Origin of the sequence: Pseudoalteromonas sp. KS88, assembly GCF_004766475.1 — a bacterium.
Lineage (GTDB): Bacteria > Pseudomonadota > Gammaproteobacteria > Enterobacterales > Alteromonadaceae > Pseudoalteromonas.
Genome location: NZ_PYHV01000013.1, coordinates 57,672 through 115,342, shown reverse-complemented (window position 1 = coordinate 115,342; position 57,671 = coordinate 57,672). Strand labels below are relative to the sequence as shown.

At 40.8% G+C, this 57,671-nt stretch carries 45 protein-coding genes (2 of these 45 cut by a window edge); 21 read left to right on the top strand and 24 right to left on the bottom strand.

The window, feature by feature from the left end; genetic code table 11:
- The 5 genes from C7Y70_RS08505 to C7Y70_RS08485 all read left to right on the top strand — a co-directional run.
- Window positions 1-2,007: the 3' portion of a hypothetical protein gene (locus C7Y70_RS08505; RefSeq protein WP_135474367.1), read on the top strand. It extends 471 nt beyond the left edge of the window; the window shows 2,007 of its 2,478 coding nt (coding positions 472-2,478); its start codon lies beyond the left edge, outside the window; it ends in the stop codon at window positions 2,005-2,007.
- Window positions 2,008-2,244: 237 nt separating this feature from the next.
- Complete coding sequence (locus C7Y70_RS08500; RefSeq protein ID WP_135474365.1) at window positions 2,245-3,057, top strand: hypothetical protein; 813 nt, start codon at window positions 2,245-2,247, stop codon at window positions 3,055-3,057.
- Entirely contained in the window at window positions 3,057-4,097 is a 1,041-nt protein-coding gene (locus C7Y70_RS08495; protein ID WP_135474363.1) for an extracellular solute-binding protein, read from the top strand. Before C7Y70_RS08500 ends, C7Y70_RS08495 begins: the two co-directional genes overlap by 1 nt.
- Window positions 4,097-5,596 carry an iron ABC transporter permease gene (locus tag C7Y70_RS08490; protein WP_099292801.1) on the top strand — a complete coding sequence of 500 codons (1,500 nt, stop codon included), beginning with the start codon at window positions 4,097-4,099 and terminating at the stop codon, window positions 5,594-5,596. The genes C7Y70_RS08495 and C7Y70_RS08490 overlap by 1 nt, the downstream gene beginning before the upstream one ends.
- A 14-nt stretch (window positions 5,597-5,610) precedes the next feature.
- Window positions 5,611-6,621 (top strand): ABC transporter ATP-binding protein, encoded by a 1,011-nt coding sequence (locus tag C7Y70_RS08485; RefSeq protein WP_135474361.1) that lies wholly within the window; start codon window positions 5,611-5,613, stop codon window positions 6,619-6,621.
- A gap of 68 nt (window positions 6,622-6,689) precedes the next feature.
- Here C7Y70_RS08485 and C7Y70_RS08480 read toward each other — a convergent pair whose 3' ends face one another.
- A complete protein-coding gene (locus tag C7Y70_RS08480) occupies window positions 6,690-9,464 on the bottom strand; it encodes a collagenase (RefSeq protein ID WP_135474359.1) in 2,775 nt (924 codons plus the stop codon).
- 293 nt (window positions 9,465-9,757) lie between these two features.
- Between C7Y70_RS08480 and C7Y70_RS08475 the strand changes: the two genes are divergently transcribed.
- On the top strand, window positions 9,758-10,789 hold the full coding sequence (locus tag C7Y70_RS08475; protein ID WP_054452207.1) for a LacI family DNA-binding transcriptional regulator: 1,032 nt from the start codon (window positions 9,758-9,760) through the stop codon (window positions 10,787-10,789).
- 373 nt (window positions 10,790-11,162) lie between these two features.
- Here the strand turns inward: C7Y70_RS08475 and gtfA are convergent, their stop codons facing one another.
- Complete coding sequence (gtfA, locus tag C7Y70_RS08470) at window positions 11,163-12,635, bottom strand: sucrose phosphorylase (protein WP_099292811.1); 1,473 nt, start codon at window positions 12,633-12,635, stop codon at window positions 11,163-11,165.
- Between the two features lie 175 nt (window positions 12,636-12,810).
- Here gtfA and C7Y70_RS08465 point away from each other — a divergent pair, with 175 nt between their 5' ends.
- From C7Y70_RS08465 to C7Y70_RS08445, 5 genes are all read left to right on the top strand, one after another.
- Window positions 12,811-14,040 carry an MFS transporter gene (locus C7Y70_RS08465; protein ID WP_054452210.1) on the top strand — a complete coding sequence of 410 codons (1,230 nt, stop codon included), beginning with the start codon at window positions 12,811-12,813 and terminating at the stop codon, window positions 14,038-14,040.
- A 168-nt stretch (window positions 14,041-14,208) separates the two neighbouring features.
- On the top strand, window positions 14,209-16,605 hold the full coding sequence (locus tag C7Y70_RS08460; RefSeq protein ID WP_135474357.1) for a TonB-dependent receptor: 2,397 nt from the start codon (window positions 14,209-14,211) through the stop codon (window positions 16,603-16,605).
- Between the two features lie 63 nt (window positions 16,606-16,668).
- Entirely contained in the window at window positions 16,669-17,619 is a 951-nt protein-coding gene (locus C7Y70_RS08455) for a carbohydrate kinase (RefSeq protein ID WP_135474355.1), read from the top strand.
- A gap of 180 nt (window positions 17,620-17,799) precedes the next feature.
- The gene (locus C7Y70_RS08450; RefSeq protein WP_135474353.1) at window positions 17,800-19,338 is read left to right on the top strand and encodes a catalase; all 1,539 of its coding nucleotides are present in this window, start codon (window positions 17,800-17,802) and stop codon (window positions 19,336-19,338) included.
- Between the two features lie 107 nt (window positions 19,339-19,445).
- Window positions 19,446-19,922, top strand: a complete 477-nt coding sequence (locus tag C7Y70_RS08445) for an ankyrin repeat domain-containing protein (RefSeq protein WP_099292821.1) — start codon at window positions 19,446-19,448, stop codon at window positions 19,920-19,922.
- A gap of 53 nt (window positions 19,923-19,975) precedes the next feature.
- On the opposite strand, the gene C7Y70_RS08440 is transcribed toward C7Y70_RS08445, so the two are convergent.
- Window positions 19,976-22,474, bottom strand: a complete 2,499-nt coding sequence (locus tag C7Y70_RS08440; RefSeq protein WP_135474351.1) for a S8 family serine peptidase — start codon at window positions 22,472-22,474, stop codon at window positions 19,976-19,978.
- Window positions 22,475-23,047: 573 nt separating this feature from the next.
- Between C7Y70_RS08440 and C7Y70_RS08435 the strand changes: the two genes are divergently transcribed.
- The 5 genes from C7Y70_RS08435 to C7Y70_RS20790 all read left to right on the top strand — a co-directional run bounded on the left by C7Y70_RS08435 (window position 23,048) and on the right by C7Y70_RS20790 (window position 26,984).
- Window positions 23,048-24,562 (top strand): curlin, encoded by a 1,515-nt coding sequence (locus C7Y70_RS08435; RefSeq protein WP_135474349.1) that lies wholly within the window; start codon window positions 23,048-23,050, stop codon window positions 24,560-24,562.
- 42 nt (window positions 24,563-24,604) lie between these two features.
- Complete coding sequence (locus tag C7Y70_RS08430) at window positions 24,605-25,003, top strand: curli production assembly/transport protein CsgE (RefSeq protein ID WP_099292827.1); 399 nt, start codon at window positions 24,605-24,607, stop codon at window positions 25,001-25,003.
- Window positions 24,993-25,433 (top strand): curli assembly protein CsgF, encoded by a 441-nt coding sequence (locus C7Y70_RS08425; protein ID WP_099292829.1) that lies wholly within the window; start codon window positions 24,993-24,995, stop codon window positions 25,431-25,433. Before C7Y70_RS08430 ends, C7Y70_RS08425 begins: the two co-directional genes overlap by 11 nt.
- Complete coding sequence (locus tag C7Y70_RS08420) at window positions 25,434-26,207, top strand: CsgG/HfaB family protein (RefSeq protein ID WP_135474347.1); 774 nt, start codon at window positions 25,434-25,436, stop codon at window positions 26,205-26,207. It begins immediately after the preceding gene.
- Between the two features lie 618 nt (window positions 26,208-26,825).
- Complete coding sequence (locus C7Y70_RS20790; RefSeq protein ID WP_348631086.1) at window positions 26,826-26,984, top strand: DoxX-like family protein; 159 nt, start codon at window positions 26,826-26,828, stop codon at window positions 26,982-26,984.
- A 6-nt stretch (window positions 26,985-26,990) separates the two neighbouring features.
- Here C7Y70_RS20790 and C7Y70_RS08410 read toward each other — a convergent pair whose 3' ends face one another.
- The 6 genes from C7Y70_RS08410 to C7Y70_RS08385 form a co-directional block, all read right to left on the bottom strand.
- Window positions 26,991-27,362, bottom strand: a complete 372-nt coding sequence (locus tag C7Y70_RS08410; protein ID WP_099292832.1) for a hypothetical protein — start codon at window positions 27,360-27,362, stop codon at window positions 26,991-26,993.
- A gap of 44 nt (window positions 27,363-27,406) precedes the next feature.
- Window positions 27,407-27,868, bottom strand: a complete 462-nt coding sequence (locus tag C7Y70_RS08405) for an HIT family protein (protein ID WP_135474345.1) — start codon at window positions 27,866-27,868, stop codon at window positions 27,407-27,409.
- Between the two features lie 45 nt (window positions 27,869-27,913).
- On the bottom strand, window positions 27,914-28,594 hold the full coding sequence (locus C7Y70_RS08400) for a LuxR C-terminal-related transcriptional regulator (protein WP_099292834.1): 681 nt from the start codon (window positions 28,592-28,594) through the stop codon (window positions 27,914-27,916).
- A 464-nt stretch (window positions 28,595-29,058) separates the two neighbouring features.
- Window positions 29,059-30,564: a trehalase family glycosidase gene (locus tag C7Y70_RS08395; RefSeq protein ID WP_135474343.1), complete on the bottom strand. Its 1,506-nt coding sequence runs from the start codon at window positions 30,562-30,564 to the stop codon at window positions 29,059-29,061.
- The gene (locus C7Y70_RS08390) at window positions 30,564-31,808 is read right to left on the bottom strand and encodes an MFS transporter (RefSeq protein WP_135474341.1); all 1,245 of its coding nucleotides are present in this window, start codon (window positions 31,806-31,808) and stop codon (window positions 30,564-30,566) included. Before C7Y70_RS08390 ends, C7Y70_RS08395 begins: the two co-directional genes overlap by 1 nt.
- A 110-nt stretch (window positions 31,809-31,918) precedes the next feature.
- Entirely contained in the window at window positions 31,919-32,926 is a 1,008-nt protein-coding gene (locus C7Y70_RS08385) for a substrate-binding domain-containing protein (protein WP_135474339.1), read from the bottom strand.
- A 260-nt stretch (window positions 32,927-33,186) separates the two neighbouring features.
- Here C7Y70_RS08385 and C7Y70_RS08380 point away from each other — a divergent pair, with 260 nt between their 5' ends.
- Together C7Y70_RS08380 and C7Y70_RS08375 are read left to right on the top strand one after the other, a co-directional pair.
- Window positions 33,187-35,457 (top strand): TonB-dependent receptor, encoded by a 2,271-nt coding sequence (locus tag C7Y70_RS08380; RefSeq protein WP_135474338.1) that lies wholly within the window; start codon window positions 33,187-33,189, stop codon window positions 35,455-35,457.
- A gap of 436 nt (window positions 35,458-35,893) precedes the next feature.
- On the top strand, window positions 35,894-37,747 hold the full coding sequence (locus C7Y70_RS08375; protein WP_135474336.1) for a S8 family serine peptidase: 1,854 nt from the start codon (window positions 35,894-35,896) through the stop codon (window positions 37,745-37,747).
- A gap of 260 nt (window positions 37,748-38,007) precedes the next feature.
- Here the strand turns inward: C7Y70_RS08375 and C7Y70_RS08370 are convergent, their stop codons facing one another.
- Window positions 38,008-41,160: a M1 family aminopeptidase gene (locus C7Y70_RS08370; RefSeq protein WP_135474334.1), complete on the bottom strand. Its 3,153-nt coding sequence runs from the start codon at window positions 41,158-41,160 to the stop codon at window positions 38,008-38,010.
- A complete protein-coding gene (locus C7Y70_RS08365; RefSeq protein WP_135474332.1) occupies window positions 41,151-42,023 on the bottom strand; it encodes an ABC transporter ATP-binding protein in 873 nt (290 codons plus the stop codon). Before C7Y70_RS08365 ends, C7Y70_RS08370 begins: the two co-directional genes overlap by 10 nt.
- 226 nt (window positions 42,024-42,249) lie before the next feature.
- On the opposite strand from C7Y70_RS08365, the gene C7Y70_RS08360 reads away from it, so the two are divergent.
- Together C7Y70_RS08360 and C7Y70_RS08355 are read left to right on the top strand one after the other, a co-directional pair.
- Complete coding sequence (locus C7Y70_RS08360) at window positions 42,250-43,749, top strand: histidine kinase (RefSeq protein WP_135474330.1); 1,500 nt, start codon at window positions 42,250-42,252, stop codon at window positions 43,747-43,749.
- A complete protein-coding gene (locus C7Y70_RS08355; RefSeq protein ID WP_245321441.1) occupies window positions 43,719-44,423 on the top strand; it encodes a LytTR family DNA-binding domain-containing protein in 705 nt (234 codons plus the stop codon). Before C7Y70_RS08360 ends, C7Y70_RS08355 begins: the two co-directional genes overlap by 31 nt.
- On the opposite strand, the gene C7Y70_RS08350 is transcribed toward C7Y70_RS08355, so the two are convergent.
- Genes C7Y70_RS08350 through C7Y70_RS08340 form a run of 3 tightly spaced genes read right to left on the bottom strand, consistent with a single transcriptional unit; the run spans window position 44,420 to window position 46,058 of the window.
- Window positions 44,420-45,019 (bottom strand): GDSL-type esterase/lipase family protein, encoded by a 600-nt coding sequence (locus C7Y70_RS08350; protein WP_135474328.1) that lies wholly within the window; start codon window positions 45,017-45,019, stop codon window positions 44,420-44,422. The two genes, C7Y70_RS08355 and C7Y70_RS08350, sit on opposite strands and share 4 nt — an antisense overlap.
- A 2-nt stretch (window positions 45,020-45,021) precedes the next feature.
- On the bottom strand, window positions 45,022-45,546 hold the full coding sequence (locus C7Y70_RS08345) for a DsrE family protein (RefSeq protein ID WP_135474326.1): 525 nt from the start codon (window positions 45,544-45,546) through the stop codon (window positions 45,022-45,024).
- A 47-nt stretch (window positions 45,547-45,593) separates the two neighbouring features.
- Entirely contained in the window at window positions 45,594-46,058 is a 465-nt protein-coding gene (locus C7Y70_RS08340; protein WP_099292857.1) for an NAD(P)H-dependent oxidoreductase, read from the bottom strand.
- A gap of 101 nt (window positions 46,059-46,159) precedes the next feature.
- Here C7Y70_RS08340 and soxR point away from each other — a divergent pair, with 101 nt between their 5' ends.
- A complete protein-coding gene (soxR, locus tag C7Y70_RS08335) occupies window positions 46,160-46,624 on the top strand; it encodes a redox-sensitive transcriptional activator SoxR (RefSeq protein WP_135474324.1) in 465 nt (154 codons plus the stop codon).
- A 205-nt stretch (window positions 46,625-46,829) separates the two neighbouring features.
- Here the strand turns inward: soxR and C7Y70_RS08330 are convergent, their stop codons facing one another.
- The 10 genes from C7Y70_RS08330 to C7Y70_RS08290 form a co-directional block, all read right to left on the bottom strand.
- Window positions 46,830-47,591 carry a hypothetical protein gene (locus C7Y70_RS08330; protein ID WP_135474322.1) on the bottom strand — a complete coding sequence of 254 codons (762 nt, stop codon included), beginning with the start codon at window positions 47,589-47,591 and terminating at the stop codon, window positions 46,830-46,832.
- 68 nt (window positions 47,592-47,659) lie between these two features.
- Complete coding sequence (locus C7Y70_RS20645; RefSeq protein ID WP_245321439.1) at window positions 47,660-47,812, bottom strand: hypothetical protein; 153 nt, start codon at window positions 47,810-47,812, stop codon at window positions 47,660-47,662.
- 266 nt (window positions 47,813-48,078) lie between these two features.
- Window positions 48,079-48,789, bottom strand: a complete 711-nt coding sequence (locus tag C7Y70_RS08325) for a hypothetical protein (protein ID WP_245321438.1) — start codon at window positions 48,787-48,789, stop codon at window positions 48,079-48,081.
- A 218-nt stretch (window positions 48,790-49,007) separates the two neighbouring features.
- Window positions 49,008-49,991: a hypothetical protein gene (locus C7Y70_RS08320; protein ID WP_135474320.1), complete on the bottom strand. Its 984-nt coding sequence runs from the start codon at window positions 49,989-49,991 to the stop codon at window positions 49,008-49,010.
- A 103-nt stretch (window positions 49,992-50,094) separates the two neighbouring features.
- Window positions 50,095-51,078: a hypothetical protein gene (locus C7Y70_RS08315; RefSeq protein WP_135474318.1), complete on the bottom strand. Its 984-nt coding sequence runs from the start codon at window positions 51,076-51,078 to the stop codon at window positions 50,095-50,097.
- A gap of 8 nt (window positions 51,079-51,086) precedes the next feature.
- Window positions 51,087-54,299: a hypothetical protein gene (locus tag C7Y70_RS08310; RefSeq protein ID WP_135474316.1), complete on the bottom strand. Its 3,213-nt coding sequence runs from the start codon at window positions 54,297-54,299 to the stop codon at window positions 51,087-51,089.
- Window positions 54,300-55,376, bottom strand: coding sequence for a DUF4150 domain-containing protein (locus tag C7Y70_RS08305; RefSeq protein WP_135474314.1), 1,077 nt, complete (start codon window positions 55,374-55,376; stop codon window positions 54,300-54,302).
- Window positions 55,376-56,281 (bottom strand): hypothetical protein, encoded by a 906-nt coding sequence (locus tag C7Y70_RS08300; RefSeq protein WP_135474312.1) that lies wholly within the window; start codon window positions 56,279-56,281, stop codon window positions 55,376-55,378. The genes C7Y70_RS08305 and C7Y70_RS08300 overlap by 1 nt, the downstream gene beginning before the upstream one ends.
- A 1-nt stretch (window position 56,282) precedes the next feature.
- On the bottom strand, window positions 56,283-57,317 hold the full coding sequence (locus C7Y70_RS08295; RefSeq protein ID WP_135474310.1) for a DUF2169 domain-containing protein: 1,035 nt from the start codon (window positions 57,315-57,317) through the stop codon (window positions 56,283-56,285).
- On the bottom strand, window positions 57,307-57,671 hold the end of the coding sequence (locus C7Y70_RS08290) for a hypothetical protein (RefSeq protein WP_245321436.1). 856 nt of this gene lie beyond the right edge of the window; 365 of the gene's 1,221 nt are visible here — the last part of the coding sequence; its start codon lies off the right edge, out of view; the stop codon is at window positions 57,307-57,309. The genes C7Y70_RS08295 and C7Y70_RS08290 overlap by 11 nt, the downstream gene beginning before the upstream one ends.

Sequence of the window (57,671 nt, the reverse complement as noted above, 5' to 3'; positions counted from 1 at the left end):
GCAGGCGGCGAAACCATGTTTTATAATCGCGCGGGGTATAATTTCCCAAGCCACCGCGAACACCATCAACGCTATATTGTTATTCACGAAACCATGCATGCATTTCACATGGCACTAAACGGCCACTCAACATGGGCGCCTAATTGGATCACTGAAGGGTTAGCGGATTCTGTTGCCCATCATGTTTACGACCCAGAGCAAAAACAACTCACTGTTATGGTGTTTGACCGAGCCCCGATGAACTACATTGAAACGGGCCTTAAGCAATACTACAGTGCAAACAAGCCTAGTATTGAACAAATAAATGACGACCCTGCTTTAAAGCGCGGCCTTAACTTTTTTATTGTGCATTACCTTTTAAGTTCACCCGAACGTGCTCAATACTTTGGCTACTTCGTTGAACAACTTCGCTTGGCTAACCCGCACAGTGAAGCAACACTTTCTACCGCCAACACCTTACTCAAAAAAACCTTTAAAGACTGGCAAAAGATCGAGCAAGGATTCGCTGATTTTGTACAATCAATCCAGCCTAGCTTTCACATTGTTAATGGTCCGTGGGAGCAAAACGGCAACGCATACTGGTTACGAAACACTGATGCAACCAAATTATCACGACTAGACATCAACCCATCAGTGCAAGCTACTCACCCTGTTATGGATTTTCCAGCGCCGGCTAAAAATAATTTAATCACAGCAAGTAAAAAGAACAACGTTTCTGTTCTGCTTAATTTTGAACCCGCTCAATTAAACAGAGGCGAAATAGGCTTTGCTTTACAAGGTCAGCGCAGTGAAAAAAACCAACAATTTCGTGCCTCGTTTATTGGTAAGGAGAACCCCCAAGATGATCAGTTACTTAAATTTATTGTTAAAGATGCCCAGCGTTTAATTATTAGTGCAAACCATATAAAAGGTTTTACATCACAAAGCATTGCACTTTCACCTGCGATAAAAGCCGCACTTGTACAAAATCATACTTTAGGGCTTAACCTTAGTTTAACTGATACCCAAATAGCCATGGCGTTAAACGCAGAGCTAGATAATAATGTGATCGAACAGCATTTTACTTTGCCACTTAATAGCACACAGTTAAATAAATTTAACGCACAAAAAATAAGCCTGTTAAGTAAAAACAACAACCATACTGTGACGCCTTACTTATACACACATCAATCAGCCAAAACCCAACCAACGGCTACTGCGACGCTAACAAACCCGTGGCTATTTAATGGCTATGATTTACTCGAACGTGTATTTAAAACGTGCCAACAACACAGCATGCAACTTAAAAACTGTGATGAAGAGTTAAGTCAATTGATGGCTAAAATACCCAAAGCTAATTTACATTCCGAAGTGCAAAATACTATGAACAAGGTTGCTCACAGTTATCAAAACACGCTCAGTCACAATGGGCTTAATACGCTATCAGGCGTACGTAGTGCAATTGAATACCACCATGCAAAACCCTATCTAAACGTGAAAAACCCCAGTGAATTTGATGTAAAACTCTCTGCAAAAGTTGAACTGAAATCACGCTCTGGTCGTGTCATTGACATTGCTATGTTGGAGCAAACTCTGACTCCCGGCGTTCACACCATTGCGCTGCCGTACAGTAAAGAGGCATATACTATTTCAGTTAACCAAACGCTGTATTGGCAATCGCTTGTGGCAAATGCAACATTACAAAATACGGTGAAACCATTTAACGGGGTTGAGTTGAATGTCTCTCATCAAAAGAATAATGACGGAAATTGGTTATTTAAAACGGGACTAACAGGGCCTTATTCAGGGAAAACTGCGGGAAAAATCACGTTACATACCACTGCGTTTAATCAACTCAGTGCAAACAGTACACAACAACATGAGGTGGTCATTGCACCTTATGAGCAGAAAAACTATCAGTTTGAAGTACCAATAACAACTCAACCACAACTTATCACCATAACGGCGCTTTTGGATGTCGATGGTGAAGCAATTCGTTTAATAGAAACGGTTAATTTAACTAAATAACCCCCATTAAAACGCTCTTTACTATGAAAATAGCAAAGAGCGTTCATTTAAAAAGTGCACCTGTATAATTTTTCTACTGTGTAGGTAATCCCCACCTCACCTATGTGCATAACGCTGCACAACTACCCAAAAGTAATAACAAAATTACTGTTAAATCCACTTTTTGATTTATTGATTTTGACACCCGTTGCGGATATGATAATGGCTATCATTTACAATTACATTTGGATCTCTTTCATGAATGCATTATTTAAATCAGCAACTACCTTGGGTGTTAGCCTTCTTTTAGTGTCGACCTTTGTTACACAGCCCGCTTTTGCCAATGGTCCAATCGGTGAACATGTAAATCACCTGCAAGCAAATATTAAAGATTACTCAGAAGAAGTTGAGTGGATGATTGCTAAAGTAGACACATTAGTAAGCAACTATGAAACTAAAGGTGCAAAAGCAGTAAATAGCGATGATTTAATTGAATATTGGGAATCAGTTAAATTTCACAGTGCAATTGAAACCAATTATGTACCTGTATATGCATCAATTTGGCAAAGCCTGTATGGCATCAAAATGGCAATTGATAACAACAAGCCTGCAAGCGAAGTGCGCACTCAACAAAGCGCATTAAATGCAGCTTTATGGCAAGGACTTGGTGCTGTTAAATTGGCGGCAAAGTTTCAACAAAAAGGCGTGTTAGATGCCGTAAAAACTACCGCAACAGAAAACATGACACAAAGCGCTACAATAGATGAAATCAAACACAAACTTGACCGTGTTGTTGCAAAGTATGCGGAGCGTTTAAGCGATGAAGCGACTGCCATTGTACACGACACCTACTTACACCTTTTTGAAGGTGTTGAAGGCACATTGATTGAACAAGATGCAAACCTTGTTGAAGTGCTTGAAAAAGACTTTAACGTTACATTACCAAAAGCTATTTCAGATAATAAAACAGTGGACCAAGTACGTGACGTTATTACAGACATGCAAACTAAGCTTGACCGCGCTAAAGCGCTAATAGAAAAAGCTGAAAAAACACGCAAGGATGTTTTTTAGTGAAGCGCAGAACCTTTATACAAGGCCTTGCTGCGATGGGGGCAATGGGTGCACTCCCCTTGCCACTGTCTCAAGCTTTTGCCACCACTGTTGCAAACCCGGTTTCAGTCGAGAATTTACCCAAGCTTAGAGGAGCACTCACACTTTATTTAGGCCGCGGTGAAGGCGGATTATATGAAGATGTGCTCAAAGCAATCGAAAAAAGAAACCCGGATCTCAAACTTGCAATACGTCGCGGCCCAACTGCCGCGTTAGCAAATACCATTGTTGCCGAAGCAAAAGCAGGCATTAGGCGTGCCGATTTATTTTGGGCTGTTGACTCAGGTGCAATTGGTTTAGTCTCAGACGCAGGCCTTGCACAGCCTATGCCCAGCGATTTGGCAGCGCAATTACAACCGCAATTTCGCTACAAAGATTGGGCACCCGTAACGGGAAGAGTGCGTACTCTGCCTTTTAATACCGAAAGGCTAACGAAAGAACAAATTCCTACAAGTATTATGGATATTGCAGACAGCGATTTAAGCATAGGCTGGGCACCCGCTTATTCTTCATTTCAGTCGTTCGTTACTGCAATGCGCTTACTTGAAGGGGATGATAAAACCGTTAAGTGGCTTAAAAAAACCAAACAGCGCGCCAAAACCTATGCGGGTGAGTTAGGTGTTGTCATGGCTGTTGAGCGTGGTGAAGTGGATATTGGCTTTGCCAATCATTATTACACCTTACGATTAAAATCAGGGAAGCCTGATGCTAAGCTTGATTTAGCCTTTACTGAGCAAGATGCAGGCTGTTTAGTTAATGCTTCGGGTATTTTGGCTTTAAACCAAGATCCACTGGCAACCAACTTTATGCGTTACTTATTAAGTACTCAAGTACAAAGCTACTTAGCCCAAGAGGCCTATGAAATACCTTTGGTTAACGGTGTAGCGCAACCAGAAGGACTGCCTTCTTTAGCGACTATTTCACCACCAAAAATTGATTTAACTCAGCTAGCTGATTTACGACCCACCATAGATTTGATGCGAAATAGCGGCGTACTTTAATGCGATTACCAGCCTCCTACCCGATGGCGCTGCTTGCAGCGCTTATAACACTGACACCTGTTTTTATTTTAATTACGCTGGCCTCTGATGCCAGTTCTTTTTTTGATAGCCATCATTTAACCATACTTGGCAATACCTTATCTTTAATGCTACTAACCGTACTTGGCTCAATTTTAATTGGCGTACCGCTGGCCTTTATAAGTGCCTATGTTGTGCTGCCGTTTAAAAAGTTTTGGCTTGTTTTTTTTGCCGCCCCGTTAGCTATTCCAAGTTACATTGGCGCATTTACCTTGTATGCCGCATTTGGCACAGGGGGGGAAATACATAACCTCCTTGGTATTGAATTGCCTGCAATGGATGGCTTGAGCGGCGCAGCGATTGTCATGACGTTATACACATTTCCTTTTGTGATGATGACAACCCGTTCAGCCCTACTTAGCCTTGATGCGAGTATGGTTAATGCGGCACGTACGCTAGGCATGTCGATGACGCAAAGTGTGTTTAAGGTTATTTTACCGCGGGTAGTAAACGGTATTGCCGCCGGTTCATTACTCGTTGCCTTATATACACTCTCTGATTTTGGCACCCCAGCCATGATGCGACTTGATACATTTACGCGCGTAATTTATGTTGAATACAATGCGTTTGAGTTAAGCCGTGCTGCCATGTTGTCTTTGCAGTTAATGGTCATTGTTGGCTTTTTATTACTGATTGAATCACAAATAAAAACAGCCAGTGAACGCCATGGTCGCCCCTTAATTTTACTCCCAAAAAAATGGCAATTAGCCGCAATGTTTGCCACTTTTGCACCCATCCTTTTGCTCGCAATAGGCCTGCCTTTAGCAATTTTTGCACTTTGGCTCGCTCGCGATGGCTTTAACAGTTTTGATTTTAGTATTGCGTGGCACTCTGCTTACGCCTCTGCCATTGCTGCGGTGGTTGCTGTTATTGTTGCCATTCCGGTTGCTCATGCCGCGCTATCAGGAAAAGCCGGCAAAGTGATGGAACGCGTGACTTATTTTGGTTTTGGTATTCCGGGTATCGTGATGGGCACCGCACTGGTCTATGGGGGCTTGCAATTGCCATTTTTATACCAAACGTTGGGGCTATTAATTATTGCCTACATGCTGCGTTTTTTACCTCTGGCGGTGGGTTCGGTAAGAACCAGTACTGAACACCTCGACCCTAGTTTAGTAAACTCAGCTAGAGTGCTTGGCGCGAGCCCTCGTGAAGCCTTTACACGTATAACATTACCTCTAACAATGCGTGGAATTGTGGCGGGTGCGGCACTGGTGTTTTTAGAATCAATGCGCGAATTGGAGGCCACGCTTTTACTTGGTCCTACAGGGTTTGAAACCCTCTCAACTTATTTGTGGCGAGTCTATGAAGCGGGCTATTTTGGCCGCGCCGCTATTCCTGGCTTATTGCTTGTGGTGATTTCTGCCTGTGGTTTAGCTATCATGATGTCTGGCGAAAAACGTCAGCAACTCGATCATTGAGGATATAAATAATCATGTTATCTGTAAGTCAGTTGTCTATAGATTACGGCAGTAACCGTGTTGTGAGCGACCTTAACTTGTCGCTCGAAAAAAGTGAAATCCTCATGCTTGTAGGCCCGACAGGTTGTGGTAAAAGTACAATATTACAAGCGCTCGCTGGGCTTATCCCAATTAGTGAAGGCAACATTAAAATGGGCAAGTGGCATGCAACGCCTAAACACACTGTTCCGCCAGAAAAACGAAGTGTGGGTATGGTGTTTCAAGACTTTGCCTTGTTTCCCCATTTAACGGTTCAACAAAACATCTGCTTTCGGTTAAAAGACACAGCCATTGCCAATCATTGGATTAAATTGTTGGGCCTTGAGGCATTTGTTGACAAAAAGCCTGCGACTCTTTCTGGTGGCCAAAAGCAACGCGTAGCACTTGCCCGAACCCTTGCTCACGAGCCTGACTTTGTATTATTGGATGAACCCTTATCAAATCTTGACGCAGCGCTGAAAGATATGTTGCGCTGGGATATTCGTAATGCGCTTAAAGAAGCAGGCGTACCGGCTATTTGGGTAACTCATGATCAAGAGGAAGCCTTATCCGTTGGTGACCGTGTCGGTATTTTACAAGCAGGTAAAGTGCAGCAAATTGATACGCCTGAACGTTGCTTTAGTCTACCTAAAACACGATTTGTTGCGCGCTTTTTAGGTGAGGCCAGCTTTATATCAGGGCACTTTGCCAACAACCAAGCAACCACAGCAATAGGCAATGTACCAGCACATGCTATTGATACAGAAGAAGGCAATGTAGACGTTTTATTACGACCTGATGATGTGGTATTAGTAAAAAGTGACGTTGGCAATAATGGGACTATTGTGTGGGTTCGCTTTGAGGGAACAAGCCGACTATGCGCCATCGAACTTGCGTGTAAAACCATTGTTACTAGCCGTATCAGCCATGAACTGATAGTAAAGCCTGGTGATAACGTACATGTATCGTTGAGCACTTCTCATCCATTAGCAGTATATAAGCGCTAAATCCGCGTAATAAAAAAGCCCATTTTCATGGGCTTTACGTAGGAGTTTTACTTTATAATTAAGTGTTATTAACGACAGCCTTGGCTATTAAAATCAACCACTAAGCTTGCACCATTGCTAGTACCTGAAACTTTCAAGTAACCCCAGTACTCACTTTGATTAGTGATATATATACATTCACTGTTACCGCTATTGGTCGACACATCAATTTCATTGCTACCATTTGGCCAGCCACTTGCAGCGTAGCTTAAGCTGATATCGCCAGAGCCATTGGCCGTTGTAATTGCCACACCACTTTGGTTTTGCACATCAGCAATACTAAACCACATTGGATCGCTGTTGCCTAAGCAAATCACCTCGCCATCATTTAAGCGGCCATTGCTTCGGCTACCTTGCGTTGCGCATACATCAGGCACATTTGAGGTTACTTCAGTGTAAGAGGCCGTTAATTGAACATTTTCAAATGTGTTGTAACCTCTAAGCATGACGTTGTAGGTACCGACTTGCACTGGGTTAATAGTGCACTGCTCTTCATTCCCACCAACGTAAGGACGACAATCAAATATTGCTTCTGTCGGTGTTGCTTCGTAACTGACATATAAATCAGCATCACCCGTACCACCTGAGATAACAAAGGCTAAGTCAGTTGCGCCTTGTGGCACTGCAAAAGTGAAATATTGCAGCTCATCTTGTGCACCACTGACACTAATAGTTTGGTTATTTTGTAAAACCCCCTCTCCAACACTGCTATCTTGCTCAATAGTCGCTGTTGTTGTTGTTGTTTGACTTGCACCTTGATTATCGGTGACTGTTAAGCTGACGTTGTACTCACCCGAACTGGTATAAACATGGGTAGGATTTGCTTGGTTAGCGCTGCTGCCATCACCGAAGTCCCATAAGTAATCTGTGATTGTGCCATTACTATCACTGCTGCCATTACTGGTAAAACTTACTTCACTATTTTGAGTGCCTAAGTAAGGCCCGTTAATTTGTGCAACTGGCGGTGGATTTGTCGTTGTACCCGCAACTAAATCGTCACACCACTGCACAAATTCATTTTCGTAGCTGTTAGCCCATTGCACTGTTTTGGCTTTATATGCGCTCCAATCACCAACACGGGTATGTGCGAGCATAGTGTTGATTTCATCATTATGGCGCTCAAACATAAAGCGAACGGCTAAATAGCCCCAGCGATAAATTCGGTCTTGATCAAAGCCATCATAATTAGTGGCAAATACCTGCGCGAGTGTATAACGAGAGCCATCACTGATGGTTGCTTTTGCGGCATCGTTATCATTTAAATTAGCCACATACTCTGCAACCCCTTCAGACCACCAAACTATATCTTCTGTGGGAGAATTAAAATTACCATAGAGATCAAAGCGACCATCAAGATAATGCACATACTCGTGCTCTAAGTTCCATACATAGTGATCGGCTTTTGCATAGCTAGCTTCATACGCAATAAAGTTTGCTTGGTTGCCAGCTACGGATGGATCGCCTTCTAAATACATGCCGCCGTTATTAGTATTTATACCAAAAATCACCCCCGCATATTTACTGTAATCATCACTACTATCGAAAATATTAACTTGTAAAAAACTATTATTATCATCTGCAACGGGGGTGTTATTTGTTGCTAACTTAGTATGAAATAAGCCTTCCTCAGCGCCCATTGCATCACACGCGGCAGCATGTTGTGCTGCGGTCATATTTTGTGAACGAATTTTGATAGTGTTGCTACAGCTATAATTTTGTGACAATGCCTGAGTTATTAAGTTATCAACAAATCCACAAATACCATAATCATTACAATCAGCGTAATAACTTACAGAGTCTGCCGCAGCGAGCCAAACAGCATCACCGAAACCAAAACTGTTATACGTAGTAAAAATAGCATTTAAGCCAGAATCTACAGTATTTTGAATGGGTGTATTTGAATACTGCTTTAACCGTGCAAGCTCACTAGCTGCATTAACAAGCAAGTACTGCGCATCCGAATCAATCATCCACTGTTTTTGAGTAAACGCATTAAGTTGGGTGACTAAATCGGTATCGGTGCCAACAGCTGTAACAAATGCATCATTCCATTGTCCGCGGTACAGTAGCGTAAAGATACCATTCACCGCACCACGAATATTCCATTTAGCCGCATAGCTTTCGTTAAAACGGCTCAACCACTGTTTTACAACACCAATATAACGATGTTGTTGCTCTGAACTGTCCATAGTAATGATAACTTCATTGAGTGTCTTACCGTGACCATCGTTATCGTCGTAAAAGTGACTATTGGCAACAAATGCATCAATGGCATCCACAACAGCAGGGGTAACCCAAGTGGCAAAACTAACATTGTCATTGTAGAATTCAGCATAGAAGCCTGTACGCAAATATAAAAACAGCGCTTCTAACTCTACATCCCCCCCACCTGCATAAGTCTGTGAGAGCGACTTTGCATGGTTAGCAACAGCGAACATTTTATCAGACGTAAACACCTGACTTTGTATTGATGCTGAGGCACTAAATAGTTCATTAATGCATTGTGAACCTTGGTTTTTAACTTCAGTAATAATGGTTGATGTACTCGCCGTTGCTAATGCATCCAAATCACATGTAACAGCCGCGGCTTGCATTGTCATCATACGCGCGCTCAAAAGCTGCGGTTGGCTCTGCACTTTAGCAATTGGTGCTTTTTCGTTATGGTTTTGTTCAACACCATGATGATGCACACGCTCAACAGCTGCTGACTTAGGCTTAAATGTACGCTCCCCTACCTCCTCAGCCAATGCCATTGTACTCATGCCCAATATTGGTAACGCCAGAATCAGTGTATTAATTTTCATACTCTACCTTCAATTATTAGTGTGTTCTCAATCCAGAACGGGTTATTGAGGTACGTTTTGTAACATTTAATTATCATTGTATACAATATATTTTATATAACATTAACGAATATTCATATATTGGTTTTAACAAAATATTAAAAGGCAGTTCTTTTGGATTGTTTTTTCAAAGGGGGTTGAATAAACATAGACAGGAACCCTGAACCGGCGTTTTTCATAGAATTAGTGCTTTGATTTAAAGCCAAGTATGGTAATTTACTCTTTCAATCAACATCCTCGTTTGAGTAGGTTATATGAGTACAAAAAACCATTGGACACTAAAAAGTATTGCAAAAGAATTAGGTGTTTCAAATGCCACAGTGTCAAATGCGTTTAACCGCCCGGATCAATTATCTAAAAATCGCAGAGAATCAATTTTAGCGGCATGTAAAGAGTTGGGATATTTTGGTCCGAACAAAGCCGCTCAGTCTCTACGCCGAGGTAAATTTAATATTATTGCGTTAGTGCTTCCTGATAGCGTTGAATATATGGTGTCAGATCCGGTGGCGAGTAGCTTTATGAGAGGGGTCGCGTCTGTGCTAGAAAAAAGCGGCAATAATCTTTTGTTGTTTTCTGGCAATAGTGACAATTTAAACAGTGTGGTTGATTTTGTTGATGGCTTTATTTGCTATGGCCGCCCACGAAACCAGCTCTTAGTAGAACAACTAAAAACTGTGCCTAAACATGTGGTGACTGTTGACTTTGACATAGGCCGCAATGCCTCTGTAAATATAAATAATGAACAAGCTAGCTACGAAGTTGCAAAACATGCCCTGCAACATAAAGATGACCAAGTCGCTATTTTAGGCCTGCGTTTGCTCGATGAAAATGTATTATGCCGCGTATATGAACACCATGAATTTGAAGCGGGGCAATCAATCGCGCACCAACGATTACGCGGCTATCAAAAAGCCCTAGCGGAACAAGATATTACCATTGGGGAAGATCGCATTTGGAATATTCCTGAAAGTACTGAGCGCTATGCGAGTATTGCTGCTAAAGAGGCGCTGAGCTGCCTACCTCGCCCTTCAGTCATGCTGTGTATGAGCGATCTTATCGCCCTTGCGACAATGCGAGAAGCGATTAAAATGGGCCTAACAATTCCTGACGATATAAGAATTGTGGGGTTTGATGGCATTGATGAAGCGCAGCGATTCGTACCTAAGCTAACCACAATCCACCAAAACAGTGAAGAAAAAGGCGCATTAGCTGCTAATTTGTTTATTACCAAAGAAGAAAATAAAGCACTCATTAACCACGAACTGCAATTGGGTCAAAGTGGCTAGGGGTTGTTGACTTTTGCGGATTAAAATTTGCTCAAACTTGGGGCGATTTAACCGCGGCGCGACGTTCGTAACCTTGTGGGCTACATCAAAACCAAGCAAAGCTTCCGCGTTCTGTGCACGCCTTTTACCACCCTCCATGTAGGCAACAAAGAGTAAATAGCCTTAGGCAAAACCTTTTGAGCAGCGCCTGTTTGACATTAATGCTGTGTTATCGCCTATTTATGGCGAATAACCACACTACATAGGCGCTACCTTGCCTAAAGAACAAACAGACTGCTGTAAATTCAACCTTGAAAGGTCACATACCTTAACCTTTCAAGGTTAACACCTGTTTAATTTTCAAAGGTAACCACACGCACTGTCTGAGCTCTCATTAAGCTAATAAATCATTTAACGAAGTAAGTACTTGCTCTGATGGGGTATGCTCAATGATGAGTGCTTCACGAGTTTCAAAGTTTATTTTGAATTCAATAGCATTGTCATCTTTACGCCATTTTAGGCAACAACTATTTGTGTTTCCTGTAACACTAAACTCGCCATTAAATGCGTTATGTGTATTGCGAATAGCAATCAATTTAAGAAGCCCTTTAACCACTGGCTTTGCTAATGATTCACAGATGATATCGGCATCTAAATACGGGCGGTTAATATCGCGACCCACGTTTGATTTTGCCAATAATGTCATATCATTTTCACAAGCAAACAGTCCGCTATAATAAACTTGGGGCACACCTGGGGCAAAAAACTGGATTGCTCTTGCAACTAAGTAATCAAAATCACTCGCGCCTAAGGCATTATAATAGGTGCAATTAACTTGATATAAATCGACATTACTCGCAGCAGCCCCAGTCGCTTGGCGACTTTGGTTATTACTATTTGCGTGAATAGTCTCGACTAAGTTATCTATTTGCGCCGCATTTAAAAGGCCCGGCTTCTCGCCCATAGGGCCGGCATCGATAATGCCAATGCCATCGTGTGTATCAAGCACGGTTAGGCAGTTTCGAGGTGAAATTTTAAGCCATTGCACTAATGCATCGCTATTATTAGTAAATAAACTATGCAAAATCAGCGGCGGTAATGCAAAGTCATATACCATATTAACGCGTTTAGCGACTTCAACCTGTGTTTGGTAGTGGCTATGAATTTCAGCAATAGTTTCCATGCCTAAATCATTAGCCTGTGCTGATAACTTATCTAAATAATCAAAAGTTTGATCTAGCATAAAACAGTTAGTTCCAGCTTCTTTTATCGCATAACCTGCGGCATCTAAGCGGATGATATTGACATTATTCTGCGAAAACTTTGTCAAAACATTATCTAAATACTCAATACCTGGCGTTGACTTTACATTGATATCTATTTGATTATCAGTAAATGTTGTCCAAAACTCATACGTTTCCCCATCTTCACAGGTAATAGGCGTAAAACAACTCCCTGGACGTGGACGATAGATTGCTTTTTGCTCTTGTTCACTCATACCACCAGGGAACACATCTTCTTTTGTTAAGAATAGATCCCAGTAATCTGATTTCTTACCATTTTTTAATACATCTTTAAACTGAAAAGACTGTGCTGAAACATGATTTACAATTAAGTCAGCCATTAAATCATAATGTTCACCTAACGCTTGAATATCTTGCCATGTGCCAATTCGCTCATCAACAGCACTATGGTCTATCGGGTCAAATCCCGCATCACTGCCATCTATTGGATTATAAAAAGGCAGTAGATGTACACCACCAAACACATTTTCTAGCGGGCCATTGAGTAAATTGGATAAAGCATTGATGCCTTGTCCTGTGATGCGATCTGCATAGGTGATCAGTTGAACTTTATTCTTCATCATGTGTAAATACCAAGTTGAATCTTAATCGATTAAGATATATCTTTAACTAGGAAACCAATTTTTACAAGAAGTTTTTACAACTTTGATACAAAAACGGGATGGTTAAACTATCATTTTATAATTAATGTACTGAGTTAATTATAAAAATGCTTAATCACCTAACGAGGATATAAAGATGAATAAAACGCACACTCTCGTTAGCAATACTTCATTGCAACACATACGTTGGCTCACATATATGATGTTCTTTATGTTTGCTATGACCTCAGATGCAGTTGGCATGATCATCCCTGAGCTTATAAAAGAATTTAACCTAACGATGACACAAGCCAGTGCATTTCATTATGCTCCCATGGCTTTAATTGCTCTAAGCGGGCTTTTCCTTGGGTTTTTAGCTGATAGCTTTGGCCGCAAACAAACTATTATGTTGGGCTTATTACTATTTTCTATCAGCTGTTTTTTGTTTGCCGTTAGCAGCAGCTTCATTATTTTTGTATTACTTTTATGCTTAATAGGCTTAGCCATCGGTTTATTTAAAACTGGTGCACTGGCGCTACTTGGCGATATTTCACAAAGTAATAACGAGCATACAAAAACCATGAATAAGGTAGAAGGGTTCTTTGGTATAGGCGCTATTGTTGGCCCAGCTTTAGTAAGCTTTTTACTAACCCAACAAGTAAGTTGGACTTATTTATATGTCATTGCAGGTATTATGTGCTTAATTTTAGCTGTACTTGCTTGGCGTGCTGACTACCCACCCGTGGTAAAAACCACAGCAAAACCAACCTCACTTGCAACCACCATGAAGATGGTGAAAAACCCTTATGCACTGGGCTTTTCATTAGCTATCGCACTGTATGTGGCAACTGAAGTGGCTATTTATGTATGGATGCCGACCTTACTCGCAGATTACACAGGATCATGGACACTCATGGCAACATATGCTCTGACTATCTTTTTTATCCTGCGTGCCGCTGGCCGTTTTATCGCCGTGTGGTTACTTAACCGCTTTAGCTGGCAAAGTGTCATGGTTTGGCTAAGCTTAGGGATAGCTGGTTGTTATATCGGAACATTGATAGGAGGCGTCAATGCAGCAGTCCTGCTGTTGCCTCTTTCAGGCTTGTTCATGTCGATGGTATACCCAACACTTAACTCTAAGGGTATTTCATGCTTTGCGGTGCAACAACATGGTGCCGTTGCAGGTGTTATTTTGTTTTTTACCGCCTTGTCAGCGGCTTTAGCGCCTCTGTTTATGGGTATGATTAGTGACATGTTTGGACATGTAAAATATGGCTTTATTCTAGCAACAGGCTTTGCAATATTGCTCTTTGTCGCCATGTTATATAACTACTTCAAAGACCCTTCAGCGCAGGCATTGCATCACATTAACGCACAACACGATTAATTTGGTGCAAAAAAGCAATATAAAAAGTCGTTTAAAAACAATGAAAGAGCAAAAAACAAACATTTAAATACAAAAATAAGTTGCTTAATGTAAAATCTTTGTTATTTTTACTTAATCGATTAAGTAAAAATAACAAACCCATTGGGTCAGTAATCAACGAGGCATATTATGACAACACACAACACAACACTTTATTTACTAAGCACACTTGCTTTAGCTGTGAGCCAAGGTTTATATGCGCAAGAAGCACAGCAAGAGACCGAAGCTAAAAAAGGCCTTGAAACCATTGTCGTAACCGGTGTACCAAGACGCACTACTATCATGGCTTCAAGCGTTTCAGTTAGCAGTGTTTCTTTGAATGAGATTCAAGTTGCAACTCCTCGTTCAACAGCAGAAGCCTTTAGAATCATTCCGGGTGTTCGTTCAGAATCGACCGGTGGTGAAGGCAATGCAAATATTGCTGTTCGTGGTTTACCTGTTGCCTCTGGGGGCGCAAAATTTTTACAACTCCAAGAAGATGGCCTTCCTATTATGCAGTTTGGCGATGTTGCATTTGGTAACGCCGACATTTTTATGCGATTAGACAGCACAGTACAAACAGTGGAGTCAATTCGTGGCGGGTCAGCTTCTACCGCGGCCAGTGATGCCCCTGGCGGTATTATTAATATTATTTCAAAAACAGGTGAAGAAGAGTCTGGCTCTGTTGCGACCACAATTGGACTTGATTATGACTCGTTACGAACTGATTTTGAATACGGTACTTACTTAAACGACAGTGTGCGCTTTCATGTGGGCGGTTTTATTCGTCAAGGTGAAGGCCCTCGTGAAGCGGGTTATACCGCTAACAAAGGCGGTCAAATCAAAGCAAACCTGACAAAAGAATTTGATTCAGGCTATGTTCGCCTTTATTACAAGCATTTAGACGACCAAAGCATTGGCTACTTACCAATGCCAATGTACGCTGATGGTAGCTCAATTAAAGGGTTCGATGCACAAACAGACACGCCACATTCAGCACAGTTTCTATCTACCACTCGCTTAGATGGTAATAACCAAATTAGCCGCGGTGATATGCGCAACGGTATGAACCCGCAAGTCGACGCAGTTGGCTTTGAAGCCGTGTTTGATTTAGACAACGATTGGCGTATTGAAAACCGCTTTAGAAAATCATCCGTTAGCGGTAACTTTACTTCTTTAATCCCCGCAGAAGTTGGTAACGCAGGTGATATTGCCGCAAGTATTGCGGGCAGTGGCGCAACATTAAACTACGCAACGGGCGGTTCAAAAGGGCAAGCCTTTACAGACGACCTTGCTATGCGTATTCATACCTTTGATGTCACCATGAATGACTTTGGCTCAATCGTTAATGACTTAAAACTAACCAAAGAGCTCAGCGACGATACCAGTGTAACCCTTGGCTATTATGCATCGAGCCAAACAATTAGTATGTCGTGGCTTTGGAACTCATACCTTATGGAGCTAAAAGGCGATAATGCAGCGCTCCTTGATGTTTTTGCACAAAATGGTGATAGCTATTCTGATAGCGGATTATATGCCTATGGCACTCCTTTTTGGGGTAATTGCTGCCAACGTAACTACGACACTGATTACGAAACCCGCGCACCTTATGTTGCCTTTTCAACCAAGCTTGGTGATGTAAGCATTGATGCCAGCGCTCGTTATGACAGTGGTGAAGCACGAGGTACTTATGCTGGCGCTGTAACATCAACCGTTGATATGAATCGTGATGGAGCGATTTCAATCCCAGAACAAAATGTTGCCGGTATTGATATCAGTAACCCTAGTATAGTTGATTACGACTGGAGCTACACTTCTTACTCTGTCGGCGCTAATTATCAAATTGACTCAAGTCTTGCTGCATTTGCACGTATTAGCCAAGGTGGCCGCGCCAATGCTGACCGCTTATTGTTTGGTAAAGTTCAAGCAGATGGCTCTGTTGCTGATGAAGACGCCGTTGATGAGGTAAACCAATACGAGTTTGGTGTTAAAAAGCGCTTTGATTCACTCTCAGTATTCGCAACCGCATTCTATGCTGAAACAGAAGAGCAAAACTTTGAAGCAACATCACAAAAGTTCTTTGATCGTGAATACGAAGCAAAAGGGATTGAGCTTGAATCCACCTACTTTTTAGATGCGTGGGATTTTCGCGGTAACTTTACGTGGACCGATGCTGAAATTGCAAAAGATGCGCTAACACCTGAAGTTGTGGGTAATACACCACGCCGTCAAGCTGACTTTATTTATTCATTGATGGCCCGTTACAACTTTAACAAAGGTTCTGCTGGCATGAGCTTTATTGGCACCACTGACGCCTATGCTCAGGATAATAATGATCTTAAATTTGACGGCTACACGCAGGTCAATGGCTTTGTAAGCTACGATCTAACTGAAAACCTTAACCTTGCTTTGAACGTAAACAACCTGTTCGATACTGTTGGAATTACTGAAGCTGAGGAAGGCAGCGTTCCAGATAATAATATTATTCGTGCCCGCGCCATCAATGGTCGTACAACGTCATTAACGTTAAAGTACTTATTTAACTAAACGAATACTCTCTCCCTTGTTGAGTGCCCAGCTATTTTGCTGGGCTTTTTAAGGTTTTAACACATGAAAAAATTATTGAGCTTTGGCGAACTACTGATAGATATGCTGCCGGTTGATAATGACAATAGTGCCTACGCACCTATCCCTGGCGGAGCACCTGCAAATGTCGCTGTTGGGTATCAAAAATTAGGCGGTAACGCTTATTTTTGTGGTGGCATGGGCGATGATCATTTTGCACGTCAATTGCGACGCTCACTTGATCATTATCAAGTCGATACCGAGTATTTGTTTACCATCGAAAAGGCACAAACAGCGCTTGTTATCGTCAGCCTGGACGAAGTGGGTGAACGTAGTTTTAATTTTTATAGTCATAACACTGCGGACTTGTTAGTAACTAAAGCACATATTGATAAAATAAATTGGTCAGCATTGAGTACATTTCATTTTTGTTCTAACACATTGACTCACAGCAACATTAACACGACGACATTGAGCGCATTACAGGCCGCTAATACCAACAACATATTAGTGAGTTTTGATGTTAATTTACGCTACAGTTTGTGGTCAGACACTGCTGATATAGCAGATCGTGTGTTTGCTTGTTACCGTTTTTGCGATGTTGTTAAATTGTCTTATGAGGAATTAACGTTTTTAGCCAAGCAAGCTGCTATTTCGCCATTAGAATACACTCAGTTACTGTTAGATGAAGGCGTCACCTTAGTGTTTTTAACTGACGGTGCTAACCCAGCTAAAGTCTATCATCAAACATTCGTTATCGAACAACCGGCCCCCCAAATTAAGCCTGTTGATACAACTTGCGCAGGCGATGCCTTTATTGCAGGCGTGCTCTATCACTTAAACCATGCCCATACAGCCGTTGAATTAACTGAAAAGTTAAACCACAGTCACTATGTGAAAGAAGCGCTGAGTTTTGGCCTTAAATGTGGCTCGAAAGCCTGTTTAATCAAAGGCGCTTTCCCTGCATTACCCTCTAAGCAGACTTTAATCGACTAAGTTTTTACCTAAAAAGGCCTGATGAGGCCTTTTTAATTACACAACCTTCGTAGTTATACATTCAAAATACAAATCACACCAATCTAAACAATCAATTTTACCGAACAACGTTCATTACATACACTGAGCTCAGTTAAAAAGCTTGCGAGGCGCAAGCGCTAAAAATACATGAGGTCGACTATGAATACTCAATTAAACAAAATTAAAAATAAACCAGCACTAACACTGAGTGCACTTGCTTTAGCCATTGCGCTTCCAACAAGTGCCAGCACAACATTAACCAAAGACAACGGTGCGCCAGTTGGCGATAATCAAAACTCTATCACCGCCGGTGAACACGGCAGCGTATTACTTGAAGACGTACAGTTAATTCAAAAACTGCAACGTTTTGCTCGTGAACGTATACCTGAACGCGTAGTTCATGCCCGAGGTACTGGTGCCCATGGGGTATTTGTTGCTGCAAAAGAGTTAGACGATTTAACGATTGCCGCCCCCTTCAGTGAAGCAGGTAAAGAGACCGACGTGTTCGTGCGCTTCTCATCGGTTATTCACTCTAAAGGTAGCCCTGAAACGCTACGCGACCCACGTGGGTTTGCGACCAAGTTTTACACTGATGAAGGTAACTGGGATTTAGTGGGTAACAACCTACCGGTATTCTTTATTCGTGATGCAATAAAATTCCCAGACATGGTGCATTCATTAAAGCCATCACCGGTTGATAATATTCAAGATCCGAATCGCTTTTTTGACTTTTTCTCTTATGAACCGGGTTCAACACATATGCTGACGTGGGTTTACAGTGACTACGGTACACCTGCAAGCCTTCGTAAAATGGATGGCTGGGGCGTGCATGCATACAAAATGATCAATAAGTCAGGCGATGTTAAATACGTTAAGTTTCATTGGGTTAGTCAACAAGGAATTGATAATCTAGATGGTGAAGAAGTCGCAAAAGTGCAAAGCCAGGACTTTCAGCACCTGACTCGTGATCTATACGCCGAAATTGGTAAAGGTAACTACCCGAAATGGGATCTGTATATCAAGACTCTTGAACCTTCGCAGCTTGATGATTTTGATTACAACCCACTAGATGCAACAAAAATGTGGTTAAACGTTGAGGAAACAAAAGTCGGCACTATGACATTAAATCGTATGCCAACTAACTTCTTCCAAGCAACTGAACAAGTGGCAATGGCACCAGCTAACATTATTCCGGGTATTGAGCCATCGGAAGACCGCTTACTGCAAGGACGTGTATTTTCTTACTCTGATACCCAAATGTATCGTTTAGGTGCAAACCACCAGCAACTGCCAATTAACCGCGCAAAAGTGGATGTTGTAAATTACAACCAAGACGGCGCAATGAATTACGGTAACACCACGAGCAACGTGAACTACCAACCGAGTCACGAAAACGTGGCTGAAAACCCTACCGCACGTAGGAGCCAAACAAAGCTTCAAGGCTATGTACAACAAGCCGCTATCAAAAAGCAGCAGAACTTTGCTCAAGCTGGCGTGTTATATCGTGGCTTTAGTAAGCAAGAGCGTACTAACCTCATTAATAACCTAGCTGGTGATTTAGGCAAAGTACAAAACAGCGATGTGAAACACAAAATGCTCAGCCATTTTTACAAAGCCGATAGCGAATACGGCACCCGTTTAACCAAAGCCGTAAACGGTGATATTAAAATGGTTAAGCAATTGGCGGCAAAGCTTTAACGATTAACGTAATTTAACTTTTCCAACCTTGATGAGGAAGGTGAGAGTCTGTTGACCTTAAAGGCCAATAGACCCTGGGCTTTCCTCTTTTTTTAAAGGATACACTGATGCGTAAACTATTTATTATGCTTGCCACTGTTTTTAGTGTTAATTCAGTTGCGGTTGAGCCAGCACGCACCGATACCCAATCACAGTATGAGAGTCTGTTTGCCTATTATTTCGCGGCAGCCCGAACGGGTAATGAGCAAGTTATTAAGCAATTTGTCACAGCGGGTATTCCTGTTGATAGCTATAACAACAAAGGCTACACCGCACTAATGATAGCAACCTATCATGGCAATGAAAGCACAGTGGATTCGCTACTAAATTTAGGCGCAAATGCCTGCCTTGAGGATAACCGTGGTAACACCGCACTGATGGCGGCTATTTTTAGGGGTGAATTCAGTATTGCTAAAACCCTCGTTAGCCTTGATTGCGATACCGAGCACACAAACAAAGCTGGCCAAACAGCTGAGCAATTTGCACGCACCTTTGGTCAAGATAAAGTACTTGCATTGTTAGACTCAATAAAACCAAAGCAATAAAAAGCCCTGCAGGGGAGTGACAGGGCTTTGTTAGGGATTAAGGTTTAACTAGTTTATTCGAACGTAACTGTGACAGTATTTGAACATACATTTTCAGTAACACACAGTTGATAATCGTATGAATCTAATGTAGCACCGCGTGTGAAATCACGATAGCGCCCTGTATCTGAAGTAGATCCAATAAGCTCACCATTACGGTAAACATTTAAAGAATCTGCCCCCACTTGGGCCCAGCTAAGATCTACACGCATTGTGTTCAAACGCGTTTTATTCGCACGTTTTAAGTTAAGTTCTATTTGCACATCGCTCACTACAACAGTTTGAGTCGTAGTGTCTGTGTTTCCTTCGCTATCAGTTACGCTCAGTGTTACTTCATAACTGCCAGCCATAGCGTAGGCGTGCATCGGGTTTGCATCCGTTGATGTAGCACCGTCACCAAAGTCCCAACTCCACTGCGAAATATCATTATTTGCATCGCTGCTTGTATCAGTAAAGTTGACTGATAAGCCTTGCGGCGCAAAAGCAAAACCCGCTTGTGGTGGTTGAGGACTAACTTCACCAATAGCACTCAAAGTAATAGACCAATTGTTCAATGTGCCAGTGTCTGCTGAAAGCGTGTCTTCAACATGGAGAGTCCAATCACCTGTTGCTACTTCACCATTGAAGTCAGCAAGTGAATAACTTTGCACGATATCATCTGCCCCACCACCCGACTGGCTGTGTAATGTTGAACTTGTACCAGCAGGTGACGTTAAGGTCACAATTAAATCACCAATATAAGTATGAGTAATATCAATACTTGCCTGCGTTGCAAACACCGTTAATGGATCATTTATAGTGATAACAGAATCTATCCCATCAACATTACTATCAGGAATATCAACAGGTGTGTCGTTACTGTAGGTAAAGTCATTCAAACCAACAGGATTAACCAGTAAACCAACCGACTTTTGCTTGGCTAATTCACCTGATGTTGCATTGACCGTAAAGCGATAACTTCCCCATTGAGTCGACTCTTGAGTAGGGACTGTAAGCACAACTGAATCGCCTGGTATTCCTGTCGTTGTAGACAAACTTGCTCCAGCTAAATCGCCAATAAGCTCAAGGTCAACCACCCCATCCCACTGTGCAATCGAGCCAATTTCAAACGTATAGGTAGCGCTGTCTCCCGCTGTAATTTGTTGCGAGCTCGGTGATACCGATAACTTAAAACTAGGCGTAGGATCGGCTTGCTCTAACGCTTGGTTTACATTTAAACGCTTTCCTGACACTGTTTTACCTTGCAACTGAGCATTCTCATCACCGCTATCCATCAGTAACTGCTTTAGCTCATTGGTTGTAAGATCAGGGTTAATAGACAGCACTAAAGCGGCTGCACCTGCAACATGTGGCGTTGCCATAGATGTACCTGAGTAACTCGCATAGCCATTGCCCGGTACTGTAGATAAAATAGCCGAGCCTGGTGCACCTAAATCAACACTGGTTGCACCCCACTGAGAAAAATCAGACATGTTATCGTTACGATCAGTACTGGCAACAGATAACACACTTTCATGCTCATAGTTAGATGGATAATGAGGATTTTGATCGTTATCTACTGCATCATTACCCGCTGCTGCGACAAACAAAATATCCGCTTGCTCACTGGCAGTAATTGCATCTGCTAGTGCTTGACTAAAACCTCCGCCGCCCCAACTGTTATTAAGTACACGCACATTCACGCCATCGTTTTTTAAACCAACCATGTAATCAATACACTTAATTGCATCGGACGTAGACCCAGTACCCGCAGCTGTTAAAAACTTACAGCCGACAATTGCCGCTTCATGGTTAACACCGACCACGCCAGTATTGTTATTGCCTGCTGCACCGATTGTTCCAGATACATGCGTGCCATGGCCTTGGTCATCCATCGGATCGCCTGAGTCTGTAATCGCATTAATCCCGTGCACATCATCAATGTAACCATTTCCATCATTATCGATACCATCACCAGCAATTTCATTTGGGTTTACCCACATATTTGCAGCAAGGTCGATATGGCTGTGATCAACTCCGGTATCAATAACACCGACGACCACATCAGTACCACCGGTTGAGATAGACCATGCTTCTAGTGCATCTATGTCTGCATCCGCGGTACCACCAGATTGGCCTTCATTATGTAATCCCCAAAGCGCTGAAAAATCTGGATCATTTGGCGTGTTAGCAATACTCACTTGATAGTCTGGTTCAACATATTTAATAGCTGAGTGATTTTGTAATAGCTTAATAGCTTCTTTAGTGCTCATCCCAGCAACTTCGAACTTGGCAAGACGCCCTGATAAGATAGCTGCGTAATTGTCATCAACTTCATCTTTGTTTAGATCGCTTACGGTGGCTTTTACTAAGCTACGCGCATGCAATCGCATCTGTGCTGATACTCCTTTTTTATACATAACCAAAAGAGTATTGTCGCTTGCTCGCACACCTTGCTCAACGCTTGGTGTGACCTGAGCTGCAGCTAGACACGGCAAAATAGCTAAGCTCAAAATAGATAGTTTAGTTTTCATTTTTAAATTCCATAGTTAAAGTTTTTTAGCCTGCATAATTATGCGAGGCCATGTTTACTTCACTACTTTTGAATAAATCACGTGGCAAGGCTTATAAATGACGTCAAAATTAAACACACTCAAGAAAAATTTACTACAACAACTAAAAACCATTCTTTAACACCAGTTTTGAAACGAAACCATACTATAAAACATTCATTTTTATGAGATTAGGTATGTTTTGACAGCATGTGAAAATCAGTGTTTTTTTACTAGGTACACCTCAAAATCAATTAACATTTTTGCAACAACTACATAACTCAATGATTTATATAAATAATAAAAACCCTAAAAAAAGATGATACAAGTCCCTCAATTAAACCAATACAGTGATTAATCTGTTAATACTGGTTTGTAAGTAAGCAGTTAATTACTTACCCCCTATCGGGATTAACCAAGGCTTTACTTATTTTTGAATCTGTCTAGTTACAGCGTTTGAAATCACAAAAACTTATTCGGCAAGGCATGCCGAAAATCATATTAATCATCAGAGTTCTGGCGATGATTTAAATAATTATAAGTTAAGGAAAAATCATGACGTTAAAAAAATCCCTAATAACATGTGCGATCACTTTAGCACTGTCTACCACCTTTGCAGCTAACGCAAACATAGATAATAAAAAACAATCAAGCTCTGTACTTGTAAGTCAAGTTTCAACCACTGCAACAGGTAACTCCCTAGCCATTGATCAAACATCATTACAAGGGTTAGGTAATGATGTTCTGGTGAGTCAACAAGGTGATGGGTTAAGTGCAACTGTCACTGTTAATGGAGATGGAAACAGCACGGAAATTGATCAAAAACAAAATCAAAATCTGTCTATATCAAACACAAATGGGGACAACAATGCATTACAACTTAGCCAAGATGGCGAGTGGAATGGCGCAATAACTGAGATTACTGGCGACGAAAACTCGGCGACTATCGAGCAAAATGGTGCAGGATTTTTTGGCATCAATAATGAAGTAATTAATACTTTGCAAGGAGATGCAAATACAATTGAAGTCGTGCAACAGGATGGCGGCCACTGGTTTTATAATTTTGATCTACAAGGTAACAGCAATACAATCTCATCCTCGCAAGCAGGCCTTTTAAACGAAGCAACGCTCAATGCAATCAGTGGCGATGAAAACACTATTGAAGTAACACAAAACGGGTTATTCAATGCGCTTACTGTTTCAGAGCTATCGGGTAATGAGAACGAGCTAGTTATTGACCAAGAAGGCAACTTCAATGGCACAACAGTAGAGTCTATCCGTGGCGATGAAAACACGCTCGAAGTTGAGCAAGTAGGTGACTCAAATACAGTTACAATCGCAACAATTGAAGGCAATGGCAATACGCTAGAAGTTGATCAAGAGGGAAATAATAACGCCTTCTCTTCAGAGCTGTTTAGCGGCAATAACAACGAACTTTCGGTGACTCAAATACAAGACAATAACCAAGTGTCCGGTGATATAGTTGGTGACGATAATGAGCTAACTGTAATGCAAAATGGCACCAGCAACGAAACATATTTAGGTGTTATTGGTGCTAATAATGAGTTTTTAAGTAACCAGATTGGTAATGAAAATAGCGCCCATATTGCTAATTTTAACGGTGAGAATAATGACGTAAACCTAGTACAAGCCGGCGATATGAATACCGCTTTAATACAGTCGTCATATCCTGATACATCACTAACCTCAAATCAAAATGATATTAGTTTTAATCAATCAGGCAATGAAAACGAAGCCGTTATTACCTTCTCAAGCGTAGTTGATAGTAACAATAATTCGGTAGATTTTGTTCAAGATGGCAGCCTAAATGCGATTGATTTGATGATGGAAGGCAGTAATCATTCGATTGATATTTCTCAGCAAGGTGATATGAACATGGTTGCTGGTATCGGCGGCGGTGCGTTTGTGGTTGCTGGGGATAGTGTAAACCTGGCGGTATCACAAGTTGGTAACGGTAACTTGGTAGAGGGTTATATAACAGGTTCAAACAGCTCTGTCGTGATCACCCAAGTTGGTGATTACAACACTGCAACGGTTACACAAGAGTAAGGAGACTGGGGGCATGCTAAATGTGTGCCCTCACTTAGCAACATGACTGTTAAATCTTTTCTACTGTTACTCAGCACACTGTGGTTTTTAACTTTTAGTTATAACTCAAAAGGTAGCGAGCATTTAGAACTTGACGGACTCGTGCTCGACCGCAGTATTAGTCGCTTTGGACATCAATTTTATTTTGAGTTTTCGAACCTTTGGCGCGATTTACCAACTACGGCCGGGTTTAACATTGAAATAAAAGAAACAGTGCTACCACGTGCCGGTACCCAACTCACATTATTGATGAATAACCAAATAGTGTACATCACTTATTTAGGTCGACGTCTAGAGCCTCTAAATGAGCGTGTTGAGCAGGCTCTTTATAGTGTTATGGATGCAATGGCACGTTCAAATTTACATAAAGCATCACCCGATATGGCAAAAAATGGATGGTAAAATGACTCCCCACTCTATGAAATACTTAACAACAATTATAATTACGTTTTTCTCGTTTACATCATCAGCAACAGAGCTAGTTTACACTCCAATAAATCCAAGTTTTGGTGGTAGCCCCCTTAACGCGAACATGCTTTTAAATAAAGCACAATCACAAAACAAACACAAAGCCCCCATTATCGAACAAAGTTACGCAGAAAAATTTCAAGACTCTTTAGAGCGAACATATTTAAACCGTATGGTTAGAGAGATCACAGACATCGCTTTTGGCGAAGAAATTGATGAGAGCATCTTTAATCAAGACTCCATATTTTTAAGCGGTGATTATGAAATACAAGTGATCACCAGCACTGTAGACTCAATCACAGTACGCATTACCAACACGACTGACGGTAGCATTGTCGTCATCGAAGTACCGAGGTTTAGTTAAATGAAATATATATTCATCGTCATATTAGTTTTGAGTATAAGTGCATGTAGTAATATGGGCAATTTGATCCCACCAAGCCAACAACACGCAACAAGTTTAGTACCATCAGAAACATTTAAATCATTACAGCAACTACCAATGCCTGCGGGCAGTATTGCTGTATCTGTTTATTCATTTAGAGACCAAACAGGTCAGTATAAACCGCAAGGGAATGTTAGTTCATTTTCAACTGCGGTTACCCAAGGGGCTAACTCTATATTAATGCAAGCATTGCATGAATCAGATTGGTTTTTGCCTGTTGAACGTGAAGGGCTGCAAAATATCTTAACTGAGAGAAAAATAATTCGCGCATCGCAAGCTGATCAAGCCAATGCTATTGAGTTGCCGCCTTTAACAACCGCTAAAATTATCTTAGAGGGCGGTATTATCAGCTACGACACCAATGTCAAAACCGGTGGTTTTGGTATGGAATACTTTGGTATTGGTGCGTCAGAGCTGTATCGTGAAGATGCAATCTCGATTTATTTACGTGCCGTTGATGTTCGTACCGGCCAGGTGCTGCTCTCGGTTGCTACCAGTAAAAAAGTGCTCAGCCAAGAAATGCGAGCAGGCTTTTTTCGTTATGTAAGCTACAAACGCTTGGCTGAAGCCGAAGCAGGTTTTAGTGATAACGAACCAATGAGTATTTGCGTAACACAAGCAATTGAAAAAGCCCTTAGTGACTTGGTTATCAAAGGCATCGACAAAGGCATATGGGCAACCAAACGAGGTTAATCCCCAGTACAGCCTTAGTAATAACCTAAGCTCTCTCATTCCCCTTGATTAGAGAGTTCAGATTAAAGAATTAAACCTGTTACTAAGGCTGTATACTACTGGGTGCACCAATTAACTGCTTTTACAAAGTAAAGTATATGCCATCAGTCCAAATTGCTCGATATATCATTAGTTTTAGCTGGTTATACCCAAACCACCTCAAGATGCGAGTTTCAGTTGGAATTAAAAGCGATTTAGGCAAGGCATTGATTGCAAGTAATAGTGGTTCTATTGTTAAAATCAATAACGCAGTATAAATCGCTTTTAAACCAACCCCTTGGGCGCTTCACAGGCACTTACTCTCATCGTTGTTCCTTCTTAAAAGGGAATGCCATTCTTGCAAAGTAACGCCTTGATATTAAGCCCCTGTGAAACGCTGAATTCTGTATCTTGAGGTGGTTTGGGTATATACGGCATATTCCCAAAGTTAGTTCATATTGCCCCACTTGAAAAGCTGATGACGGCAAGCCTTGGCTTCTCAGAATCAATGTCTTACCTAACCACTAAATCGGCGGGGGTGGGTGAGGTTATCTTTGCCTTGTAAATTACCAATCAAAAGTAATCATTGTTTTAAATATCATGGCATTGATTGGCTTATTACTCTTTGTTGTTGCGCTACAACCACAACTTTTAATTGAAGCATTTAATCCAGTAACAACTAACTTGCCAATTATTGGCCTAAGCTTAGTGCTATTAAATAACCTAAAGACTCAGCCCAATAGCGAACTTGCAAAATAACCGCTGTTAGTAGTTATTACCAACAGCAATACATAACCCTGCAATGCAGAAAAAGAATAACCAAGACAAGTGTTTACCTCGTGTAAACGTCAGCGACATAATGCCACTTAGGATAAACACTACAGCAATAACATGCAGAATATCGATGCTGTAATTACCGCTGGGGTACAGTATAAAGTAGATGATCGCTGCAAAGCCCCACCACGCAATAGTGGTTAAGTGCCAAGCAAACCGTAATACACGCTTTGTAAACCAATCACTGCCAAGTAATTTTGGTAAATTGTCGCGTTTAAATAAGCGGATCAAGATATACCGTTCACCCAAGTATGAGTGAACTATTCCGCAAAATACTAATAAAAGTGCTGCAGCCTCTAACATGGTGCTCCCTAAGTCAGGTCAAAATAATCTCATCATTTAAAACGTCACGCGTGCGCTCTTAATACCTCAGCTAAAGCGGCAAGATCACTATCGTCCGCTCTCTCGCAGTCATGAGATGATAAATACCCTTGATACTTTTCTATAAAAGGCCCAAACGTCGGCTCTATATGATGAAAGTCAGATCCACTTCCTGTACCATGCATAGGTGATAATTTACTATGCAGATGATCAATTTCATAGCCTTCTAAAAACATCCCGGTTCGCCCTACTCCATCCAATGCAGAGTCTAAAATAAGCGCTACTTTTTTGGTTGCGACTATCAATTTTTCAAGTACTTGATCCGATTGTGCAAAGGCATAACTTGAATGGTGCTGCTTAGGAATGACCACCGTTGCCCCTTTGGTATTTGGGTAAATAGTTAAAAAAGCCAAATGTTCATTATCTTCCCACACTTTATGGCAAGGCTCATTTCCCGCAACAATATCGCAAAATATGCACTGTTCCATTATTAACCCTTATTATTCATAATTGATATGAGTATATAACCCTATTTAGTTATGCAAAGGTAATCTCACAGCCATATAACGCTGCGCCCAATTAGCAAGTTCAATACGATTACGTGAGCTGGTTTTTTTAAATGCACTATACAAGTGCGTTTTCACCGTGTGATCACTGATATTTAATCGATCGGCAATATCATGATTACTAGCGCCTTGGGCGAGTAAGTGTATTACTGATTTTTCACGCTTAGTTAAATTAACTAGTTGCCCGTGTGTACTATCGATATTGAGGGTAGTTGACTGTTCACTATTCGTAACCATAGCGAGAATTTCATTGAAGGTAGATGAAATAATTTTGCGGCTAAACCACAACTCATCATTTATTATGCGAACTAACCCTTTAAATACATTTTCAGGCGCGTCATGTTCATAAAAAACACCTTTAAAATTATTAAGTAATAAGTTTTTTTCACAGGTTACATCAGGGTTAGCGTTAAAAACAATAACAGGGCGCAATTTCGCTAGCATAATTAAATCGGCGGGCACCAAATCTTGCCAGTTACTTCCCATACTATCGATTAAGTACAAATCAAACTCAGACCGTTGCGCCACAGGCGGCAAATTATTATCCATTTTCACTTTGCCAAAAAACGCCTCTAGAATCTTAATTAAGTAAGCATAATTGTGGGTTTTTGCGGTTGCTTTTACATATACAGAATTTGGTTTCATCATGCCATTTCTTCCTTGAAATATTTTATTCACAATACCCAATTTAAATACAACATTCAACATATATAAAAGTTTAATTGACTGATATATATATACATTATCAAATTTAGCTGTCTAGATGTTTAAAGTACTTTAACTTTCAATTATCATCTTTAATCATTACAAAAAAAATAAAATCAATACTTATAAACTAATAATTAATAATGTTTTTTTTAGTGTCCTTCAAATTTTGGGGTGTCAAAATAATACTATTACAGTGGTTAATTGCATTAAACGGTTTGTACCTGAACGAGCAAATAAGTAAAGAACAGCACTTAAACGCTTTTCGTCTCTATAAAATAGTTGCAAAATTTATTTAAGATTAATGACCCAACTTCAGCGTTTTATAGAAAATAACGCTATATGCAAGCCTAATCCTTTAAATCGCCAAAGAACTATCAAAATTCAACTTTGAAAAGTAAAATCTACTAAGGCTGTTTTAATAACTGATAAAAACGCGATGTCACGCCATTAGTCCACCCGAACCCTTGTTGGACTGTGTATTCCCCTCCCCCGGCGCGGTTATTTACATTACACACGTCGTATTTTTCAAGTAAACAACCATCCTTAGAGAACCCTACTTCAATGGTACTTAACCAACGCGTCATAATTTCCGTCGCATCATCATCAAAACTGTATTGCTGCAATCCTTTTACAGCAAACCACTGTAATGGTGCCCAACCATTAGGGCTATCCCACTGTTGAGCGGTCTCATTGAGCGTAGTCACTAACCCACCCACCTTTAAAAAATCGGACATAATCGTTGCTTTTACCTGTTGTGCTTGTTGGATACTGGCGCACTTAACAAATAACGGCACTACGCCCGCGAGCGATAAAACAGGTGATTGGCAGTTTTTTTGAAAATTATAATCAACATAAAAACCTAATTCTTCATCATACAAATATTGATTTATAGCCTCTAAACGCTGAGCTGCGTGTTGTTCATATTGCTGTTGCTTTTCATTGTAATCTAATAGCTGACAGTAATGACCCAGTAAATGTTCAAGATTGTACAATAAGCTATTAAGATCAACAGGGATGATAGCAGTGGTTTGTATACTGCTTAGTGAGTCAGAATCAGCCAACCAACGGCTACTAAAATCCCAACCAGATTCGCACGCAGCCCTAATATTTTGATAATACTGCGCCCTTTGCGACTGTGGTAAAACGGCTGCATCCTCTAAATCCTCACGTAATGATTCAGGCCTTGGACTTGCAACGTCATCCCAATAGCGATTTAAACGTGCGCCGCACTTCATCTGTACTATACGCCTATGAGCGGATACCTGCTTTGATAACAGCTCACTGCCAGACATCCAAAATGCATATTCTTCTTCAAGTGCTTCAACACAGCGGGCTAACCATTTAACATCAGCTTTATGGCAATACTTAGCGCGCCACAGTAAATCAACCATTAATGCCATCACTGGGGGCTGCGAACGAGAGCTGTAATACAGTCTATTTCCATTAGGAATACAGCCATTACGGGTCTGTAAATCAATAAAGTTAGATAACATTGCTTCAATGCTGTCTAAGTCATTAATGTCTTGTAAACCCAGAGACGTAAAATAACTGTCCCAATAATAGATTTCTTGAAACCGACCACCTGGCACAATATAGCTGTGCTTAAGTGGTAGCAAAGAGCTGCTTTTCACTTCATCAGCAGGACGATGTAATTTAGGCCATAATTGAGCAATATACGTTTTCGCATTGTGGCTTTGTAATACATCTAACGCAATATCGGTTGATTCAAGCGTAAAGTGCTGTGTAACAAACTCTGTTAGCTGCTGTTTACTCAACGGCCGGATTTGTAAATAATGATCGCAAGCTGCTTGCCAACTTTGCTTCGCAATTGCATCGGCAAATGTTTTGCTATCATCAAATATTGCGGCTAACTGTACATCTAAAAACAATTGGCTCTGTAAAAAATTCATCACTGCTTCACCTGCTTTACGCTCACGTCTAGGGTCATTTTTTTGAATAAAGTCACACTCGCTAACAACAGGCAAATTGGCACAAGTGTTAAATAAAATGCGTGCTGACCACTAAATCTATCAAAGATAAAGCCTGTTAGAATCGATCCCGTTGTCCCGCCAAGCGCTGAAAAAACCACGATTAATCCCGTCATAGCTGCTTGTTGGTGTGCCGCTAGAGCGCTCAACATAACTGAATTAAGTAATGGATAAAGCGGAGCCATAAAAAACCCAATCAATGGCAACATATAGGCTGCAAAAGGCACATCAAACACGCTCTTCACTTGACTGCCATCAATATTATGAGTGAGTGGTAACACTAAAAGAACAAGCCCAGCCATTGCGATTAAGCAACCAATCAATAAGCTATACCAACCAATAAAACGCAGTAACTGCCCTGCCACCAGCCGGCCTATTGCCAGCGCACCGGCAAATATACTCGCCAGCTGTATACTCACATCAACCGGCAACTTAAGTACTTGGTTGTTAAAGGTAGGCAACCAAGTACCCACGCCTTGTTCAATTAATACATATAAAAATGCACTAATAATAAAAATAAGCACCAAAGGTTTATAAGCAAGTGCCAACATGTCTAAAAAAGCACGCCATTGACTACTAGGCAGTGTTTCTTTTTGAGGTGATTGAATTGGCGAAAAAAGAACACTAATAAATGCAATGCCTACTAGCCCAGCTAAAAGGTAATACACATTTAACCACGATGCGCCTGAGTTATTGCCGCTACCGATAAAGCTTGAAAACACCCAATAACCAGACAACACGCCGACCATAAAAATACCTTCAATGGTATTGAGTAGCGCAGAGTGCTTATTTGCATCGTTAGTAACCTGCCCGATCACTGAATAAACTGAAATTTTCATAATTGCAAAGCTGCAACCAATTACAGCGAATAAAAGCTTGAACACATAAAACTGTGCAATAGATGGCACTACTAAACATATTAGTGTCACCGCGCCCAAGGCGACTAGCATTGCAAATTTATAACCCACCCTGGGAATAAACGATGCAACAGCAAACGAAAAAACAGCGATTGATAAGTCTTTATAACCTTCTAAAACAGAGGCTTGTGTTTTAGTAATATCAAAACTGTTGATAGCTTGTAAAATGACAGTGCCGACGCTATTGAGCAATATTGCAAACACAAAGTAGCTGCATGCCAAGCCTATGGTTATTCTTAAAAGGTTCATGTGTGTTACCTAATGTTGGTTTCTTTTAGCATAGTGCAGTGAAAAACAAAATGCAAACGTTTGCATTTTATGGCCATTAGATCCCCCATTTTATGGGTTTATGATGCAAATCACGGTTTCGTTGACTGGCGATTTATAAGTTCTATTTCAATAACTTGTGAATCTGAAGGCTGCCCTTGCAGTTGTGTCAGTAATTTTTCGACTAAAATAACCGACGCTAGTTGCGTATTTTGCTTGATACTGGAAAGGGATGGGTGACTAATATCTGCCATGGCAATATCATCAAAACCCACTAATGCAACATCGTTTGGAATGCTTATATAACGCTCTTTCAACGCTTTCATTGCACCCAGCGCCACCATATCACTGCATGCAACAATACCATCAAAGCATAAACCATTTTTCAGTAGTAGTGCGTTAATTCCTTTGTATGCTGCACCACTGGTAATATCTATAGACACCACGTCTGGCGAATAGTTAGCAGCTTTCATAGCAGCTAAATACCCCCGGTAGCGCTCGCCGATTTCGCCATGCGCAGGATCACCCAAAAACACAATATTTTTAGCCCCACCAGTAATTAAATGCTCAGTTGCAATGCGACCGCCAACAAAGTTATCACTGCCGACAACTGGGTAATTACAATGCGTCTTAGGGTCGCCCCATACCACTAGTGGAACGCCAGCGGCGGCTGCAGCTTCAATATTGCTAGGGTCTTTCCCCTGCCCTACGACGATGATGCCATCAGCACGGCGGCTATTGATAAAGTAGTTTGCCCAATCATCTCCGGCCATAAAGGAGTTGGATAGCAAAAGTTCGAGGCCTTGTTTATTTAAAGCGAGGTTAATCTCCCCCACAACCTTCAATAAAAAAGGGTCATTTATAGACTGCTCAGTGCCACTGTCAAAGTTAATAATAACGGCAACAACATTGGTTTTTTGCGTACGTAAACGACTAGCAGCGGTATTTAAACTAAAGTTATGTTGCTTTGCTAGCTGCTTTAACTTATCTCTCGTTTCCTGCTTTATCAATGGGTTATCATTCAACGCACGAGAAACTGTCGAGGTAGATACCCCCGCGAGCTTAGCTAAGTCTGCTAACTTGAGTTGTTTATTATTCATTGCTAAGTACGGAACCTTCCTTATCTTGTGAGTTGGCAATATATCATTATTATTAAATTTAGGCTGCGACCTCTGCTTTAATTTTTATAATAAACATCACTGTGTATAAAAATAATACAAAAACAATGAAAAAGTAATTGCAAACGTTTGCATAAAGTTCTAAGGTTTAAAATAACTCAGTATTAACACAGTACAAAATTCAGTTAATGCTTTGTTATTTATAGACTTATTAAATAACGAACAATAATAGGAACACCAACATGACAACAACACACACACCATGCATACTGGCATGCGCTGTTATTTTAGCGCTCAGTAATCAACACGCTTATGCACAACAAAATACCAATAATGAGCAGTCAGCCACTACTGACAAAAACGTTGAGCGCATCATTGTTTCTGGTACTCCCGCAGGCATGGGCGTGCGAAAAATTGACGCAAGTTACGCTGTTACAAATATTGATGCTGAGCAGATCATTAAATTATCGCCAAAGAGCACGGCTGATTTATTTAAAGCCGTGCCCGGTGTGTGGGTAGAAAGCTCAGGGGGTGAATCCGGTGCCAATGTGTTTGTAAGAGGTTTCCCAGGTGGTGGCGACGCGCCATTTTTAACCCTAAGCCTTGAAGGGTCGCCAATTTATCCTGCGCCAACACTCTCTTTTTTAGAAAACTCATCGCTGTTCAGAGTCGATGAAACCATTGAAACAATGGAAGCACTTCGTGGCGGCCCAAACCCAGTTGTGTCTAATGGGCAACCCGGGTTAACCACCAATTTTCGTTTAAAACGCGGCAGTGAAGACACCCAAGGGCTCTTTAAATACACCACATCAGATTATGGCCTACAACGTGTTGATAGCATGATAAGTGGTGAAATTACGGACGATCTTTATTTTATGGTGGGCGGCTATGTAAAAAGCTCACCGGGCATACGTGATGCTGGTTTCACGTCTGAAAAAGGCAACCAGTTAACAATTAACATCACCAAAATGCTTGATAACGGTGAAATGAGTTTTTATACCCGTCAAACGGATGATCACGGCGCATGGTACTTACCCACGCCGTTAAATATAGACGGCATTGATGCAGGCTATACACAGTTAGGCACGTTAAATCGCCAAGCAACTATTTATACAGGTCCTGACAATGACGCCCACCAAATTGACCTTGGTAATGGTCGCGGTTGGAAGGGTCATGTGTCGGGTGCCAGTGTAAAACTTGAGTTTGATAATGGTTGGGCGTTCTCAGACCGTTTTAATATGACAAAGGGCGATGCCAACACATTTGGTTTAGTACCCGCAGGCTCGGCAACAACGCTTGGCGAAGTGGCGGATAATGGGCTAACAGCCAGTGGAGCTGCCACAGGTCAAGTTTATAATAGTAATACAGCAGTACAACAACTGGGCCGCTGGGTTGTGCTCAAAGAAATAGACTCATTCACCAATGATTTGGCTTTTTCAAAACAATTCGATGATTTATCACTCGCGCTTGGTTACTACACGGCAAACACATCAGCAAAAGATTGGTGGAGCTTAGGTAACATCGCTTACCATGTACTAGAAGCTGGCGGCGAAATGCTCAACGATATTGCCTGTAATGCAGATACCCAAGGGTGTGGCTTTAATTACAATATTAATGCGACAGGTGATGCCCGCACAAATGCGTTTTACACCACAGCACAATATAAACTCACCTCAGCCCTTACTTTAGATGGAGGCCTACGCCATGAAAACCATGATCTACAATACAGTGTTGACGAAGGGTTAGATGGCACAATTGATAAAACCGTACAATACGATGAGAGCAAAACATCATGGACCACAGGTCTAAACTACTCCATTAACGATGACATGGGTGTATTTGCGCGCATTAACCGTGGTTATAAAATGCCTTATTTTGATGACTTCCGTGATAACTATGGCGCGTATCAAGGTGGTGAAAAACTGATAAAAGAAGTGACTCAAGCTGAGTTTGGTTACAAACTTATTACGCAAAGCACAGACTTTTTCGCCACATTTTTTACCAACGAAGTTAAAGGCGACACATTTGTAAGTCGCCCAGGCGTGCCCGCTGAGATTCTTACCAACGAAGCCTATGGTGTAGAACTTGATTATAACTATAATCACGCATCTGGGTTATCCGTTAATTTAAACTCAACGATTCAAGAAACCGAAATAACCAAAAGCCCTGACAACAAAGGTAACCAAAGTCAGCGTCAACCTAAATGGCAAATGCGTGTAACACCAAGCTATGACTTTGAATTAGATGGTATGTATGCCACTTTATATGGCACGCTATCAGCGGTTGATGATCGGTTTGGTAATAACGAAAACACCGTCACACTTGATGGTTATGAAAAGTTAGATCTGGGCTTTATTCTTGAACCGATGGAAGGCATAAAGTTGCAAGTGGCAATTGATAACGTCACTGACGAGCAAGGTATCACCGAAGGCGATCCACGTAATGCAGACGCACCAAATGGACGTTACATTATGCCACGCACCACGCGCTTTAGTGTGAGTTACGAGTTTTAATCCCTCCTGTATTAATGCTTAAAGCCGCTTGATTTAAATAAGCGGCTTTTTTTATTGCGTTTTTAACGAACACTATTAGTCACTAAAAGTTAAATAACCAGAACTCAGCTTAAGAGATATAACAATGTACTGATATTAAATCACAAATATATTTGTTCGTCTCCAGCCGCTGGCGATAGATGTATTATCCAGAGTTCAGGTTAAATATATCGAATCAATTGCGTACATATCGACAATCAAAAAAACTTGGATACCGACAATGACACGTATTCGCTACGTACTTAATATAAATACAAAAAACCCCAAAATAGAAAAATTTGTTTACACACATTTACATTTGAGTTAATTAATTGTTAATTTAATGTTTACTTATTGTGCTTTCAAACTATCTTTTGGATTGCGTTTCAAACAATAACTATCCAAAAAGGATTAAGTAATGCGTAAATTAAGTTCTCTAAGTTTTGCTGTACTCATCGGTTTATCTGCTGGCCAAACTCATGCTGCTGAATTGCTGAGCGTCGACACAAACCGAGCCATTGAAGGTAAATATATCGTTGTGTTCAAAACCCCCACAGTGTTGAACACTCAAAGTAGTGATGCAATTGCTGACTTTGCCAGTACACAATCGGCAAGTTTAAGTAACCTTTATAATGTTGATATTGCTCAAGAGTTTGGGGGCGTGTTAAACGGTGTTGTTGTCAATGCATCTGCACAAAAAGTACAACAAATGCTTAGCAACCCAAATATTGAATACATTGAACAAGATCAAATAATGTCGGTTGCACCGCTTGCCCAAACCAACGCAAATCAGCCAAATGCTATATGGGGTCTAGACCGAATTGATCAACAATCCCTCCCTTTGAACTCAAACTATTATTATGATTTTGATGGCTCTGGCGTAACAGCCTATGTTATCGATACGGGTGTCCGTGTAAGTCATAATGAGTTCGGTAATCGTGCTTCTCATGGCTATGATTTTATTGACAATGATGCTGACGCAACTGATTGTAATGGTCATGGTACACACGTAGCAGGTACCATCGGAGGCAGTGCTTACGGGGTCGCTAAAAATGTAAATATAGTTGGTGTACGTGTATTAGGCTGTAACGGCTCTGGTTCAAATTCAGGGGTTATTGCAGGTATTAACTGGGTAAAAAATAATGCCTCGGGTCCTTCAGTGGCAAACATGAGCTTAGGCGGTGGGGCATCACAGGCAACAGACGACGCAGTGAATAACGCCGTTGCAGCAGGTATTAGTTTTGTGGTGGCCGCGGGTAACGATAATAGAAACGCTTGTAATTACTCACCAGCACGCGCCGCAAATGCAATAACCGTTGGTTCCACAACAAGTAGCGACAGTCGTTCTAGTTTTTCCAACTACGGAAATTGCTTAGATATATATGCACCTGGATCTAGCATAAAATCTGCATGGTACAATTCAAATTCGGCAACCAATACAATAAGTGGCACTTCGATGGCTGCCCCACATGTGGCTGGAGCCGTCGCATTATTCCTTGATGAGACTCCTAGTTTAAGTCCATCCCAGATTGACACAAAACTCAGCCAGCGCAGCACAAAAAACACCGTCTCTGACGCCAAATCAGGCTCACCAAATGAGTTACTCTACACATTAGATGGCGGTGTTATTGAGCCTCCCATCGAAAATGAATTAACCAATGGGCAAAGTGTAAACGTGTCAGGTGTACAAGGTTCAAATACATTTTATAAGTTGACTGTGCCAGCTGGTAGCTCTGCACTCACTTTTGATATGAATGGTGGCTCAGGTGATGCTGATATGTATGTTCAAGTCGGGCAAAAACCATCCATAAATAGCTACAATTGCCGACCTTACAAAAATGGCAACACAGAAAGTTGCTCATTCACAAATCCGCAAGCGGGTGACTGGTGGATTATGCTCAATGGATACAGTCAATATAGTGGAGCTAATTTAACCGGCACGTTTGATGGTAATGCATCGTGTGGCAATAACTGCCTCACCAATGGCGTACCAATAAATGGACTTGCTGGCTCACAAAGCCAAGAGCTAGTTTATACCATTGACGTGCCAGCCAGTGCTGTATTGAATGTCAGCATGTCGGGTGGCACAGGCGATGCAGACTTGTATGTTCGAAAAGGCGCTCAACCGACTACGAATAATTTCGACTGCCGCCCTTATCTAAACGGTAACAATGAAACCTGTAGCTTAAATTCAGGACAAGGTGGCAAGTACTACATAACTTTACGAGGGTATACAGCATTTTCAGGTACAAGTATTGTGGCATCTTACTAACTACAAATAACAGTTAATAAATGCACTAGGGTCTGTTTACCTTCCAAGGTTAAATTTGCAGCAGCCTGTTTGGTATTCAGGCAAGGCAGAACAAATTTTAATCCGAAAAGATAAACAAACCCTAGCCAAGTAAGGCCTATTCTCATAGGCCTTATTTGGCTATATATCTAAACCATCTCAGTAAAAAGCGTCCACTCTCCTGCCACGATTTAAAGATAAGCGAGTATTTTTCTTTTGCGGCGCGCACCCTTTGTGCAATTTCACAAAATCAATTCATCTATTAACCTACTATCTTGTGGTTCAACTTGCTCTTTCAATGCAAGAATAAAGTCCATTGAAGTTGCAGGGCTATTTGGGTGAGCATGATTTTCCCATACTGAGTTAAGTGCCTTAATTATCGCTTCATCGCCTATTTCTTTCCTTAATTTTGCAAATGCGATAGTGGCTTTTGAGTATTGATCGTAGTTTTTTGTTGAATCAATTAACGCCATTTGGGGGGTAATATCCATACGTGATGCTTGCTTGTAACGTTTTGTCTCATACTCAACTAATGCATTCATAGCGGCTTTACCGTAGCGTTTTTCTATCACCACTAATTCGATATATTTTGCCATCGATTCAACTAAAAACGCACTGTCAGCAGGCACACTATTGCCTATATCATGGCCAAACCATTGATGAGCGGTTTCATGCACTGCACGGCGATAACGCTGATCAAAACCGGCATCATCGCTTAGTCGTGCCCTAAAACCAACGGTATCTTCAATTAATATTATTTGTGGCAAGGCATACCCTGTGCCCCCAAAGGATGGGGCCGCAAGTATACTCAATTGCTTTGCTTTATAAGCAACAATATTATTTTTAAACCAATCAAGTGTGTCTATCATTGCATGAAAGTTAACAGCAATTGCATCTGAGCGCTCAATCAGCTGTTGTTTTTTTACAAAAACTTGTAAGGTAACATCATTATGCTTTTTGGTTTCAGCAGTAAAAGGCACGGTTAGCCAAGCTGGTAAGTTATTAATTTCAGTTAATGTTTTAAACTCAAATATCTCACGATCCCGTTCACGTTGATGCGCTATTTGCTTGCCCTGCGTCACAACATGATACCCCGCCGCAGTTGATATTGTGCTCGACATCGTTATGCGCTCATAGTGTTTAGGCCTTTTATTCTGCTCATTAAATAATGTTGAAGCTAATGGCCGTGCCTTTTGTTGCAAACCATATTGAGCGCGTAACTGTGTATCGGTAAGCTCATAATTAACTTGATAGCCAATAGTTGGCAACGCAGGAACAGCACGAATATAACTAAATTCAGGCGTAATTATTTGATGCCCACCAGCAGGCCACAAGGTTGTTTGATGAACCTCAAATTGTGTTGTTAATTGCCGTGTTTCACGTGGCTTTAATGCAATATCAAACTCATACACAGCTTGATTTAACTCAGGGTAAAACGCAATTTGGCTTGCGCCAGCAATCTTTACATCCGCCCATTTATAAAACCCAGCCCTGCCAACTAAAATTTGCTTAATAGCCCTTGGATGACGATTTTTTAAAGTGTAAGTCAGATCAAACTTAACAAACTGTTGATGCGGATAAAAATCAATTTTTGCATCAAGATGGCTAACTTGTGGTTGCAACTTATGCTGCCAATCGGCAAAGTTCTTTTCATAATTGGCTTTAAACGCTTCACGCTTATGTGAATTGGTAAGGGGCTTTTCATCAACTAAACGTAGGTGTAATTGCACAAATAAGCCAACGCAGAGCAATACTGGCATTATTAGCCATGCATCTTTTCGCACAACTGCACGCCTATAAAGCCCCGCACCGCGGTGGCTAAATACACACGTTAGCAATATAAAACTTATACCGGCCAGCAACCACACCTGCATATAAGGCCAATAACTGCTAATACTCGCCCGATAACCCCAAAACTCACTCGGCGGCTGCAATGGCGTCCAAGCTAGGCTCCAAAATGTGTGTGTGAGTCCTAAATAAGTCATAACGGGAGTAAATTTTAGCAACAACATCACAAAAACGATTGCTCCTGCAACCAGTGTTGAGCGACAAATATTAAATACACATACCGTTACCCAGCCAATTAGCATTAGGGGCAGTGACGTTAAACACAAAACATATACATGGTCGTAAGCGTCATATTGGCTATCAATAAACCACTGCGCTAAAGAGGCTCCCACAAAACTCATTGTTGAAAAAGTAATAACCAGAGTAGCCAATACCAATAATTGACTATATAAAATTGTGGTCGTTTTGATAGGTGTTGCTGCGATTAGCTCAGCCATATTAAAGCGCTGTGCATAACAACTGATTTGCCAGCTCCAAAGCACCATCAGCAAGCACCCAAACAGTATTTGCATATCAAATGCATAGTGACTAATTGCATCGATACTGGTTGTTGCATTGATTACACTTAATGGCTCAGCATAAGCAGCAGAAGAGGCTACGCTATTAAACACCATGGCTGGCCAAGCTAATAAAACTATCCATGTTATTGGATGCTTTAATACATTGAAAAGCGCTACTTTATAAAATGTGATAAATATCGCTAGACCATGACTTTTTGCAGCCGCAGGTCGGTACGAGGCATTTGCTACTGTAACGGGTTGTAGCTTGCTCACTGCATTTTTTACTGGCTTATTAAACGAGTTAGACTGATTACTTGCAACAGCGCTAAAATAAATAAGACTTGTGAGTAATAATATCAGCACCCGATTAAAAGCGACAATCCAGCCTTGTGGTTCACTAAAGCTAGCTATAATTGCGGTGTATGCGAAAGGGTCTAACCATATAAACAGTTGATAGCTAGTTTCACTAATAATACTACTGCCCGCCAGTATTGGGTTACCAGTAACACTTGCAAGTAGTAAGTAGCCAATCCATATAACTGCAAATACAACATAATTCACCAAAGCACTGCTGAACTTTTGACAAAACCACAGGGCAATGACACTGAGCAAACACGCATTAGGAAACAACATAAAAAGGCTATTAACAAACAGTAGATTAATAATATGCCAGTCAAACCCGTTACTGAGTAACTGTGTTACAACCACCACCAGCATACTAATAAACGCAATCGCAAACACACACATCACCAAAGCGCTCAAACGTAACCAAGCGCGCTTTCTAAAAGTAATAGGAGTCGCTGCTACAAGCTCGTGCATATTGTGTATTTGATCACGTAAAAAAATTGTCGGTGCAAGCGCGCCTGTCAGTAAAGCTAATTGCATCATTTGTAGGGCAACTAGGTGCAGCTTTAACTGGTTTATCGCATCGCTTCCTTCAACAGCTAACCCTGCTGACAATGTATACGCAAACAAAGGCGCTGCTAAAAAGCACAACCAAAGCAGAGGCTGACGAGTGATGTAACGCAGTTCATTGATCAATAACATGCGTGACACCCTCTTGCTTTCAATTCATAAAAATAGCTATCTTGCAGTGTCGCTTCTGCGGGTATCGCACTTTCAGCAGGGGTCGTTGTAGCATAAACACGAAATGAAGGTTTGCCGTACCGATAACTTTTGCTTAGTACAAAGCTCTCTTGTGGTAGTTCACTAGGCAGGGTGTCTAGCAGCCATACACATCCATGCAATGGCTTGATTAGGGCGGCTACTTCACCACTTTGAATTAGCTGGCCTTGGTTAATCATTGCAACAAAGTGACACTGATTTTCTATGTCTTCTACGATGTGAGTAGATAACAGCACTAGGCGTTGTTTACTAATCGTCACCAATAAATTATTGAGACTTTCGCGCTCAGCAGGGTCAAGCCCTGCGGTTGGTTCATCTAAAATAATCAGTTTAGGAGAGCCTAACAACGCTTGTGCAATACCAAAGCGTTGTTTCATCCCACCCGAAAAATGGCTCACCTTTTTGTTTGCAAACGAAGATAAATTTAACAGTGTCATAAGCTCATCTATTTGCTGCTTTCGATCTTTTTTATTGAGTCCCTTTAAGGTTGCAATATGTTCCAGTAATGCAACACAACTCATATTTGGATAAACGCCAAATTGTTGTGGTAAATAGCCCAGTTGTTTGCGCATCTGTTCGGAATGTTGCAGCACATTTAAGCCATCAAAATTTACCTGACCATTATCCACACTTTGCAAACACGCTAGGGTGCGCATTAAACTTGATTTACCCGCCCCATTTGGTCCAAGTAAACCAACCATGCCAGCAGGCAAATGAACCGACACATCATTTAAAGCGTGCGTGCCATCTGGGTATTTTTTATTTATATTTGTAAGTGTCAGCATCTATTGCGTTCCTTAATTGACGAATAGTCACATTAAGCAACAACTTCCAGATCAGCTAGCAAGTAATGATCAAAGCCTATAACTAAGGGATAAGAGTAACGATTGGCTGCTCATCATTAAAAACCTTACTTTCATCATTATTTGTGGTTTTTTAGCAACGTAAAGATGTGTTAATAATGTTTAAAGGGTAAAGTAGTGTGAAGTTAAAATTATAGTTAGGTGAAATGTGCGGGCGGTTATTTCCTTTTTGTCACAACGGATTAAGGTAAAATATGTCATTGCCTTATTGCCGTTATTGGCTGCCATTTTACTTGAAGCCCATATTCGCTTTCTATCGTTAAGGCTCAGCTCAACACCGCTTTACTTACAAATAAACCTGCAACTTCTTTTAGTATGCCTGCCTTTTTTAATCGCCCATGTAATCGCATTTAAGCATTCTTCACGGCAGGCCATAATGAGCTGGCTGTTAGGTTTTATTGCTTACCCTATCTTGATATACGCGCTCGGGGTGCTGCTTCCACAATTTGCTCATTGGCACTATTTAGCACCGCAAGGCTGGGCCTTATGCACGGCAGCAAGCCTAACATGGCTGATATCTCAACGTGTTGTCACTCAGCCTTCACTCAATAGCAAACGGCTAAGTTCATTAATATCATTGGATAATGTAGTGTTACTCACTCTTTTGGGCTGGTGTTTTCTAATGGCTGGGGTACTTAATACACATGAAGACCCACTATTAAATCAACCATTTGATTTAATTTTTGACCCAAGTAAAGTCGTCTCGCAGTTTGGTCAATTTATCACTTATTTTTGGCAACTAGGCGTTTATACTGCAATTGTTTACGGGTTATATTTATTTAACCGATACTTTCTCATTCGCCACTTGCTTGCTGTTCACGGCGTATTTTTGTTTGTAGCCGTTTGCGTTATTGTAATGCTGGTATTAACACCTTTGTTGATAGCTACCGTTCTATCGTTACCCATTAATGACTTACCCCACGGCATTGCTAACCTCACACCAAGTGGTGATCAAAATATTTTTAGTAAGTTTAATTATCAGTTTATGCTGCTTTTTCTTGTTATCAGTACCCCGATTATTTTGGCGTTTGAGCGTCAACAGCAACACAGCAAGTTAAATGAAGTCGCTAAACAGCAAACTCAAACCGAACTAAAATTACTCCAACAACAAGTTAACCCTCATTTTTTATTTAATACATTAAATAACTTATATGCACTTACGCTGACAAAATCAGAACAAGCCCCACAGTTAGTGCTGCATTTGGCAGACTTACTACGCTACACAGTGTATGAAGGGCAAAAGTCATCAGTGCCACTAGAAAAAGAGCTAGACTACCTTAAGAATTTTATTGAATTACAAAAAATAAGAAGTGCCAATAAGTGTAAGTTTAACCTTGTTTGGCCATACAATTTTGACGACCTCAAAATCACACCGCTGCTGTTGATTATTATTGTTGAAAATGCCATAAAACATGGGGTTGAACCCGCAAGTGACAAAACACACGTATCAATTGAAATAACAATCAATGACAATGTTTTAACGCTTTATTGCACCAACCCAATACCCGCTCGTGTAGTAAAAAAAGAGCAAGGGATGGGGCTCGTTAATTTACAAAAAAGACTACAACTTTTATACCCTAATAAACATTCACTAATAACCCGTGAGCAGGATGCAATGTGGCAGACAATACTGACCTTGGAGCTGTAAAAATGATAAAAGCCATCATTGTTGATGACGAGCCATTGGCGCATCAAGTGCTACTGCATCATTTAACAGCACACTCCAATATAAATGTGGTAGGCCAATACTATAGCGCTAAGGACGCCTTATGTGTGCTTGCCAAACCAGGCATTGATTTAGTGTTTCTCGACATTAATATGCCAGAGTTAACAGGGCTAGAGCTATTAAAGGCGCTCGCTAACCCGCCGCAAGTAATTATTAATAGTGCCTATCAAGAGTATGCTTTAGCTGGCTTTGATTTAAATGTTACAGACTACTTGCTCAAACCCGTTTCAGCGCCAAGGCTAAAGCAAGCTCTCAGCAAAGTGTGTCAACGTGCACTACCTCTAGAGCACCAGTCCAAAGATATAACGCTTAAAGTAGACCGAGAAAAGCGAAAATTCGCGTTAGACACTATTGAGTATATTGAAGCTTACGGTAATTATGTAAAGTTACATCAAGCTGACTCTTTTACCCTTGCCACAACAACGCTTAAGCAACTGAATGAACAACTAGCAGGTACATTTATACAAATTCATAAGTCGTATTTAATTAATAAAAACAAAGTGACTGCGGTTAATCATGAGTATGTTGAACTAACTACGGGGGCTGTTGTTAAAATTGGCAAATCATATAAAGAACTCTCTCGCACCCTACTTTAAACTATAGGGTGTAACTGCTTTGCAAGGCAAACATGCTCCTTATACGGCCAATGTACTCCCTCACTTTCACAAGTAGCAATAAGTGAAAAGCCATCGATAAACTCACACGCGTGGCGATCAGCGACGGCTTTAAATTCAATAGATAATTGTTCAGCTTTTTTACTTGCACCTGCGTAAATGCTTTTATAACTTCCCACTTCATGAACCTTGGGCGGGCTTATAATGATTATCTTTGGAATTGTTTTACAATGATAAAAGGCTTTAATGGCTAAAATCAACTCCTCAAGCGCTTTGCTAATATCGATAGCAGACAGTGCAAAACGGGCTTTTAAATCATTGGTGCCAAGCGCAATAACAACAACATCAACGGTGTGCACTTCAAGGTAAGGCTTTAAATACTTTACGCCTGATTTATCGCCGCTAAATGGCGGGTTATTCACTAAGGTACGATTAGGCTGCCCAGCTTCAATAACGAGGTGCCCTGTACCCAACAGCTCTGCCAATATGCCCGGCCAGCGTTCATGCGCAGGCAGCCGCTTTCCATCAACGGGTGATGTACCAAAGGTATTGGAGTCGCCAAAACAAAGAATATTCATGTTTAAAATGGGTTCAGCGTATAGCCTTTTTGCTGTAACTGGGCGTGGGCGGTCATTGCTGAAAGCGCCATTTTCACTCCAGGAATGAGTTGCTCAGCCGCCACTTTCATATGGGTTGCCGACTGCCCACAAACATATACCTGCGTGTTATTAGCAAGTAGCTGTTTAATTAAAGATTCGGTTTTATTATCTTTGTTAAAACGCGCTTTATAAACGCTGTTTTCAAGCACATCAACACTGGCGCCACCGTGTACCACTAATGCAAGCTGAATGTTTTCTGGTTTTACGCCGTGAGCCACATGCATATTAATAAAGCGCGCTAGCGAATTAATATGATTATTTTGCGCGCCCTTTTCAGCGCCCTCACCTATATCAAAGACAATTTTAAACTGCGCTTGGCTCAAATCAGATTTATGCTCGGGTACGTTATAAAAAAAACCATAGTCTTTAATCACAGGCGCAGGCTCTGCTGCCAAATTACCAAAGCTAGTTAAAAGAAGGCTAAAACCAGTAAGTAACGTTTTCATACATCATCCTGTTTACTTTTTGTTTAGCCTAACGCTATTTAACCTGATTAACTAGCCTGAACATGTGAATGTGCTTTAAAAGTCATCCCTAAATAATTGAATGTATGTTTAAACATATCCAAAAATGCATCAGGTGCAGAAGGTGATGCTGCATTAGACAAAATAGAAAACTGTTTTTGGCGTAAGGTTCTTAGCTTAGGTTTTAGCGTTTCATCATCCATGTAATCGGTAATTCTATCCATAAACGCTTTCATTTGTGGCGTGGTGTTATACCAATAAATAGGTGACGCAATTACCCAATGCTCAAAGGTAAGTAACTGTTCAAACAATGTATAAAAGTCATCTTCTGGGTAGTTTTTGTCATAACGATAAGGCGTGATAACAAAGTCATCGATGCAAAAGCCTTGCCCGCCTTCCTTAGCTATATAATTGTTGACTTGTGTACTGGTGTTACCTGATTTACGCGCACTTGAAAAAATTATGGCTGTGGTATTCGTTGATTTTTCTTGCATTTGCATCACTCCTTTTTTTATGATGGAGCAAAGCTTAAAACCTCAAGTTAAGTTAAGGTCAATAAGCAATAACCATATTTTTGCAAACAGGACGCATACCGATGACCGTACAACAAAAAAAGCTCACCGAAGCTAACTTAACAGTGGGCTATGTTGCCAAACGCAGTGGTGTAAAAGTGTCAACACTACACTTTTACGAAACCAAAGGACTAATACGCAGCTGGCGCAACAGCGGCAATCAACGCCGCTACAAACCAGATGTACTGCGCCGCATTGCGGTTATAAAAGCAGCTCAAGCCATGGGGATAACACTGGAAGAAGTAAAACAGACGCTTGCCACATTACCCGACGAGCGCACGCCTACAAAAAAAGACTGGTCAGCACTGTCTAAACAATGGCAAACGCAACTTGATGAACGCATTACGTTTATGCAGCGCCTTCGCGAACGCGTTGATGGCTGCATTGGCTGTGGCTGTTTATCGATGGAAAAATGCCCTATTTATAATAAAGACGACTACCTAGGTGAAAACCAAAGTGGTGCGGTGCTATTAGAAACAGACGGGTAGCAAAAACCAAGTTCAACCTGGCTTTCGTATTGAAAGTATTGCGAATAGTATACTTTCCCCCATCAAAGCACCTAAATAAAATCTCGTGTAAACACATTTTTAATAAAATTTTATGTTATAAATTGTTGTTAACTCATTACAAACTAACGTGGCCCGTCGGGTTCAAAAAGAATGCTTATTCGTGCTTATCATTTAAAAGCCCAATTTACGGTATACCACAGGTTAATTGAAGAAATAATTGTTTGGCTTTGTATTTCCAATTTAGGGTTTCTTTACGTTCAGGTTCGGGTGTCCAGCGTTGCCACGGTTTGGTGATTTCTGGCTGGGGTGCATCGTTATACCAGTCTATTTCGCAGGCTTCTTTGTACAGCTCATCATAAATTTCAGTTTGTTGTTTAAAGCTCATATCACGCCAATATACCTCTGGACGATTGTTGTGCTTATCAAACTCCGCGGTGATTGGGTCAAGGTGCCGGTAACCTTCATATTCTGGAATATCTGGTAATGGCTTGCTGTTATCCATAAAGCGCACTAAGCGCTCCCAAAATAAAAAACAGTAGATAGGGTTTTGTGCAAGTTCAGTGACCACTATGGTCATTTTGGTTTGTGGATATTTATCTCTGTCTTTGTGCGATATCACTGGGAAAAAAGCGCGAGAGCCTCCTTGGTCGGTGCTTTGGTTTACCAATACACATTTCATATCACGCCAATTAAAACAGCAATTACCAAACTCATCTCGCTCGTCACAACCGAGGATATCAAAGGTATAACCCACTTTGCCTGTAAAGCGGTCAAAATAAGCTAAATTAAGTGTTCTTATCCTTCCCCAAACCGGCATAAGGTTTAAAAATAGTAAATTCCAGCCCAGTACCAAGTATAAAAACCACCATGAAAAAGGTTCACCTGAAAAAGGTGCGACCAATAAAAATAGTGCAACAACCAAACTCCCAATAACCCCTAAAAACATGGGCCCTAAAGTTAACGCTCGCCACCCATCGTTACCACATGAATGTACCTGAAAACGCTGTGAATCATTTAAATATATTTTTTTTCTTCAAATAACCAGTGATGCAATAAACACACACCTTTAAATTTCTTTTCTAATTCAAAGTCGAGCTTTCCCTTAAAAAAATGATTAAAGATTGTTTTGCGTGGTAAAGCACCACCCAAATATTTCAATATACTCATAGTGTTCCTTTCTTAGTAAACCTAGGCAGCACTTGTGCCACCTAGGTTTGAATTCCTTTTCTAATTGTTAACATATCATGGACCCTGAAACTGAAGCCGTTTCACGGAAAGCCGATAAAAAGTTGAACCAGTAAACGCTTTATTTTATATTTCCACGTTAATTGTTCTATGCGCTCAGGCTCTGCTTTCCAATGCTGCCAAGGTTTGATTATTTCTTCCTGCTCTCTACCTTTTAGCCAATCAAATGGAAAAGCATCTTCTAAAATTTAGTCCCTAATTTCAATTTGCTGTTCAATTGAAAAGTCTACCCAAAAGTCTGGAGGGCGATTATTTTTTTTATCAAACTCTGCCGTAATTGGATCTAAATGGCGGTGCTGTTCGTATACAGGCACATCGGGCAATGGCTTACTTAAATCCATAAAGCGCACATAACACTCCCATAATAAATAACAATGGACAGGGTTAGCTGAAAGCTCTACGACTGAACCAGTTACTATTGTTTTAGGGTACTTCTCTTGGTCTATATGACTAATTTCTGGAAAGTAATTCATCACACCCGGCGCGCCCATTTTCGAGGTTAGCCTGCAAACAATCTCTTCCCATCTAAAGCAATAGTTACCTAAGTCATCTCGTTGTTCACAACCTGGTATATCAAAAGTAAACCCGACCGTTTGGTTTTGCCTGTCAAGATACATCACCCTATCAGGTATATACCTAGCAGTTATTGGGAGTAAATTTAAGAAGAATAAGTTCCAGCAAAACGTAACAAGTGGTATCCACCACTGAAATTTTTCACCTTCATCATAAAATGGAAGTGATAAAATACTAATTAATGTAATTAAGCTTAATACAGCTCCAATGGCCATTGGACCGAATAATATGGCTTTTATAGGGTTATTACCACAAGGGACAAGCTTGTATTTTTCACGCTGATTTTCATATACCTTGTTCGTATCAAGCCACTCATATAAAAACACAGGCCTTTAAATTCGTGATATATATTTTTTATACTACGATATTCAAAAAAACGATTAAACTTCGTTTTCTTTGCCATTATTCCAACACCAAGGTAATTATTTTTTTGCATCAGGTTCCTTTGCTTTAATAAACCTAGGCAGCATATACCGCCTAGGTTTGAATTCCATTTTTAATTTTTATCAGAATCCTAGTTGCATGCTATACATAAAATCATCTTTTAAGGTATTCCCATAAACAACTGCAGTGCTAAGCGCTTTGCTTTGTATTTCCATGTTAGTTTTTCGATACGCTCAGGCTCACCTTTAAAATGCAGCCAAGGTTTGGTTATTTCTTCGTTCGGTGTCGCTCTGAGCCAATTAAAATGCGCAGCCTCTTTATTAAGTTTCTGCCAAATTTCGACTTGTTGAGCAAGCGAAAAGTCGCTCCAAAAATTATTGGGTCTGTCATTTTGCTTATCAAATTCAGCGGTGAGTTCATCAAGGTGGCGGCAGTTTTCATACTCAGGCACATCAGGCAGTGGTTGGTTGTTATCCATAAACCGCACTACTCGTTCCCAATATAAATAGCAGTTCATCGGGTTATTTGAGTTATCAGGCACTTGAACAGCTATTTTAGTCTCAGGGTATTTATCCTCATCACTATGACTAATAAAAGGCACAAAGCCCATTACACCCGGGCGTGTTGCCACAATATCAAGGTGGCATACAATATCAGCCCATTTAAAACAGCAATTACCCAGCTCATCACGCTCTTCACAACCGGGTATCTCATAGGTAAAGCCGACTAACTGTTTTTTTCTGTCAAAATATATTTGCTTTTTAGGGAGGTAACTCTCTGTTATTGGTAATAAGTTAAGAAAAAACAGGTTCCAAGAAAAAGTAAGTGCGGGCACCCACCAATGATAAGGTTCATCCGAATATGTCATCACAATACAAGATAGTAATAGTAACAAACTTAAAACAAAGCCGATTATGATTGGGCCAAACAATATAACTCTAATTGGGCTATTTCCGCACATTTCTACTTTATATCGTTCAGGATGTTTTTGTATTTCTTTTTGCTTTCTTGCAGGTAAATTATATAAATAGCATAAGCCTTTGAATTTATCCTTGAGGCTATTTAATCTCTCAGGGTAAAAAAAACAATTAAATCGCGTTTTTTTACTCATGATATCAACGGCTAGGTAGTCATTATTTTGCATTTAATATCCTTATTGTTTAATCAACCTTGGCACTTTAAAGTGCCTCAGTTTGAATTCCTTTTCTGATTGTTAACGTATCATGGACTCTGAAACTTAAGCCGTTTCACGGAAAGCCGATAAAAAGCTGAAGCGCAAGGTGCTTAGCTTTATATTTCCACGTTAATTGTTCTATGCGCTCAGGCTCTGCTTTCCAATGCTGCCAAGGTTTGATTATTTCTTCCTGCTCTCTACCTTTAAGCCAATCGAAAGGAAATGCTTCACTCAGAATTTCCTCTTCAATTTCTAATTGCTGCGAAAACGAAAATGAGGACCAAAACTCATCAGGCCGATTATTCCTCTTATCAAATTCAGCTGTAATGGGGTCTAAATGGCGGTGTCGTTCATATACCGGCACATCGGGCAATGGCTGACTTAAATCCATAAAGCGCACATAACACTCCCATAATAAATAACAATGTACAGGGTTAGCTGAAAGCTCTACAACTGAACCAGTTACTATTGTTTTAGGGTACTTCTCTTGGTCTATGTGGCTAATTTCTGGAAAGTAATTCATTACACCCGGCGCGCCCATTTTCGAGGTTAACCTGCAAACAATCTCTTCCCATTTAAAGCAACAGTTACCTAAGTCATCTCGTTGTTCACAACCTGGTATATCAAAAGTAAACCCGACCGTTTGGTTTTGCCTGTCAAGGTACATCATCTTATCAGGTATATACCTAGCCGTTATTGGTAGTAAATTTAAGAAGAATAAGTTCCAGCAAAAGGTAAGGACTACCAGCCACCAAGGAAATGGCTCTTCAGAATACGTTGCGACAACACAGGCAATTAGTAATAGTAAACTCAATACAGCACCAATGGCCATTGGACCAAATAATATGGCTTTTATAGGGTTATTGCCACAAGGCGCTATTTTATATTGCTCTTTTTTATTCGCGTAAATGCGCCTATCTTGATTTAGCCAACGTCGGAAAAAACATAATCCTCTAAATTCGCTTCCTTCATTTATTATTCGGTGCGCTTCAAAAAAACGATTAAACTTCGTTTTCTTTGGCATTATTCCAACACCAAAGTAATTATTTTTTTTCATCAGATTCCTTATGCAATTGCTAAATCAGGTGAGGTATTTTCAATTGGCTTTTCAAACGCATCAAAATCTATCGGTAAAGTTAGACTTTCGTTGTAAATAAGTGTTGATGTTATTTCAACATCAAACACACTAATGTTCGGTGATTCAATTTCAAACTCATAGGTGGCTGCATTTAAGCTCAGGCTATTTTCATCAAATTCAGATAAATACTCTTTAGTGCCTTCAACCCAGGTTGCTTTTTTATAAACATTTAACGTTGTTGGATGCCTCCATGAGTATTTTACATCTAATAGCAACTCAGATTTACCTACTATAAACATTGGTAATTCAACTTTTACTGTATAATAATTACCACCATCAAAAAAAGTAGGAGTATTAACAGTCACCTTAGGCGAGAATAATACACTTTGGATATATTTAAAATATTGGTTTGGGTCTGAGAAAGTATTGTAAATAGCGTCCTCTTCACCAGCAAATACGCCTCGCTTATGTTTGGCAAACGGGCCAAACTTTGCCCATATTTCTAGCTTGCTATCGGTTAACCACACAGCAAGTAAACCAAATACGATAGAGCCTAATAATAATGCCCACCCCCATGGCCCAAGACTTGCGAATAGTATAGTGTGTATACCAAGCCCAATACTGAAGCCTGCTGCTGCAAACATAGCAATACCGGCATCAGTGTCACTTTTACTGATTAGTTGATATGCATCAACCCCTTGTACAACGCCCATGAGTATACCCATAGCTCCAGCAAAACCTCTCAATATTGTTAATTGAGCGTTGTTTGTTGCAAGTATTGAAAATTTACTTACTACATTTTTTAATCTAGATTTTGTTAAGAATTTATTCTCTAAATCTGATGAATACGCTTCCCAGACACTCCCGACAGCAGCTAAGCTAGCTCCAATTAGAGCTACATTTTTAGCTCCTTCATAAAGATCGCCTTTTTTAAACTCTTTTTCATAATCACCATAAGCAACATAACTGCTATAGCCGGTCAAAAATAGTAGAGGGATAGACACAAAACGCCCTGCTGCGAGTGTTATGCGTTTAAGCATATTTGAGTCTAAGCCACGATAATGAAACTCTTCACCAAGACTTCTCGCGGGGCTGTCGAATAATACTTTGGCGGGAATATCATTTTCAGGCAATGTTAGTACATAAGATTGACTGCCAGACATGAGAGCAGCTAGCGTTTTTTGCTCTAATACCATTTTTGCCATTTGTGTCACTAAAGCAATTGTTTGTTTAAATAACCGTTGATTACTGGCATTAATACCATTTAAGAAAAGAGGCTGCTTTAAAGCTTTTGCGACTGTAATAACTTGGTTTGTATTGGTAGAGGTGATTTTTCCTTTTTCTTCAATGGCTTTGATAATATTTCTAAATGCATTACGTTGCTTTTTAGTTTTTAAGTCATTTAATAGCGGATGGCTTACAATATCCATGTTTAATGCAAAACGCCCCTCAGGTACTGCATTTGCTGGGTGTATTTGTAGGTTTTTAAACTGTACAATATTGCGTGACTTGCTAAAACCACCAATTAAATGATGGTACTTAATTCCCTTTTCTGTCAGCTCTTTAACAAAAGTAGAAAACACGCGTTCTTGTAAGCCCAACCACTCATTTAGTCCTTTTGAAACAACATCAAGTACACTTTTGTTTGATAAATAAGCAGGTATAAACGGTAATGCAAGCTCTTCTTTAATTTTGTCATGATCAAACTTTTTAGGATTAAAGCCTTCAACCGTATTGGCTATTAAATCTTCATCATAATCTACGTTTACTAAGTTATCGCCATAGGCGTCAGGGTGTACACAAAACTGCTTACTAAACCAGTTATCTCTAGTTTGTGTTATCTCAAGCACCAGCGCTTTATTGTCTTCAAACTGCTGATCTAAACGGTCAATCAGTTTTTTCTTTTTAGCTTTATCGCATAGCGCAGGCAAATAAGCTGATAGCGTTGTTTTGGGTAAGATAAGTGTGATTAATTGCTCACAAATAAATTCAGCTGCAAGGCCATAACTTAATACGCCAGCGGTGGTGAAATCTTTAACTAAATCTTCCCATTCTGCTGGTGGGTCAATATTAATTTGTTGACTGATCTCATGTAACGTTAACTGTTGAGCTTGGCAATCTAAATAATATAAATCATAGAGTTTTTCTCGCGCATCTAAGTAGCCTTCGACAGCATTAATTACTGTTGATGTATCAGATCCTAATAAATACTTTTCTAATTCCTGCTCAGACACTTCTCCAGCAGCTTTTCGTGTATTTCTGCTTTGTGGGTCTTCTTTTTCAAACGGCTTATGCATCGTTTTAGGTGTGCTGAGCGCCTGCTTTTGCCATAATTTATCATTAAAATACAGCTGGTGAGCGAGCATTGCTGATTTATAAAACCCGTTTGATTCAAGTTGAGTTTGGTGATTTTTTAAAACTTGGCCATAATAATCTGCAGTTACTTTTTGTGCTTGCGCAATACCTAAAACATCATGTATGAAGACGTTTACTTTACCACCTAAAACATCCATATTTTTAATAGAGCCCCAGTTTGGAGCGTTACTTAAATCCAATGATTGCATTCTTTTAGTGCGGTAACGGCTCGCTGTTTGAGTATCATCACACTTGCCCAGTAAGGGCTTTTTGCTAAGACGAGAATCACTTTCATACATGCCACCTAATGCGGTGATATATTCCCAAGACCATTGCACTCGAGAAAAAGCAATTTGAACATCTGGAGCCTGCGCCGCTGTGGCTGAGCCAAATAACCCTATTATTTTACGTGGTAATAAAATATCTTGATTAAATACACTAGTATGTGGCCTGAAATCCTGACTGTGATATAAGGATAAATCAACATCACTCAATTGCTTATCGGCTAACGCTGCAATCTCACGCCACAAAAAACCATTGATATAGATATAGTAATAACCGTATGCAGCATTTTCCTCAGGTAAAGGTCTGAACTTATCCATCGGGATAAATTCAGGCGCACCCGCTTTACTTTTATCTAGTGTGTAGTCTTTAAATACGAGTGGCGTTACTGTTACAAATGTTGGCTTTTGATCAGCTGCTAAGTCTTGTGACTTTAACTTTTTAGCGGCTTTACCAAAAGGAATGCATAACTCTGGGCCAGAGAAACTCTGCAAAAACAGGTTTAAGCTACAATCTTTAGCTTCATCAACAATCCTAGGGGCGTATACATATTGTGTTGTCATTTAAACTCCCTCATCAAAAACTTGATTATTATTAAATGCACCTTGAGTAACGGTGAATTTTCCTTGACCAATTAAATTATTATTTGCGTTTGTTTCTACGATAAAAGCAGCCTCTGCTGGGTCTTCACTTTGTGCACTTAAATCCCTCACTTGCACGCTTAATCCTCTTGGGGCGGGGCCGCCTGATTGCATAAGTGGCATGGGTGGGGTGTTTTTAGAGTTGGAGATCATCGGGTCCCCTTGGCGTACTGCGGGTTTGCCTTCAATTAATACATTAAATGAGCCCATGATAAATTCGGCTTCGCCGTCATTTGTGCCGCTGATAATGCCTTTTTTATCGCCAGGGGAGTCCCCTGAGCTTTGTGAAAAAGTACTTTTTACATTGGCAGCGCCATTGCCATTTATTTTTACTGAACTGGCAACGTCAGTTACGTCACTCGCTTGTGCTTTGTTAGGGTAAGGAATAGGCACTACACTAGGGCCTATTTGAGTTAAGCACACATCAATGGTCATCAATTTACCGCCACTATCGGTGTGTACAGCGGTTCGGCCATTGATCAACACATTTTGTCCTGACACGGTCGCTACCTGTGCTGCCTGTGATTGAGTATCTTTAGTTAGTTGTTCTTGGGTGCCAGCTTCCCAGCCAATGTGACTCGATACTAAGTCTAAGAATGCTTGCGCGTTACTAATGGGCTTATTGACATCCATATTGGTTTGCGCCTCGTTCCATGGCAGCCTAGGTTCGTTTTTTTGGCTATCCCATTGTGGTGGCGAAATAATATAATCAGGTATAAAAATATTTACCATTTCACCAAGGGTTTTCTCACGGTATTTTGGTCTGGCAATCTCAGCTAAAAAGGCGGCGTCACCACTTGCTCTGTCTTCAAAAATAGCGATACCATTGGCTTTACCAAGCGCGCCATTACTGCGAGCACTATTGTTTAGCCCTAACAATGTTGGGTTATTATGTCGCCATGTAACTGAGCCACCGGTACGTACATCAGCGCTCAGCGCATCAATATCATATTGTACACTGCCTGTTTGCTTGCCTGCTGCGGCGTTAATATAAGGCATTAGTTTTCACTCCTTGAAATTTTGACTAGCTGCTCATTAGGTGCATTGAAAATAGCAAACACTTGCTCAAGTGAACGGGTAAGCGGGTTGCATAAAAAACTTTGTGCTAATGTTAGTGCAGCTAATGAATTTGCTGTACCTTGATGACCCAATGTCGTAGCCAGCTCTGCACACTCGATGAGTGGCTGACCTTGTTTATACATTTTTTGGGTATAGGCATACCATTTTTTTTGCCATGCAAGTGATTGATCACCTGCAAATAAGTAATTATCTTGGCTAGTGCAATTTGCTTGGCTTAATTGCTCGCTCAGCGACCCTTCATAAATATATGCATTAAGGCTGCCTTGTGGGTGCACTAACAAGGCGTACCCACCTTCGCCATTTATTACCCCTGGCGGGCCATTTAACACTTGCACTGTGGTTTGTTTGGCTTGCTCGCTGACATACGAATAACTAATGCATGAATCAACAGCGATGACCAAGGTGTCGTTGCTAAGTTGAGTTAAGTCACTTTGGGGCGTTTGCGTATAGAGTGGCACCTGCTCTGGTATAAACTCTGCAAGTAATTCACTGAGTATTTCATCAGAAATAACGGGGTGGTCAATTTCATCAACGGGCAGTAAAAATAGCAGTTGGCTAATACGCTTAGTTTGCCTTAGGGTGGCGATATCTATTTGCTCAAGCAAATGCGAGAGCATTAATATGCAGCGCGTCGACCTATCGAGCTGCGCAAGCTCATCTATTTCAACAAAAATGTAGGGGGCATCTAAACTAATATCACATCTAATTAATGCTTTACTTGGTTTAGAAAACAACATTTTATTGGCCACTGCAGTATACAAGCTGCCTAATGTACAGCCCGCAGCATTTATATGATAAAGAGCATCAAAAGTAAGTTGTGTCATGTTAATACTCTTCACCGCTATTTTGCTCTGAGGCAACCAGTATTTGACTATTTGCGCCTATTTTTTCAAGACTAATATGACCGCGCCAAAGCAGTGAAAAACACTGAGCATCAGAGTCAATCACTAAGGTATCGCAACGCATGGTTAGCCGCTCGCGGGTAAGTGTATTTACCACTTCCACAATTGGTGGCTGGTATGGCAGTTCAATACGTTGTTGTTGTCCGTATTGTTGTAATGGATAAAGGCCAGTTAACTGACACGCCCAGCCTTTGCCAAACTCAGCTGCAACTTGCTGATCAATGGGCGCTGTATTATATAAATCTTTTGGCTGGGCCGCTTTAAACGGATATTTACCGGCCATTAGTGCTGCTTGGTCAATTTCAGGCAAGCGCTCAACTCGTGGCGACCAATGGCTGGGTATAGCTGCAAAACTTGCTACTGGCGTGCTGTGGCTTGGTTTTCTAAGTAATGAGTTAGCGTATTCAATACTTGGCAGTTGCTGGCCAACCGCGTGCTTATTTTTAAGTTTAAAACCACGGCCAATTGGATTTTCTAAGCACGCGTTGCTCTCGTTATTTAGCTCTTTGCCACCAAAGGCATGCAAGTAGTTAATGGCTAAAGGTGTAATAATATCTGGATCTGTGGCGACGGGTCCAAGCAACGAGCGTCGCCAATGACGGGCGCCGATTACACGTAAACGCTTTTTAAACAAAGGTTGCGAAGGCGAATCAAGACCCAACTCAACTTCAATCACGCGCGCGTCTTTTCCTTTAGGAGGATAGGCTGTGCAATTACCATATACTTCAAAGCCGTGCTTAAAAGCCACCTGCTCGTTTACTTCACAAAGTGGTGAGTTATTAGGTTCATCTTGATAATCATCGGCAATAATTATCTCTGGGCCTGGTTCAATCGCGGTCACGTTGCCTTGTTCATCAAATTCATAGCTTTGTTTAACCAGTACAATTTGGCCTTCAGTACTATCTTCTAACCAGCCGCTAAAGGTGCTCGCTTGCCAAGCTGAAAAATTATGCAACATTAACGTTCTCCAACTTTTCACTTAACAGTAATTGCCACTGCGATGCACTTTGCTGAACATGAAATAGACCGCATGCAATACTGTGCTGAAAATGAGGGGCAATGACTCGCTGTACGATAGGGCCAGCTAATTTAGCGAGTTGTTGTGCGCTATTAGCTTTAGAAAAACTAATGCCCATTAATAGTTGCTCACCGCCTTGCATTGCAAAGGCTTGCCTTGCATGCTCAGCATCATCGAGGTTAATGCCACTTTGTGGTTGTGCAGCGTTATTAGCCGTCACTACTGACATTTTTTCAGCTTTAGCAAGTGGCCTATCCGTTAATGTTAACCACGCTGCATAGGCACTTTGCTGAG

Excerpts from the sequence above, each read along its gene's own strand:
- C7Y70_RS08500 (WP_135474365.1), top strand. The coding sequence starts at position 2,245 with ATGAATGCATTATTTAAATCAGCAACTACCTTGGGTGTTAGCCTTCTT.
- C7Y70_RS08490 (WP_099292801.1), top strand. The coding sequence starts at position 4,097 with ATGCGATTACCAGCCTCCTACCCGATGGCGCTGCTTGCAGCGCTTATA.
- C7Y70_RS08485 (WP_135474361.1), top strand. The coding sequence starts at position 5,611 with ATGTTATCTGTAAGTCAGTTGTCTATAGATTACGGCAGTAACCGTGTT.
- C7Y70_RS08480 (WP_135474359.1), bottom strand. The coding sequence starts at position 9,464 with ATGAAAATTAATACACTGATTCTGGCGTTACCAATATTGGGCATGAGT.
- C7Y70_RS08475 (WP_054452207.1), top strand. The coding sequence starts at position 9,758 with ATGAGTACAAAAAACCATTGGACACTAAAAAGTATTGCAAAAGAATTA.
- gtfA (WP_099292811.1), bottom strand. The coding sequence starts at position 12,635 with ATGATGAAGAATAAAGTTCAACTGATCACCTATGCAGATCGCATCACA.
- C7Y70_RS08465 (WP_054452210.1), top strand. The coding sequence starts at position 12,811 with ATGAATAAAACGCACACTCTCGTTAGCAATACTTCATTGCAACACATA.
- C7Y70_RS08460 (WP_135474357.1), top strand. The coding sequence starts at position 14,209 with ATGACAACACACAACACAACACTTTATTTACTAAGCACACTTGCTTTA.
- C7Y70_RS08455 (WP_135474355.1), top strand. The coding sequence starts at position 16,669 with ATGAAAAAATTATTGAGCTTTGGCGAACTACTGATAGATATGCTGCCG.
- C7Y70_RS08450 (WP_135474353.1), top strand. The coding sequence starts at position 17,800 with ATGAATACTCAATTAAACAAAATTAAAAATAAACCAGCACTAACACTG.
- C7Y70_RS08445 (WP_099292821.1), top strand. The coding sequence starts at position 19,446 with ATGCGTAAACTATTTATTATGCTTGCCACTGTTTTTAGTGTTAATTCA.
- C7Y70_RS08440 (WP_135474351.1), bottom strand. The coding sequence starts at position 22,474 with ATGAAAACTAAACTATCTATTTTGAGCTTAGCTATTTTGCCGTGTCTA.
- C7Y70_RS08435 (WP_135474349.1), top strand. The coding sequence starts at position 23,048 with ATGACGTTAAAAAAATCCCTAATAACATGTGCGATCACTTTAGCACTG.
- C7Y70_RS08430 (WP_099292827.1), top strand. The coding sequence starts at position 24,605 with ATGACTGTTAAATCTTTTCTACTGTTACTCAGCACACTGTGGTTTTTA.
- C7Y70_RS08425 (WP_099292829.1), top strand. The coding sequence starts at position 24,993 with ATGGATGGTAAAATGACTCCCCACTCTATGAAATACTTAACAACAATT.
- C7Y70_RS08420 (WP_135474347.1), top strand. The coding sequence starts at position 25,434 with ATGAAATATATATTCATCGTCATATTAGTTTTGAGTATAAGTGCATGT.
- C7Y70_RS20790 (WP_348631086.1), top strand. The coding sequence starts at position 26,826 with ATGGCATTGATTGGCTTATTACTCTTTGTTGTTGCGCTACAACCACAA.
- C7Y70_RS08410 (WP_099292832.1), bottom strand. The coding sequence starts at position 27,362 with ATGTTAGAGGCTGCAGCACTTTTATTAGTATTTTGCGGAATAGTTCAC.
- C7Y70_RS08405 (WP_135474345.1), bottom strand. The coding sequence starts at position 27,868 with ATGGAACAGTGCATATTTTGCGATATTGTTGCGGGAAATGAGCCTTGC.
- C7Y70_RS08400 (WP_099292834.1), bottom strand. The coding sequence starts at position 28,594 with ATGATGAAACCAAATTCTGTATATGTAAAAGCAACCGCAAAAACCCAC.
- C7Y70_RS08395 (WP_135474343.1), bottom strand. The coding sequence starts at position 30,564 with ATGAATTTTTTACAGAGCCAATTGTTTTTAGATGTACAGTTAGCCGCA.
- C7Y70_RS08390 (WP_135474341.1), bottom strand. The coding sequence starts at position 31,808 with ATGAACCTTTTAAGAATAACCATAGGCTTGGCATGCAGCTACTTTGTG.
- C7Y70_RS08385 (WP_135474339.1), bottom strand. The coding sequence starts at position 32,926 with ATGAATAATAAACAACTCAAGTTAGCAGACTTAGCTAAGCTCGCGGGG.
- C7Y70_RS08380 (WP_135474338.1), top strand. The coding sequence starts at position 33,187 with ATGACAACAACACACACACCATGCATACTGGCATGCGCTGTTATTTTA.
- C7Y70_RS08375 (WP_135474336.1), top strand. The coding sequence starts at position 35,894 with ATGCGTAAATTAAGTTCTCTAAGTTTTGCTGTACTCATCGGTTTATCT.
- C7Y70_RS08370 (WP_135474334.1), bottom strand. The coding sequence starts at position 41,160 with ATGTTATTGATCAATGAACTGCGTTACATCACTCGTCAGCCTCTGCTT.
- C7Y70_RS08365 (WP_135474332.1), bottom strand. The coding sequence starts at position 42,023 with ATGCTGACACTTACAAATATAAATAAAAAATACCCAGATGGCACGCAC.
- C7Y70_RS08350 (WP_135474328.1), bottom strand. The coding sequence starts at position 45,019 with ATGAATATTCTTTGTTTTGGCGACTCCAATACCTTTGGTACATCACCC.
- C7Y70_RS08345 (WP_135474326.1), bottom strand. The coding sequence starts at position 45,546 with ATGAAAACGTTACTTACTGGTTTTAGCCTTCTTTTAACTAGCTTTGGT.
- C7Y70_RS08340 (WP_099292857.1), bottom strand. The coding sequence starts at position 46,058 with ATGCAAGAAAAATCAACGAATACCACAGCCATAATTTTTTCAAGTGCG.
- soxR (WP_135474324.1), top strand. The coding sequence starts at position 46,160 with ATGACCGTACAACAAAAAAAGCTCACCGAAGCTAACTTAACAGTGGGC.
- C7Y70_RS08330 (WP_135474322.1), bottom strand. The coding sequence starts at position 47,591 with ATGTTTTTAGGGGTTATTGGGAGTTTGGTTGTTGCACTATTTTTATTG.
- C7Y70_RS20645 (WP_245321439.1), bottom strand. The coding sequence starts at position 47,812 with ATGAGTATATTGAAATATTTGGGTGGTGCTTTACCACGCAAAACAATC.
- C7Y70_RS08320 (WP_135474320.1), bottom strand. The coding sequence starts at position 49,991 with ATGCAAAATAATGACTACCTAGCCGTTGATATCATGAGTAAAAAAACG.
- C7Y70_RS08315 (WP_135474318.1), bottom strand. The coding sequence starts at position 51,078 with ATGAAAAAAAATAATTACTTTGGTGTTGGAATAATGCCAAAGAAAACG.
- C7Y70_RS08310 (WP_135474316.1), bottom strand. The coding sequence starts at position 54,299 with ATGACAACACAATATGTATACGCCCCTAGGATTGTTGATGAAGCTAAA.
- C7Y70_RS08305 (WP_135474314.1), bottom strand. The coding sequence starts at position 55,376 with ATGCCTTATATTAACGCCGCAGCAGGCAAGCAAACAGGCAGTGTACAA.
- C7Y70_RS08300 (WP_135474312.1), bottom strand. The coding sequence starts at position 56,281 with ATGACACAACTTACTTTTGATGCTCTTTATCATATAAATGCTGCGGGC.
- C7Y70_RS08295 (WP_135474310.1), bottom strand. The coding sequence starts at position 57,317 with ATGTTGCATAATTTTTCAGCTTGGCAAGCGAGCACCTTTAGCGGCTGG.